At 72.6% G+C, this 56,107-nt stretch carries 51 protein-coding genes (1 of these 51 cut by a window edge); 30 read left to right on the top strand and 21 right to left on the bottom strand.

The window, feature by feature from the left end; all coding sequences use genetic code 11:
• A protein-coding gene (gene ftsH / locus AB0927_RS21165) for an ATP-dependent zinc metalloprotease FtsH (protein WP_366669202.1) crosses the window boundary here: on the top strand, positions 1-932 show its 3' portion. It extends 1,108 nt beyond the left edge of the window; 932 of the gene's 2,040 nt are visible here — the last part of the coding sequence; its start codon lies beyond the left edge, outside the window; the stop codon is at positions 930-932.
• Positions 933-1,055: 123 nt separating this feature from the next.
• Positions 1,056-1,661, top strand: a complete 606-nt coding sequence (gene folE, locus AB0927_RS21160) for a GTP cyclohydrolase I FolE (protein ID WP_366669201.1) — start codon at positions 1,056-1,058, stop codon at positions 1,659-1,661.
• 60 nt (positions 1,662-1,721) lie between these two features.
• Here the strand turns inward: folE and AB0927_RS21155 are convergent, their stop codons facing one another.
• The 6 genes from AB0927_RS21155 to AB0927_RS21130 all read right to left on the bottom strand — a co-directional run bounded on the left by AB0927_RS21155 (position 1,722) and on the right by AB0927_RS21130 (position 6,821).
• Positions 1,722-2,213: a DUF3180 domain-containing protein gene (locus tag AB0927_RS21155; RefSeq protein ID WP_366669200.1), complete on the bottom strand. Its 492-nt coding sequence runs from the start codon at positions 2,211-2,213 to the stop codon at positions 1,722-1,724.
• A gap of 81 nt (positions 2,214-2,294) precedes the next feature.
• Positions 2,295-2,906, bottom strand: coding sequence for a 2-amino-4-hydroxy-6-hydroxymethyldihydropteridine diphosphokinase (gene folK / locus AB0927_RS21150; RefSeq protein WP_366669199.1), 612 nt, complete (start codon positions 2,904-2,906; stop codon positions 2,295-2,297).
• Positions 2,903-3,262: a dihydroneopterin aldolase gene (gene folB / locus AB0927_RS21145; RefSeq protein ID WP_366669198.1), complete on the bottom strand. Its 360-nt coding sequence runs from the start codon at positions 3,260-3,262 to the stop codon at positions 2,903-2,905. Before folB ends, folK begins: the two co-directional genes overlap by 4 nt.
• Before the next feature lie 246 nt (positions 3,263-3,508).
• On the bottom strand, positions 3,509-4,057 hold the full coding sequence (locus AB0927_RS21140) for a nuclear transport factor 2 family protein (protein ID WP_366669197.1): 549 nt from the start codon (positions 4,055-4,057) through the stop codon (positions 3,509-3,511).
• Positions 4,054-4,932, bottom strand: coding sequence for a dihydropteroate synthase (gene folP / locus AB0927_RS21135; protein ID WP_366669196.1), 879 nt, complete (start codon positions 4,930-4,932; stop codon positions 4,054-4,056). The genes AB0927_RS21140 and folP overlap by 4 nt, the downstream gene beginning before the upstream one ends.
• Before the next feature lie 77 nt (positions 4,933-5,009).
• Positions 5,010-6,821, bottom strand: coding sequence for a phosphatidylglycerol lysyltransferase domain-containing protein (locus AB0927_RS21130; RefSeq protein ID WP_366669195.1), 1,812 nt, complete (start codon positions 6,819-6,821; stop codon positions 5,010-5,012).
• Between the two features lie 226 nt (positions 6,822-7,047).
• Between AB0927_RS21130 and AB0927_RS21125 the strand changes: the two genes are divergently transcribed.
• The 3 genes from AB0927_RS21125 (at position 7,048) to AB0927_RS21115 (ending at position 10,807) form a co-directional block, all read left to right on the top strand.
• The gene (locus tag AB0927_RS21125) at positions 7,048-8,172 is read left to right on the top strand and encodes an alpha/beta hydrolase-fold protein (RefSeq protein WP_366669194.1); all 1,125 of its coding nucleotides are present in this window, start codon (positions 7,048-7,050) and stop codon (positions 8,170-8,172) included.
• 95 nt (positions 8,173-8,267) lie between these two features.
• On the top strand, positions 8,268-9,572 hold the full coding sequence (locus tag AB0927_RS21120) for a hypothetical protein (RefSeq protein ID WP_366669192.1): 1,305 nt from the start codon (positions 8,268-8,270) through the stop codon (positions 9,570-9,572).
• 83 nt (positions 9,573-9,655) lie between these two features.
• Positions 9,656-10,807: an NADH-quinone oxidoreductase subunit D gene (locus tag AB0927_RS21115; protein ID WP_366669191.1), complete on the top strand. Its 1,152-nt coding sequence runs from the start codon at positions 9,656-9,658 to the stop codon at positions 10,805-10,807.
• A gap of 19 nt (positions 10,808-10,826) precedes the next feature.
• Here the strand turns inward: AB0927_RS21115 and AB0927_RS21110 are convergent, their stop codons facing one another.
• Positions 10,827-11,858, bottom strand: a complete 1,032-nt coding sequence (locus AB0927_RS21110) for an SAM-dependent methyltransferase (protein WP_366669190.1) — start codon at positions 11,856-11,858, stop codon at positions 10,827-10,829.
• A gap of 118 nt (positions 11,859-11,976) precedes the next feature.
• On the opposite strand from AB0927_RS21110, the gene AB0927_RS21105 reads away from it, so the two are divergent.
• On the top strand, positions 11,977-13,182 hold the full coding sequence (locus tag AB0927_RS21105; protein ID WP_366669189.1) for a sensor histidine kinase: 1,206 nt from the start codon (positions 11,977-11,979) through the stop codon (positions 13,180-13,182).
• Positions 13,183-13,258: 76 nt separating this feature from the next.
• Positions 13,259-13,930, top strand: coding sequence for a response regulator transcription factor (locus AB0927_RS21100; RefSeq protein ID WP_366669188.1), 672 nt, complete (start codon positions 13,259-13,261; stop codon positions 13,928-13,930).
• A gap of 122 nt (positions 13,931-14,052) precedes the next feature.
• Here the strand turns inward: AB0927_RS21100 and AB0927_RS21095 are convergent, their stop codons facing one another.
• Entirely contained in the window at positions 14,053-15,216 is a 1,164-nt protein-coding gene (locus AB0927_RS21095) for a beta-eliminating lyase-related protein (RefSeq protein ID WP_366669187.1), read from the bottom strand.
• 191 nt (positions 15,217-15,407) lie between these two features.
• On the opposite strand from AB0927_RS21095, the gene AB0927_RS21090 reads away from it, so the two are divergent.
• The 10 genes from AB0927_RS21090 (at position 15,408) to AB0927_RS21045 (ending at position 24,306) form a co-directional block, all read left to right on the top strand.
• The gene (locus AB0927_RS21090; RefSeq protein ID WP_366669186.1) at positions 15,408-16,394 is read left to right on the top strand and encodes a DUF2520 domain-containing protein; all 987 of its coding nucleotides are present in this window, start codon (positions 15,408-15,410) and stop codon (positions 16,392-16,394) included.
• Positions 16,391-17,392 (top strand): pantoate--beta-alanine ligase, encoded by a 1,002-nt coding sequence (gene panC / locus AB0927_RS21085; RefSeq protein ID WP_366669185.1) that lies wholly within the window; start codon positions 16,391-16,393, stop codon positions 17,390-17,392. The genes AB0927_RS21090 and panC overlap by 4 nt, the downstream gene beginning before the upstream one ends.
• Entirely contained in the window at positions 17,389-19,086 is a 1,698-nt protein-coding gene (locus tag AB0927_RS21080; RefSeq protein WP_366669184.1) for an L-aspartate oxidase, read from the top strand. Before panC ends, AB0927_RS21080 begins: the two co-directional genes overlap by 4 nt.
• 29 nt (positions 19,087-19,115) lie before the next feature.
• Positions 19,116-20,093, top strand: a complete 978-nt coding sequence (gene nadC, locus AB0927_RS21075; protein ID WP_366669183.1) for a carboxylating nicotinate-nucleotide diphosphorylase — start codon at positions 19,116-19,118, stop codon at positions 20,091-20,093.
• Positions 20,094-20,098: 5 nt separating this feature from the next.
• Entirely contained in the window at positions 20,099-20,896 is a 798-nt protein-coding gene (locus AB0927_RS21070; RefSeq protein WP_366669181.1) for a type III pantothenate kinase, read from the top strand.
• A gap of 144 nt (positions 20,897-21,040) precedes the next feature.
• Positions 21,041-21,643 (top strand): hypothetical protein, encoded by a 603-nt coding sequence (locus AB0927_RS21065; RefSeq protein ID WP_366669260.1) that lies wholly within the window; start codon positions 21,041-21,043, stop codon positions 21,641-21,643.
• Between the two features lie 788 nt (positions 21,644-22,431).
• Positions 22,432-22,614 carry a hypothetical protein gene (locus AB0927_RS21060; protein ID WP_366669180.1) on the top strand — a complete coding sequence of 61 codons (183 nt, stop codon included), beginning with the start codon at positions 22,432-22,434 and terminating at the stop codon, positions 22,612-22,614.
• Between the two features lie 155 nt (positions 22,615-22,769).
• Positions 22,770-23,213 carry a BlaI/MecI/CopY family transcriptional regulator gene (locus AB0927_RS21055; protein WP_366669179.1) on the top strand — a complete coding sequence of 148 codons (444 nt, stop codon included), beginning with the start codon at positions 22,770-22,772 and terminating at the stop codon, positions 23,211-23,213.
• Between the two features lie 9 nt (positions 23,214-23,222).
• Positions 23,223-23,756: an amino-acid N-acetyltransferase gene (locus AB0927_RS21050; protein WP_366669178.1), complete on the top strand. Its 534-nt coding sequence runs from the start codon at positions 23,223-23,225 to the stop codon at positions 23,754-23,756.
• Positions 23,757-23,970: 214 nt separating this feature from the next.
• Positions 23,971-24,306, top strand: a complete 336-nt coding sequence (locus tag AB0927_RS21045; RefSeq protein WP_037660325.1) for an Lsr2 family protein — start codon at positions 23,971-23,973, stop codon at positions 24,304-24,306.
• A 43-nt stretch (positions 24,307-24,349) separates the two neighbouring features.
• Here AB0927_RS21045 and AB0927_RS21040 read toward each other — a convergent pair whose 3' ends face one another.
• On the bottom strand, positions 24,350-24,901 hold the full coding sequence (locus AB0927_RS21040; RefSeq protein WP_366669177.1) for an SCO3374 family protein: 552 nt from the start codon (positions 24,899-24,901) through the stop codon (positions 24,350-24,352).
• A gap of 502 nt (positions 24,902-25,403) precedes the next feature.
• Between AB0927_RS21040 and AB0927_RS21035 the strand changes: the two genes are divergently transcribed.
• Positions 25,404-27,926, top strand: a complete 2,523-nt coding sequence (locus tag AB0927_RS21035; protein ID WP_366669176.1) for an ATP-dependent Clp protease ATP-binding subunit — start codon at positions 25,404-25,406, stop codon at positions 27,924-27,926.
• Between the two features lie 52 nt (positions 27,927-27,978).
• Here AB0927_RS21035 and AB0927_RS21030 read toward each other — a convergent pair whose 3' ends face one another.
• Together AB0927_RS21030 and AB0927_RS21025 are read right to left on the bottom strand one after the other, a co-directional pair.
• Positions 27,979-31,020, bottom strand: a complete 3,042-nt coding sequence (locus tag AB0927_RS21030; RefSeq protein ID WP_366669175.1) for an NACHT domain-containing protein — start codon at positions 31,018-31,020, stop codon at positions 27,979-27,981.
• Positions 31,021-31,076: 56 nt separating this feature from the next.
• Positions 31,077-31,724, bottom strand: a complete 648-nt coding sequence (locus tag AB0927_RS21025; RefSeq protein ID WP_366669174.1) for an HAD family acid phosphatase — start codon at positions 31,722-31,724, stop codon at positions 31,077-31,079.
• A 412-nt stretch (positions 31,725-32,136) separates the two neighbouring features.
• Here AB0927_RS21025 and AB0927_RS21020 point away from each other — a divergent pair, with 412 nt between their 5' ends.
• Entirely contained in the window at positions 32,137-32,685 is a 549-nt protein-coding gene (locus tag AB0927_RS21020) for a M23 family metallopeptidase (RefSeq protein WP_366669173.1), read from the top strand.
• A 110-nt stretch (positions 32,686-32,795) separates the two neighbouring features.
• Here the strand turns inward: AB0927_RS21020 and AB0927_RS21015 are convergent, their stop codons facing one another.
• Positions 32,796-33,389: a helix-turn-helix domain-containing protein gene (locus tag AB0927_RS21015; RefSeq protein ID WP_366669172.1), complete on the bottom strand. Its 594-nt coding sequence runs from the start codon at positions 33,387-33,389 to the stop codon at positions 32,796-32,798.
• A gap of 172 nt (positions 33,390-33,561) precedes the next feature.
• On the opposite strand from AB0927_RS21015, the gene AB0927_RS21010 reads away from it, so the two are divergent.
• The gene (locus AB0927_RS21010) at positions 33,562-35,124 is read left to right on the top strand and encodes an MDR family MFS transporter (protein ID WP_366669171.1); all 1,563 of its coding nucleotides are present in this window, start codon (positions 33,562-33,564) and stop codon (positions 35,122-35,124) included.
• Between the two features lie 106 nt (positions 35,125-35,230).
• Here AB0927_RS21010 and cseC read toward each other — a convergent pair whose 3' ends face one another.
• The 5 genes from cseC to AB0927_RS20985 form a co-directional block, all read right to left on the bottom strand.
• The gene (gene cseC, locus AB0927_RS21005) at positions 35,231-36,577 is read right to left on the bottom strand and encodes a two-component system sensor histidine kinase CseC (protein WP_366669170.1); all 1,347 of its coding nucleotides are present in this window, start codon (positions 36,575-36,577) and stop codon (positions 35,231-35,233) included.
• A gap of 10 nt (positions 36,578-36,587) precedes the next feature.
• Positions 36,588-37,292, bottom strand: a complete 705-nt coding sequence (gene cseB, locus AB0927_RS21000; RefSeq protein WP_366669169.1) for a two-component system response regulator CseB — start codon at positions 37,290-37,292, stop codon at positions 36,588-36,590.
• Between the two features lie 99 nt (positions 37,293-37,391).
• Positions 37,392-37,997, bottom strand: a complete 606-nt coding sequence (locus AB0927_RS20995; RefSeq protein WP_366669168.1) for a hypothetical protein — start codon at positions 37,995-37,997, stop codon at positions 37,392-37,394.
• Positions 37,998-38,038: 41 nt separating this feature from the next.
• Positions 38,039-38,578, bottom strand: coding sequence for a SigE family RNA polymerase sigma factor (locus tag AB0927_RS20990; RefSeq protein WP_366669167.1), 540 nt, complete (start codon positions 38,576-38,578; stop codon positions 38,039-38,041).
• A 282-nt stretch (positions 38,579-38,860) separates the two neighbouring features.
• Positions 38,861-39,736, bottom strand: coding sequence for an A/G-specific adenine glycosylase (locus AB0927_RS20985; protein ID WP_366669166.1), 876 nt, complete (start codon positions 39,734-39,736; stop codon positions 38,861-38,863).
• Between the two features lie 179 nt (positions 39,737-39,915).
• Here AB0927_RS20985 and AB0927_RS20980 point away from each other — a divergent pair, with 179 nt between their 5' ends.
• On the top strand, positions 39,916-40,755 hold the full coding sequence (locus tag AB0927_RS20980; RefSeq protein ID WP_366669165.1) for a hypothetical protein: 840 nt from the start codon (positions 39,916-39,918) through the stop codon (positions 40,753-40,755).
• 19 nt (positions 40,756-40,774) lie between these two features.
• Here AB0927_RS20980 and disA read toward each other — a convergent pair whose 3' ends face one another.
• Together disA and radA are read right to left on the bottom strand one after the other, a co-directional pair.
• Positions 40,775-41,899 (bottom strand): DNA integrity scanning diadenylate cyclase DisA, encoded by a 1,125-nt coding sequence (gene disA / locus AB0927_RS20975; protein WP_366669164.1) that lies wholly within the window; start codon positions 41,897-41,899, stop codon positions 40,775-40,777.
• Positions 41,900-41,979: 80 nt separating this feature from the next.
• Positions 41,980-43,389, bottom strand: coding sequence for a DNA repair protein RadA (gene radA / locus AB0927_RS20970; RefSeq protein WP_366669163.1), 1,410 nt, complete (start codon positions 43,387-43,389; stop codon positions 41,980-41,982).
• A gap of 199 nt (positions 43,390-43,588) precedes the next feature.
• Between radA and AB0927_RS20965 the strand changes: the two genes are divergently transcribed.
• The gene (locus AB0927_RS20965) at positions 43,589-45,367 is read left to right on the top strand and encodes a hypothetical protein (protein ID WP_366669162.1); all 1,779 of its coding nucleotides are present in this window, start codon (positions 43,589-43,591) and stop codon (positions 45,365-45,367) included.
• 13 nt (positions 45,368-45,380) lie between these two features.
• Here AB0927_RS20965 and AB0927_RS20960 read toward each other — a convergent pair whose 3' ends face one another.
• Positions 45,381-46,220: a hypothetical protein gene (locus tag AB0927_RS20960; RefSeq protein ID WP_366669161.1), complete on the bottom strand. Its 840-nt coding sequence runs from the start codon at positions 46,218-46,220 to the stop codon at positions 45,381-45,383.
• Positions 46,221-46,291: 71 nt separating this feature from the next.
• Between AB0927_RS20960 and AB0927_RS20955 the strand changes: the two genes are divergently transcribed.
• From AB0927_RS20955 to ilvD, 4 genes are all read left to right on the top strand, one after another.
• Positions 46,292-47,224, top strand: a complete 933-nt coding sequence (locus AB0927_RS20955; RefSeq protein WP_366669160.1) for a Ppx/GppA phosphatase family protein — start codon at positions 46,292-46,294, stop codon at positions 47,222-47,224.
• A gap of 82 nt (positions 47,225-47,306) precedes the next feature.
• Positions 47,307-48,119, top strand: a complete 813-nt coding sequence (locus AB0927_RS20950) for a sugar phosphate isomerase/epimerase (protein ID WP_366669159.1) — start codon at positions 47,307-47,309, stop codon at positions 48,117-48,119.
• On the top strand, positions 48,116-48,802 hold the full coding sequence (locus AB0927_RS20945; protein WP_366669158.1) for a TetR family transcriptional regulator: 687 nt from the start codon (positions 48,116-48,118) through the stop codon (positions 48,800-48,802). The genes AB0927_RS20950 and AB0927_RS20945 overlap by 4 nt, the downstream gene beginning before the upstream one ends.
• A gap of 113 nt (positions 48,803-48,915) precedes the next feature.
• On the top strand, positions 48,916-50,769 hold the full coding sequence (gene ilvD, locus AB0927_RS20940) for a dihydroxy-acid dehydratase (RefSeq protein ID WP_366669157.1): 1,854 nt from the start codon (positions 48,916-48,918) through the stop codon (positions 50,767-50,769).
• A gap of 81 nt (positions 50,770-50,850) precedes the next feature.
• On the opposite strand, the gene AB0927_RS20935 is transcribed toward ilvD, so the two are convergent.
• On the bottom strand, positions 50,851-52,971 hold the full coding sequence (locus AB0927_RS20935; protein ID WP_366669155.1) for a serine/threonine-protein kinase: 2,121 nt from the start codon (positions 52,969-52,971) through the stop codon (positions 50,851-50,853).
• Positions 52,972-53,116: 145 nt separating this feature from the next.
• On the opposite strand from AB0927_RS20935, the gene AB0927_RS20930 reads away from it, so the two are divergent.
• From AB0927_RS20930 to proC, 4 genes are all read left to right on the top strand, one after another.
• Positions 53,117-53,431 (top strand): SH3 domain-containing protein, encoded by a 315-nt coding sequence (locus tag AB0927_RS20930; protein WP_366669154.1) that lies wholly within the window; start codon positions 53,117-53,119, stop codon positions 53,429-53,431.
• A 57-nt stretch (positions 53,432-53,488) separates the two neighbouring features.
• On the top strand, positions 53,489-53,995 hold the full coding sequence (locus AB0927_RS20925) for an EamA/RhaT family transporter (protein WP_366669153.1): 507 nt from the start codon (positions 53,489-53,491) through the stop codon (positions 53,993-53,995).
• Between the two features lie 74 nt (positions 53,996-54,069).
• Complete coding sequence (locus AB0927_RS20920; RefSeq protein WP_366669152.1) at positions 54,070-54,852, top strand: class I SAM-dependent methyltransferase; 783 nt, start codon at positions 54,070-54,072, stop codon at positions 54,850-54,852.
• A gap of 91 nt (positions 54,853-54,943) precedes the next feature.
• Positions 54,944-55,756 carry a pyrroline-5-carboxylate reductase gene (proC, locus tag AB0927_RS20915; RefSeq protein ID WP_366669151.1) on the top strand — a complete coding sequence of 271 codons (813 nt, stop codon included), beginning with the start codon at positions 54,944-54,946 and terminating at the stop codon, positions 55,754-55,756.
• Positions 55,757-56,107: the final 351 nt, after the last annotated feature.

Genomic DNA, 56,107 nt, shown 5'->3' with positions numbered 1-56,107 from the left:
GCCGCACCCCCGGCATGACCGGCGCCGACCTGGCCAACGTGCTGAACGAGGCGGCGCTGCTCACCGCCCGCAGCGACCAGAAGCTGGTCGACAACAAGGCGCTGGACGAGGCGATCGACCGTGTGGTCGCGGGCCCGCAGAAGCGGACCCGGATCATGTCGGACAAGGAGAAGAAGATCACCGCGTACCACGAGGGCGGTCACGCCCTGGTCGCGGCGGCCTCGCCGAACTCCGACCCGGTCCACAAGATCACCATCCTGTCCCGTGGCCGCGCCCTCGGCTACACCATGGTCCTGCCGGACGAGGACAGGTACTCGACCACGCGCAACGAGATGCTCGACCAGCTCGCCTACATGCTGGGCGGCCGCGCGGCCGAGGAACTGGTCTTCCACGACCCGACCACCGGTGCCGCCAACGACATCGAGAAGGCCACCAATGTGGCCCGCGCGATGGTCACCCAGTACGGCATGACCGAGCGGCTCGGCGCCATCAAGTTCGGCGGCGACAACAGCGAGCCCTTCCTCGGCCGTGAGATGGCGCACCAGCGCGACTACTCGGAAGAGGTCGCCGCGCTGGTCGACGAAGAGGTCAAGAAGCTCATCGAGACCGCGCACAACGAGGCCTGGGAGATCCTGGTCGAGAACCGCGACGTGCTCGACCACCTGGTGCTCCAGCTGCTGGAGAAGGAGACCCTGGGCAAGGAGGAGATCGCCGAGATCTTCGCCCCCATCGTCAAGCGCCCGCCGCGGCCCGCCTGGACCGGCTCGTCGCGCCGTACCCCGTCCACCCGCCCGCCGGTGCTCTCCCCGAAGGAGCTGGCACTGACCAACGGTGCGAACGGCTCGACGGCCGCGATCAGCACGGTCAAGTCCACCGCCGTCGAGTCCGCCCCCGTGACGGACCAGACCCCGGAAGAGCGCCCGGAGAGCTGACCGTTCACCGGCCGCTTTCCGGCCACTCGGGCCCGGAATGAACGCCGCGCCCCTCAGGTTCTAGCCTGGGGGCGCGGCATTTTTCGTATGTACGCACGTGGGACGACAGGAACGAGGCACCAGATGACCGACCCGGTGACGCTGGACAGCGAGCGCCCCGTCGGCGAGTTCGACGAGAAGCGCGCCGAGGACGCCGTACGCGAGCTGCTGATCGCCATCGGTGAGGACCCCGACCGCGAGGGTCTGCGCGAGACGCCGGCCCGGGTGGCGCGGGCGTACCAGGAGATCTTCGCCGGGCTGTGGCAGAAGCCCGAGGACGTGCTCACCACGACGTTCGACCTGGGCCACGACGAGATGGTCCTGGTGAAGGACATCGAGGTGTACTCGACCTGCGAGCACCACCTGGTGCCCTTCCGGGGCGTCGCCCACGTCGGCTACATCCCGTCGGTCTCCGGGAAGATCACCGGTCTGTCCAAGCTGGCCCGCCTGGTGGACGTCTACGCCCGCCGGCCGCAGGTGCAGGAGCGCCTCACCACGCAGATCGCGGACTCCCTGATGGAGATCCTGGAGCCGCGGGGCGTCATCGTGGTGGTCGAGTGCGAGCACATGTGCATGTCGATGCGCGGCATCCGCAAGCCGGGAGCCAAGACCATAACGTCGGCGGTGCGCGGTCAGCTACGGGACGCGGCGACCCGCAACGAGGCCATGAGCCTGATCATGGCGCGCTGAGCACGCCGATCGCGCCGAGTGCGCCGAGCGCGCTGAACCGGGGCCCGGGGGGACCGGCGGTCAGGCCGCCGGTTCCGCGCCCTGGTGACGGTCCTCGTCGTCGTCCTCGGGGAGCTTGCAGACGCGCTCCAGGAAGAGGGCTGCCGCTATGACGGCGAGGCCCGCCACGACGGAGAAACCGGCGTAGAAGGCCTGGTCGCGTCGCGGCGGAAGGTCGAGGAGTTCCAGCAGGAACACGCCCGTGCCGCCGTACATCCCGGCGACGAGGGCGGCGACCAAGGCGCTGGCCTGGGCGAAGACGACCGCGCGGGCCGCCATCAGGGGGTCGACGCCCTTCGCGCCGGGGCGCCGCTCGCGCTGGGCCTTCAGCCGGGCGCGGAGCGAGAGCGCCGTGGCCAGCAGGACCACGGCGATCAGGGCGAGCACCACGGGAGCGGCCAGGGGGACGCTGGGCAGGGTCCCGATCGAGTTCCAGAGGCGGGCGCCCGCCCAGGACAGGATGCCCGCCACGACGAACACGCCGACCAGCACCCTGATGCGCAGCTCTCTCACGGTGTCCCTTCAGTTCCCCCGGACCGGGTCCCGGATGATGCCCGGATCTTCGACTGCCCGAGTAGTCGTTGACCTTAACGACTACTCGGGCAGTCGGAGTTCCAGGTCGGTGCGCGGCGCGATGCCCTCGCGGGTGACGGCGGCGAGCAGTTCGGCCACGGTGCCGCGGCCGGGCAGCTTGGCCTCCGGGTCCACGTCGTGCCAGGGCGCGAGCACGAAGGCGCGCTCGTGGGCGCGCGGGTGGGGCAGGGTGAGCTGCGGGTCGTCGGAGGTGACGTCGGCGTAGGCGACGATGTCCACGTCCAGGGTGCGCGGGCCCCAGCGCTCCTCGCGGACGCGGTGGAAGGCCTCCTCTATGGCCTGCCCCCGCTCCAGCAGGGAGGAGGGCGGCAGGGTGGTCTTCAGGGCCACGACCGCGTTGAAGTACGACGGCTGGCTGCCGGGCTCGACGCCCCAGGGCTCGGTCTCGTAGACCGGTGAGACGGCCTTCACGCGGACGCCGGGCGTGTCCTCCAGCGCGTCCACGGCGCCCTGGAGGGTTTCCAGGCGGTTGCCGAGGTTGGAACCGAGGGAGATCACGGCCCACTTGGGGTTCTGCAGGGTGGTGTCGGCCGCGTCCACCTTCTCGACGACCGAGGCGGGCACCGGCTGGACGGTCGGGTCACTGTGACCCTGGACGAAAGGTCGGGTCATACTCGGCTCCGGGTGATGGTGACGGTCACGTCGTCGAAGGGGACGGTGATCGGGGCGTCCGGCTTGTGGACGCAGACCTCGACCTCCTGGACCTCTTCGTGCTTCAGGCAGGTCTGGGCGATCCGCTCGGCGAGTGTCTCGATGAGGTTCACCGGCTCGCCCTCGACCACGGCCACGACCTCCTCGGCCACGATGCCGTAGTGCACGGTCTTCGTCAGGTCGTCGTCGGCCGCGGCCGGTCGGATGTCCAGGCCCAGGACGAGGTCCACGAGGAAGGTCTGGCCCTCCTCGCGCTCCCTGGGGAACACGCCATGGTGCCCGCGAGCCTTCAGGCCGCGCAGCGCGACACGATCCACGCGAATCACTCCTGCAATCGTCGGGAACGACCGGTCGTACCGCGTGCGTGCGATACACCGGTCGCACACGAATCTACCTGCGGGCACCGACAGTCCCGGGCCCCAGGGGCGCGGGCCCGGCCGGGACCGGCCGGGTCAACGGCTCGTTTTCCCCGGTGAAGGCGCCCGCGCCGGGGGCTGGTGGCCGGGGTGGGTGATTCCGACCACTTCCGGGAACCGGCGGGGCGCCCGCCCTCTCCGGCCTGCTCAGGGGAGGGGGCCGTCGCCCGGATCCAGGCCGTTCGCGCCGTCGTCGTCGGCTTCGGCGGTGTCGTCCGGCTCGTCGGTCTCGGCGAGCACGGGGGAGGCGTGGTGCGACCAGAGCTTCCAGCCCTCCGGTGTGCGCCGGAACACGTTGGTGGCGACGACGAGCTGGCCGACCAGCGGCCCGAGTTCGTCGCCCTCCGCGGGGGCCGGACCGCCGCTGAGGATGTTCTCGGTGCAGGTCACCAGCGCGGTGTCACCGGTGACGGAGACATGGACGTCGGTGAGGAAGAACTGGATGTAGTCGGTGTTCGCCATGATCAGGGCGTACGACCTGAGGACCTCGCCGCGCCCGGTGAGCACCGGCCAGCCGGGATGGACGCAGGAGATCACGCCGGTGTCCGCCGGGTCGTGGTACTCCTCGTCCACGCCCAGGTCGGCGGGGGTGAGCCAGAGGGCCGAGACCTCGTCGAAGTCGCCGCGTTCCAGGGCCTCGTAGAAGGCGGTGTTGGCGGCTTCGACCTGTTCGACGTCGGTGTGCGGGGCGCTCACCGGGCTCCGTCCGTCGTGCGGGCCTCTGCCACCGCGCGCGCGACCCGTACGGCGTCCGCCGTGGCGCGCACCTCGTGGACGCGCACGGCCCACGCGCCGGCCTGCGCCGCGAGCGCGGAGACGGCGGCGGTGGCGGCGTCGCGCTCCCGGGCGGGCGGAGGCGCGCCGTCGGGCCCGGCGAGGACCCGGCCGAGGAACCGCTTGCGGGAGGCGGCCACCAGCAGGGGATGGCCGAGGGAGTGCAGCCGGTCGAGGTGGGCGAGGAGGGCGAGGTCGTGCTCGGCCCCCTTGGAGAAGCCGAGGCCGGGGTCGAGCACGATCCGGTCGGGGGCGATGCCGCCGGCCAGGACCGCGTCCACCCGGGCGCGCAGTTCGTCCACGACTTCGCCGACGACGTCGTCGTAGACGCCCTGGACGGCGGCGCCCTCCAGGAGGCCGCGCCAGTGCATGACGACGAAGGGGGCGCCGGCGTCGGCGACGACCGGGATCATCTCGGGGTCGGCGAGGCCGCCGCTGACGTCGTTGACGAGGGCCGCGCCGGCCGCCAGGGACCGGGCCGCGACCGAGGCGCGCATGGTGTCGACGGAGACCACGACGCCCTCGGCGGCGAGGCCGCGCACGACGGGGATGACGCGGCGCAGCTCCTCGTCCTCGTCGACCCGGGTGGCGCCCGGTCGGGTGGACTCGCCGCCCACGTCGACGAGGTCGGCGCCCTCGGCCACCAGGTCCAGGCCGTGCTTGACGGCCGCGGTGGTGTCGAACCAGCGGCCGCCGTCGGAGAAGGAATCGGGGGTGACGTTCACGACCCCCATGACCGCGCACCGGTCCCATGCCGGAAGGCCCGCCACTCGGCCACGCCCGCTGTGGTTGTTCATACGTTCAGCGTAGGCCCCAGGTGGCGCCGCCACGGCCCGCGCGGTCAGGGCGGTCCGGGCGGCGCCGGGGAGGGGGGTCATGCCGCCCGGGCGTCCCGGCCGGTCACCGTGTGGGCGCAGGCGCGGGCGGCGGCCGAGCGGCGGCGCAGGCGGCCGGGGAGCGCCAGGGCGGGCTCGACGAAGCCCTCGGCCTGCATGGTGGCGAAGCCGATGCGGGGCAGGTCGGTCGTGGCGCGGTAGACGATGAAGCGCGGCTCCCACCGCGGCTGGAACTTGGCGTTGAACTTGTACAGCGACTCGATCTGGAACCAGCGCGAGAGGAACACCAGCAGCCCGCGCCAGGCGCGCAGCACCGGGCCCGCGCCGATCTTCTCGCCGCGGGCGAGGGCGGAGCGGAACATGGCGAAGTTCAGGGAGACGCGGGTGATGCCGAGCCTGGGGGCGGCCTGGAGGGCGGCCACGATCAGCAGTTCGTTCATGCCGGGGTCGGCGGCGCGGTCGCGGCGCATCAGGTCGAGCGAGGCGCCGTCCTCGCCCCAGGGCACGAAGTGCAGGATCGCCTTCAGGTCGCCGTACTCGCCGGGCTCGGCGTCCGCCTTGTGGGCCGTGGCTATGAGGCAGTCGCCGTCGGCCGGGTCGCCGATGCGGCCGAGTGCCATGGAGAAACCGCGCTCGGTGCCGGTACCGCGCCAGTCCTCGGCGGCCCGCCGGACGCGTTCGAGTTCCGCCTCGCCGAGGTCATGGACGCGCCGTACCCGGGTTTCGTATCCGGCCCGTTCGATGCGCTTGACCATCTGCCGGACGTTGCGCATGGCGCGTCCGGCGAGGGAGAAATCCGCCACGTCGACCACCGCCTCGTCGCCCAGTTCCAGGGCGTCCAGGCCGGTCTCGCGGGTCCACACCTCGCCGCCGGTCTCCGAGCAGCCCACGACCGCGGGGGTCCAGGAGTGCGCCTTGGCCTCGTCCATGAAGCGCTCGATGGCGCCCGGCCAGGCCTCGACGTCGCCGATGGGGTCGCCGCTGGCGAGCATCACGCCGGAGATGACGCGGTAGGTGACCGCGGCCTTGCCGCTGGGCGAGAAGACGACCGCCTTGTCGCGGCGCAGCGCGAAGTGGCCGAGGGAGTCGCGGCGGCCGTGCCTGGCCAGCAGCGCCCGCAGCCTGGCCTCGTCGTCCTCGGTGAGGCGGGCGGCCGGGTGCTCGGGGCGGAAGGCCAGGTAGATCGTGGTGGCGGCGGTGAGCCAGCCGAGGGCGCCGAGGGAGAAGGCGACGGTCCAGGAGGTGCTGCCCTGGTAGTCGACCGGGCCCTCGAAGCCGACCAGGCCGTAGACGACGTGGGTGAGCCGGTCGGCCAGGCTCGGATCGCCGAGCGTGCGGTGCGGGTGGACGCTGACGATGACGAGCCCGAGGACCAGCGAACCGGCGCTCATCAGCACGAAGTTGGCGAGCGCCCGCCAGCGGCTGCGCGGGTCCGGCAGGGCCGCGAACTCGCGGCGGTGCCACACCAGCGGCACCAGCAGGGCGGCCGCGAACAGCACGCCGAGCGGCGAGTGCCGGTAGGCCAGTTGGGCCATCGCACCGGCCGGCAGGAGCGCGACCGCGGCGCGCCACGCCCGGCGCTTGCGCCGTCTGAGCCCGTGCGCGAGCAGCAGCAACAGCACACCGGCGCTGAGCGAGAGGGCCGCCGCGAAGGGCCCGAAGGAACCGGGCAGCACCTCGGCGAGGGTGTGCATACGGCTGTGCCGGAAGCGCGGGAAGACCCCGGCGGCGATGTCGAGGAGGCCGACGAGCGCGACCGCCCTGCCGACCAGGCCGGGGACGGCCTCGGGGCGCGGGCCGCGCGGTATGCGCCGCGCCCGGCTTGATCGGCCCGGAACCCCGCCCGACATTTCCCCATCTATCCTGACAGACATCGCATCCCGTAGTTCTGCGAGAGACCTTGAACCCGGGCCCGATCGGGCATCCGGTGACATTGCGCCCTCTAGGACGGTGTCTCGGGGAGAGAGGTTCACTCCCCTCCGGAAAGTCGGGTCAAAGGCCGAGGAAAGCCCCGGGCAAGCCCATGCGACGAAGCGTGGGCGGGCGGCGGGCCGAGAGCGCAGGCAGGAACAGTCCATGGGACTCACGAGCAACAAAGTGCTGGTTCTGGCGATCGTGTTCGCCGTGGTGCTGTTCGCGGGCACGGTGTGGCTGTGGCCACGGCTCGCCCGGCAGAACTGGCGGGCCGTCGGCGGGCGGGTCGCCCTGCTGCTCGCCACCCAGGTCGCGGTGTTCGTCTCGGTGGGGCTCGCCGCCAACCAGGCCTTCGGCTTCTACGCCAGCTGGGCCGATCTGTTCGGGCGGGAGAACGGCGAGGGCGTGGTCGTCGACCACATAGCGGACGGCGCCGGCAGCCCGATCCGGCTGGTCTCCACCTCCCGGGTCGCCGGCGTGAGCGGCGGGTCGCCGCAGGTGGCCGGGCAGATCCAGAAGGTCGTCGTGCTGGGCCGTACGACGCGGATCGCCGCGCCGGCGTACGTGTACCTGCCGCCGGAGTACTTCCAGCCGCGCGAGCGCACCCGCAAGTTCCCGGTCTCCGTCGTCCTTACCGGCTACCCCGGCACCGCGCAGGCGCTGGTGGACAAGCTGCGCTACCCGAGCACGGCCCAGCAGCTCGCCAAGGGCGGCAGGATGCAGCCGATGATCCTGGTGATGCTGCGCCCGGCGGTGGCGCCGCCGCGGGACACCGAGTGCGTGGACGTGCCCGGGGGCCCGAAGACGGAGACGTTCTTCGCCAAGGACCTGCGCGACTCGGTGAGGGCCCGCTACCGGGTGGACTCCACGCCCGCGAGCTGGGGCATCATCGGCGACTCGACCGGCGGGTACTGCGCGCTGAAGATCGCCATGCACCACCCGAGGTCGTACGGCGCCGCCGTGGGCCTGTCGCCGTACTACAAGGCGCCGGTCGACGCGACCACCGGGGACCTGTTCCACGGCGACGAGAACCTGCGCAATCGTGCCAACCTCTTCTGGGTGCTCAAGCACCAGGCGGCTCCCGAAACGTCACTGCTCGTCACCAGCAGCAAAATCGGCGAGCACAACTACAAGGACACGCTTCGGTTTATCAAGAACGTGCAGGACACGAACGTGACCAGGATTTCTTCGATCATCCTCCCGAGCGGCGGGCACAACTTCAACACCTGGCGGCGGGAGATCCCGGGGGCGCTGCAGTGGCTCGGCACGCGGCTGGTCTCGCACTGAACGCCCCGACCTGACACGCTGTGAAGCGCACGGAATGGCCGTGTTTTTGCGGGGTGGGGGTTCATGATTCGCCTACTCGCGGTAAGTTTCTGGCCATGCCACGTGGACGCCACCGCCATTCCCCGCCTCTGCACCGGCTGTTGCCTCCCTCCGCGATCGCCGGCGTGTCCGTCGTGTGCGCGCTGGGCCCCTGGGCGTTCTCCGAGGCCGCGGTGTTGCGCGTGCTGGCCGGGGCCGCCGCGGCGACGGCGCTCGCCGGTGCGTTCGTGATGCGCCGCTGGGACATCCATGCGGGCAAACAGGTCGCCGACCTCACGCGCGCGCGGGCCAGTGACGAGTGGCGCTTCGAGGAGCGGGTCGCCGAGCTGGAGACCGACCTGGAGGAGTCGCGCGAACTGCGCGTCAAGCTGGAGCAGCGGCTGCGCGCCAAGCGCGCCGAACTGGCGGGCCTGCGCAACGAGCACGCCGCCCTGCTGCGCCGCTACGCCACCGCGGAGACCGAGCGCGCCAGCGCCCTGGAGGGGCGCCGCCTGCTGGAGATCGAGTCGGGCGTGCCCGCGCTGCCGCCGGCCCCGCGTACGGCGCCCTCGCTGCCGTCCCGGTCGGCCTCCCCGGCGCTGCCCCCGGCCCGGAGCGCCGAGCCGGACACCGCCGCCGTCACCGCCGGGGAGCCGAAGAAGGCGTACGACGTCTTCTCCGCCGAGGGCGCCAAGCTGTACGGGCGGGCGCTGCGGGCGCTCGCCGCGTTCGACCGGGATTCCGCCGCGACCGCCGCCGCTGAGCCGGGCGGTGAGGACGGGGCCGGTGCCGAGGGCGAGGGCGAGGGCGCCGAGGCGGACATAGCCGGGCGGGACGAGGCGCACGAGCCGGTGGCCCGGGACGCGTCGGAGCCCGAGGAGGAGCCCGAGGAGGAGCCCGAGGAGGAGCCCGAGGAGGCGGCGGACCGGCCGCTGACGGCCGACGGACACGCGACGGCCGCCGAGCCCACCGCGCCGACGGCCGCCGAGTCCGTTGCCGCCTCCGAGGCCCCCGCGGCCGCCACTGCCTCCGGGACCCCCGCGGGCCCGCCCCGGACCGGGCACTTCACCGTGCCGACCGCCGTGGCCGTCGTACCGGCCACGCCCGCGCGGCGAGCGGTGGCCGGGGGAGGTTTCGACTTCTTCGGCACGCAGAAGGCCGCGCCGAAAGCCACGCCGAAGGCCGCGCTGGACTCCGTGCAGAACGAGGACCTGGCCGATGTCGTCGGCCAGGAGGCGCTGGCCGTGCACAAGGCCGAGGCGGAGGCGGAGTTCAAGCCCGCCGACGACAACGCGCGCGGTGTCGGCCAGGTCATCGACCTGACGGCGCACGACGAGACCGAGGTGATCGACCTCCAGGGGCTGCGCAGCGCGGCCTCCTGACGACGGCACGCCACCCGTCGGGCCCGGTTCTCCCCTGGGGGAGCCGGGCCTTTTCGCGCCCCGGCATGGGGGAAACTGGGGGCATGAGTCCTACGACGGAGACCATGGTCGGGATCGGCGGTGCCGCGGAGAGCACCGACATGGTGCTCAACATCGGGCCCCAGCACCCGTCCACGCACGGCGTGCTGCGGCTCAAGCTGGTGCTGGACGGGGAGCGCATCCTGCGCGCCGAGCCGGTGATCGGCTACATGCACCGCGGCGCCGAGAAACTCTTCGAGGCGCGGGACTACCGGCAGATCATCATGCTCGCCAACCGCCACGACTGGCTGTCGGCGTTCTCGAACGAGCTGGGTGTGGTCCTCGCCGTGGAGCGGATGCTCGGCATGGAGGTCCCCGAGCGGGCGGTGTGGACGCGCACGCTGCTCGCCGAGCTGAACCGGGTGCTCAACCACCTCATGTTCCTCGGCTCCTACCCGCTGGAACTGGGCGGGATCACGCCGGTGTTCTACGCGTTCCGCGAGCGCGAGGTGCTCCAGAACGTCATGGAGGAGGTCTCCGGCGGGCGCATGCACTACATGTTCAACCGCGTCGGCGGTCTCAAGGAGGACCTGCCTGCCGGGTGGCCGGGCCGCGCCCGTGCCGCCGTCGCCGCGGTGCGCTCGCGCATGGACGTCTTCGACGACCTGGTCCTCGGCAACGAGATCTTCCGGGGGCGCACGCGCGGGGTCGGCGCCCTCGCGCCCGAGGCGGTGCACGCGTACGGCGTGAGCGGGCCCATCGCGCGCGGCTCGGGCGTCGACTTCGACCTGCGCCGCGACGAGCCGTACCTGGCGTACGGCGAGCTCCAGGACACGCTGGAGGTCGTCACCCGTGGCGAGGGGGATTGCCTGGCCCGCTTCGAGGTGCTCCTGGCGCAGACGCACAACGCGCTGGACCTCGCGGACGCCTGCCTGGACCGGCTCGCCGAGCTGGCGCCAGGCCCGATCAACCAGCGCCTGCCGAAGGTGCTGAAGGCGCCCGAGGGCCACACCTACGCCTGGACCGAGAACCCGCTCGGCATCAACGGGTACTACCTGGTCAGCAAGGGCGAGAAGACCCCGTACCGGCTCAAGCTGCGCTCGGCGTCGTACAACAACATCCAGGCGCTGACCGAGCTGCTGCCCGGGACCCTGGTGGCGGACATGGTGGCGATCCTGGGCTCGATGTTCTTCGTGGTCGGCGACATCGACAAGTAGCGGCAAGGAGCGGCGCGGTTCAGGCCAGGGGGTCCGCGATCCCCACCGGCTGGAGCAGCCACCCGAAGTCGCCGAGGCCGCCCTGGGCGGTGAGTTCGGCTGCCTCCCCGGCGCTCGCGAGGGCGCGCACGTAGGCGGCGGGGTCGGTGGAGGCGAGCGTGAGCGGGGGGCGTGCGCCGGTGACCCCGAGGGCGTGGAGGGCGGCGCGCTGGGTGCGGAGGCGCGCGTCGGCCGGGTGCCGGGACGCCGCCGCGCACGCGTCCAGGGCGACATGGGCCGTGATGTCGCGGGTCCCGTCCGGTACCGGGGCCGTCTCGCGGCCCGCGCGGAAGCCGGTGAGGGTGCCGAACGGGGGGCGTGCTCCGGCGGTGTGGGCGTAGTCCACGGCCACCGCGAGCCCGCGTGCCACCCGGCCCGTGGCCGCCGCCCACGCCTCGTCGCGGGGCAGCCCGATCTCCGCCCGCAACCCCTCCTCGGCCCCCAGCGGCCACCAGCGCGCCAGCCAGTCGGCGTCCGCGCCGGTCACCGGGTCGCCGAGGCGCTCGGTGCCATCGGCGCCGACGAGCACGTACCGGGGCACACCCGCCGCGTCCGCCTCGGCCACGTCCAGGGGCACGTTGTCCAGCCACTCGTTGGCGAACAGCAGCCCGGTGACCGCCGCCGGGGGCTCGCTCCGCCAGACGACGCGTTCGTCCAGGCCCGCGGGGCGGTCGGCGATCTCGACGGCGGCCGGCCGCACGCGCGCCGCCACCTCGGCCGGCAGCGCGGCGAGCACGCCGGTGACCAGTTCGCCCCGTCCGGCGCCCATGTCCACGAAGTCCAGCGTCCCGGGCCGTCCCAGCGCCGCGTCGACCCGGCGGAGCAGCTCGGCCACGGCCCGTGCGAACAGCGGCGAGGCGTGCACGGACGTACGGAAGTGCCCGGCGGGCCCCTCCGGGCGCCGGTAGAAGCCGCCGGGGCCGTACAGGGCCTCCTCGGCCGCCGCCCGCCAGCCGCGCGCACCCGCGCCCCCGGGCGTGTCCCGCTCCTGCCGTGGCCTCTCCCGCGTCACCGCACCAGAGTAGGCGTACAGATGATCAACTCCTCCACCTTGGGGAGTACGCGCGGCGGGCCCGGATCGGCCCTCCGGTTGACCCGTGCGGGCATTCCGTTTCCCTACTCTGGGTTACGTGCAGCGCCTTTACGACTTCCTCCGCCGCCACCCGACCGGGGTCGACTCCTTCTGGGCCGTCGTCCTGTTCGGGCTGTCGGTCGTCAGCGAGGTCAACCTGCGCGGGACGGTCGGTCACAAGGGGCCGCTCGGCGCGGGGGTCGCCGTCTCCGTCGTGCTGTGCGTCGTCGTCGCGCTGCGCCGCCGGTTCCCGGAGCCGATGCTGCTGCTCGCCCTCGCCACCGGCCTCGCCCAGCTCGTGCTGGACGTGCAGACGACCGTCGGCGACTTCGCCCTGCTGGTGATCGCCTACACGGTCGCCACGATGGGCGCGCGCTGGGCCTCCCGGCTCGCCCTGGTCGCCAGCTTCTGCGCCGCCACGCTCGCGCAGCTTCGCTGGCCGGCTCCCGATGCGAGCCTGCTCGGGCGCATCGCCATCGTGGTCTTCCAGACCGTGCCGTTCGCGCTCGCCTGGGTGCTCGGCGACTCCATGCGCACCCGGCGCGCCTACTTCGCCCAACTGGAGGAGCGCGCGGCCCGTCTGGAGAAGGAGCGCGAGGCGCAGTCGAAGGTCGCGGTCGCCGCCGAGCGCGCCCGGATCGCCCGCGAACTGCACGACGTCGTGGCGCACAACGTGTCCGTGATGGTGGTCCAGGCCGACGGCGCCGCCTACGTCCTGGACGCCGCCCCCGACCAGGCCAGGACGGCCCTGGAGACGATCTCCTCGACCGGCAGGCAGGCCCTCGCCGAGATGCGCCGCCTGCTGGGCGTGCTGCGCACCGGGGAGCACCAGGAGGGCGGGGAGTACGTCCCGCAGCCCGACGTCGAGCAGATCGACGAGCTGATCGAGCAGTGCCGCGGCTCCGGGCTGCCCGTCGACTTCAAGGTGGAGGGCACCCCGCGCCCGCTGCCCAGCGGGGTGGAGCTGACCGCCTACCGGATCGTGCAGGAGGCGCTCACCAACACCCGCAAGCACGGCGGCCCGAAGGCGGGGGCGAGCGTCCGGCTGGTCTACTTCGACGACGGTCTTGGCCTGCTCGTGGAGGACGACGGCAAGGGCGCCCCGCAGGAGCTGTTCGAGGAGGGCGGCGCCGACGGCCGGGGGCACGGTCTGATCGGCATGCGCGAACGCGTCGGTATGGTCGGCGGCACCCTGGACGCCGGGCCGCGTCCTGGCGGAGGGTTCCGCATCAGCGCCCTGCTGCCGCTCAAACCGGCGCACTGAGTCGCCGACGGATGGACGGGCGGATGGACGGGCGGGTGGACTGGCGGATGGACCGACGGATGGAAGAGGGACCCCGATGACGATCCGCGTGATGCTCGTCGACGACCAGGTGCTGCTGCGCACCGGGTTCGGGATGGTGCTCGCCGCCCAGCCGGACATGGAGGTCGTGGCCGAGGCGGGCGACGGAGTGGAGGCCCTTGAGGCGCTGCGCTCCACCGCGGTCGACGTCGTCCTGATGGACGTCCGCATGCCCAAGCTCGACGGCGTGGAGGCGACCCGGCGGATCTGCGCGCAGCCGGACCCGCCCAAGGTGCTGATCCTGACCACGTTCGACCTGGACGAGTACGCCTTCTCCGGGCTGAAGGCGGGCGCGTCCGGCTTCATGCTCAAGGACGTGCCGCCGGGTGAGCTGCTGGCCGCCATCCGCGCCGTGCACAGCGGGGACGCGGTGGTGGCGCCCTCGACCACGCGGCGCCTGCTGGACCGGTTCGCGCCGCTGCTGCCCTCGGGCGGCCGGGAGCCCCGGCACAAGGAGCTGGAGCGGCTCACCGACCGGGAGCGCGAGGTGATGGTGCTGGTCGCGCAGGGACTGTCCAACGGGGAGATCGCGGCGCGGCTCGTGCTGTCCGAGGCGACCGTGAAGACGCATGTGGGCCGCATCCTCACCAAGCTCGGGCTGCGGGACCGGGTGCAGGTGGTGGTGCTGGCGTACGAGACCGGGCTGGTGCGGGCGGGCGGCCACGGCTGAGACCTGGCGGTACGGCTCCCGAGGGGAGCCGCCGCGCCGGTGACGGCCTGCTCGCCGCGACCACCGCCGTCGCCCCGAACACCGCCGTCGCCCCGAACGCCGCCGTCGCCGGCGTCCGCGGGTCAGGCCTGCTCGGGCAGCCGTTGCACGAAGTCCCGCACGGCCGCCCGTACGTCCTGTGCCGTCCACTCCAGGCCGGGCTCGCGGACGGTGACCTCCGTGCGGGCCATGCCGGGCCCGGCGTCGCCGGACCAGCGGTTGGGGAAGAGGGCCACCGAGGTGTCCTCGGCCTGCCGCAGCGCCGCCTCGGCCAACACCTCGGGCGGGTACGGCAGCCAGACCTGGAACTCATGGGTGTGCGGCACCTCGGGGTGCACCCGCGCCCACGCGAGCCCCGCCTCGGCGAAGCCCTCGCGCAGCGCCGCGGCGACCACGCGCGCGTGCCGGACGTACTCGGGCAGCCGGGGCAGCGCGCGCTCCAGGCCGATCAGGGCGGACAGCGCGGTCGGGAACTGCTGGAAGACCTGCCCGCCGTACCGGTGCCGCCAGGTCCGCGCCTCGTCGACGAGGGTCCGGGGCCCGGCGAGCGCGGCGCCGCCGAGGCCGTCGAGGGACTTGTAGAACGACACGTAGACGCTGTCGGCCAGGCCCGCGATCTCCTCCAGGGGGCGCCCGAGGTGTTCGGTGCACTCCCACAGGCGCGCGCCGTCGAGGTGCACCACCGCGTCGCGCTCCCGCGCCGCCGTGACCAGCTCGGTCAGCTCCTCCCAGGTGGGCAGCAGGAAACCGGCGTCCCGCAGCGGCAGTTCGAGCATCAGCGCGCCGAAGGGCTCTTCGAGGTCGCGTATCTCCGCCGCCGTCGGCTGGTGGGGCCCGCTGCCCACGTGCACCGGGCGCAGCCCGCTGACCTGGCTGAGAGCGTCGCGTTCGTGCACCTCCGGATGGGACATCGGGTGCAGGGCCACCGCGGGGTTGCCGGTGCGGCCCGCCCAGCAGCGCAGCGCCACCTGCTGGGCCATCGTGCCCGTCGGGAAGAACGCGGCGGCCTCCATGCCGAGCAGCGCGGCGACCTTCTCCTCCAGGGCGGCGACGATCCGGTTGCCGTACATGTCGCCGGGCTCGTCCAGGTCGTGGACCTGCGCGCCCGCCTCCGTCAGGTGCGCGAGGCGGTCGCCGATCGAGTCGGTCCAGCCCGCGTGGTTCAGCCTGCGCGGCCCTCGCCGTCGTACGGCCGCCCATCGTTCCTGGGCCGTGGGTCCGGTGTCCTGCGCGGATGTCTCGGTCATGCCCGTGATCATGCCGCGCCGGGCCCGCCCGGGGCACCCGGAAATCGGTGGCCTCCTCCGGGGGCGTGGTGAAACCCACAGCCTGTGGACAACCGGTCGGCGGCGGACCGGGATAGCGTTAACATGACGAGAAATCGTCCGGTACATCGTCCGGTACCCGAAGCGGACTGGAACGGGAAGGCCGCCGTCGCGTGAGTACAGTCCACCAGCAAGACCTCAAGGACCGCCCCGCGCGGCTCACCGTCGGCGTCGTGGGCGCCGGCCGCGTGGGCCCCGCGCTGGCCGCGTCCCTCCAGCTCGCCGGGCACCGCCCGGTGGCCGTCTCCGGCGTCTCCGACGCCTCCCGCAGGCGCGCGGAGGCCCTGCTCCCGGGCGTGCCCCTGGTGCCGCCCGCCGAGGTCCTCCAGCGCGCCGACCTGGTGCTGCTCACCGTCCCCGACGACGTGCTGCCCGCGCTGGTCACGGGCCTCGCCGAGACCGGTGCCGTCCGTCCCGGCCAGCTGATCGTGCACACCTCTGGCCGGTACGGCACCAAGGTCCTCGACCCCGCCCTGCGCGCGGGCGCCCTGCCACTCGCCCTGCACCCCGCGATGACCTTCACCGGCACCGCCGTGGACGTCCAGCGCCTCGCGGGCTGCTCCTTCGGCGTCACCGCGCCCGAGGAGCTGCGGCTGGCCGCCCAGGCACTGGTGATCGAGATGGGCGGCGAGCCGGAGTGGATCAGCGAGGAGAACCGCCCGCTCTACCACGCGGCCCTCGCGCTCGGCGCCAACCACCTGGTCACCCTGGTCGCCCAGGCCATGGAGCTGCTGCGCACGGCCGGCGTCGAGGCCCCCGACCGGATGCTCGGCCCGCTGCTCGGCGCCGCCCTGGACAACGCCCTGCGCTCCGGGGACGCGGCCCTGACCGGTCCGGTCGCGCGCGGGGACGCCGGCACCGTCGCCGCGCACATCACCGAGCTGCGCCGGCACGCCCCGGGCGCCGTCGCGGGTTACGTCGCGATGGCCCGCGCCACCGCCGACCGCGCCCTCGCGCACGGCCTGCTCAAGCCGGAACTCGCCGAGGACCTGCTCGGCGCGCTGGCCGACGGCACGGCCGCCCCCGGCACCGAGGGCGGCCACCACGAAGGCACCGACGGCACCGACGGCACGACCGGCACCGAGGGGAACGACCGATGACCACCGACCTGCTCAGCACCGCCCAGGAGCTGCACGCGCGCACCCGCCGCGGCCGCCGCGCCGTCGTGATGACCATGGGCGCCCTGCACGAGGGCCACGCCACCCTCATCCGCTCCGCGCGGCGGATCGCGGGCCCGGACGGTGAGGTCGTCGTCACCGTCTTCGTCAACCCGCTCCAGTTCGGCGCGGGCGAGGACCTGGACCGCTACCCGCGGACCCTGGAGGCCGACCTGAAGATCGCCGCCCAGGCCGGTGCCGACGCCGTGTTCGCGCCCGCCGTGGACGAGGTCTACCCCGGCGGCGACCCCCAGGTCCGCGTCACCGCGGGCCCGATGGGCGAACGCCTGGAGGGCTCCTCCCGCCCCGGGCACTTCGACGGCATGCTGACCGTCGTCGCCAAGCTGCTCCACCTCACCCGCCCCGACGTCGCCCTCTACGGCCAGAAGGACGCCCAGCAACTCGCCCTGATCCGGCGCATGGTGCGGGACCTGAACTTCGGCATCGAGATCGTCGGCGTACCGACCGTGCGCGAGGAGGACGGGCTCGCGCTCTCCAGCCGCAACCGCTTCCTCTCCCCCGACGAGCGCCGCACCGCGCTCGCCCTCTCCCGCGCGCTGTTCGCGGGCCGCGACCGGCACGCCGCCCAGGAGGCGCTGCGCGCGCGGGCCCGCGAGGTGCCCGCCACCCAGGCGCGCGCGGAGGCGCTGAGCGCGATAGGGGAGTCCCGCGCGGCCGCCGACGCGCACGCGGTGGCCACGGCCGCCCCGGGCGGCCCGGCCGCCGTCCGCGCCGCCGCCCGCCAGGTCCTGGACGAGGCCGTCCGCTACGACCCGCCGCTAGAACTGGACTACCTCGCCCTGGTCGACCCGTCCGACTTCACCGAGATCGGCGACGACTTCACCGGCGAGGCGGTGCTCGCCGTCGCGGCCCGGGTCGGCGCCACCCGGCTGATCGACAACCTTCCGCTCACCTTCGGAACCCTCGGAGCCGCCTCGTGACCAGCACAGGCATACGACTGCACGCGCCCGCCCCCGGCTGGGCCATCGCCGCGGACGTGGTCGTCGTCGGCTCCGGCGTGGCGGGCCTGACCGCCGCCCTGCGCTGCGAGGCGGCCGGACTGACCACGGTCGTCGTCACCAAGGCCCGCCTGGACGACGGCTCCACCCGCTGGGCCCAGGGCGGCATCGCGGCCGCCCTCGGCGAGGGCGACACCCCCGAACAGCATCTGGAGGACACCCTGGTGGCGGGCGTCGGCCTGTGCGACGAGGCGGCCGTACGCCTCCTCGTCACCGAGGGCCCGGACGCGGTACGACGGCTCATCGAGACCGGCGCCCACTTCGACGAGTCCTCCGAGGGCGGTCTCGCCCTCACCCGCGAGGGCGGCCACCACCGGAGCCGGATCGCCCACGCGGGCGGCGACGCCACCGGCGCGGAGATCTCCCGGGCGCTGGTCGAGGCGGTCCGCGCCCGCGGCCTGCGCACGATCGAGAACGCGCTCGTCCTGGACCTGCTCACCGACGCCGAGGGCCGCACGGCCGGCGTCACCCTGCACGTCATGGGCGAGGGCCAGCACGACGGCGTCGGCGCCGTGCACGCCCCCGCGGTGGTGCTCGCCACCGGCGGCATGGGCCAGGTGTTCGCCGCGACCACCAACCCGTCGGTGTCCACCGGCGACGGCGTGGCCCTCGCGCTGCGCGCGGGCGCCGAGGTCAGCGACCTGGAGTTCGTGCAGTTCCACCCGACCGTGCTGTTCCTCGGTCCGGACGCGGAGGGCCAGCAGCCGCTGGTCTCCGAGGCGGTGCGCGGCGAGGGCGCCCATCTGGTCGACGCCGACGGCGTGCGCTTCATGGCCGGGCAGCACGAACTGGCCGAGCTGGCGCCCCGGGACATCGTGGCCAAGGGCATCACGCGGCGGATGCAGGCGCAGGACGCCCAGCACATGTACCTCGACGCCCGGCACTTCGGCGCCGAGATGTGGGAGCGCCGCTTCCCGACCATCCTGGCCGCCTGCCGGGCCAACGGCATCGACCCGGTCACCGAGCCCATCCCGGTCGCCCCGGCCGCCCACTACGCCTCCGGGGGCGTGCGCACCGACGACCACGGCCGCACCACCGTGCCGGGCCTGTACGCGAGCGGGGAGTGCGCCTGCACCGGCGTGCACGGCGCCAACCGGCTCGCCTCCAACTCCCTCCTGGAGGGCCTGGTCTACGCCGAGCGGATCGTCGCGGACATCGCCGCCGAGCGCGCCGCCGATGGTCTGCGCGCGCGGGTCCCGGTCCCGGTCCCGGACCCCGACCGGCCGGCGTACCCGCTGCTCGCCCCCGAGTCCCGGTTCGCCATCCAGCGGATCATGACCGAGGGCGCGGGCGTGCTGCGCAGCGCCGAGTCCCTCGCCGGCGCCGCCGAGCAGCTTCAGCGGCTGCACGCGGCCGCCCGGGACACCCTGGACGAGCACGGCAAGACCGCCGAGCCCGGCGTGGACACCTGGGAGGCCACCAACCTCCTGTGCGTGGCCCGCGTCCTGGTCGCCGCCGCCCTGCTGCGCGAGGAGACCCGCGGCTGCCACTGGCGCGAGGACCACGCCGAGCGCGACGACGAGAACTGGCGGCGCCACATCGTCGTACGGCTCGATCCGGACCGTTCGCTGGCGGTGCGCCCCACCGACACCGCAGACTTCCCCCCTACCCGGTAACACCCAGTGCACCAGGAGCAGTGACAGACGTGAGCACCGACGACCTTCCCCTCGTGACGACCGGTGGCTGCGGCGACGGCTGTGGCTGCGGCGCGGAGCACGACGAGGACTACCTGGAGTGCGGGCTCGACCCCGTGCTCGCCGAGCTGCTGGCCGCCGCCGGGCTCGACCCGGTCGAGGTCGAGGACATCGCCACCGTGGCCATCCAGGAGGACCTGGCCGGCGGCGTGGACGTGACCACGGTCGCGACCATCTCCGAAGAGGCCGTCTCCACCGGTGACTTCACCGCGCGCGAGGCGGGCGTCGTGGCCGGCCTGCGCGTCGCCGAGGCCGTGCTCTCCGTGGTCTGCACGGACGAGTTCGAGGTCGAGCGGCACGTGGAGGACGGCGACCGGGTCGAGGCCGGGCAGAAGCTGCTGTCCGTCACCACCCGCACCCGCGACCTGCTCACCGCCGAGCGCAGCGCGCTGAACCTGCTGTGCCGGCTGTCCGGCATCGCGACCGCGACGCGCGCGTGGGCGGACGTCCTGGAGGGCACGAAGACCAAGGTCCGCGACACCCGCAAGACGACCCCCGGCCTGCGCGCCCTGGAGAAGTTCGCGGTCCGCGCCGGCGGTGGCGTCAACCACCGCATGTCCCTGTCGGACGCGGCCCTCGTCAAGGACAACCACGTGGTCGCCGCCGGCGGCGTCGCCCATGCCTTCAAGGCCGTACGGGAGACCTTCCCGGACGTGCCGATCGAGGTCGAGGTCGACACCCTGCACCAGCTTCGCGAGGTCGTGGAGGCGGGCGCCGACCTGATCCTGCTGGACAACTTCACGCCCGGCGAGTGCGCGGAGGCCGTCGGCATCGTCGACGGGCGGGCGCTCCTGGAGGCCTCCGGCCGGCTGACGCTCGCCACCGCGCGCGCGTACGCCGACACCGGGGTGGACTTCCTCGCCGTCGGGGCGCTCACCCACTCCTCGCCGATCCTGGACATCGGCCTGGACCTGCGGGAGGCGGAGTAACGGCCATGCTGCTCACGATCGACGTCGGCAACACGCAAACCGTCCTCGGCCTGTTCGACGGCGAGGACATCGTGGAGCACTGGCGCATCTCCACCGACGCCCGCCGCACGGCGGACGAGCTGGCGGTGCTGCTCCAGGGCCTGATGGGCATGCACCCGCTGCTCGGCGACGAACTGGGCGACGGCATCGACGGGATAGCGATCTGTGCCACCGTCCCGTCGGTCCTGCACGAGCTGCGCGAGGTCACCCGCCGCTACTACGGCGACGTCCCCGCGGTCCTGGTCGAGCCGGGCGTCAAGACCGGCGTGCCCATCCTCACCGACAACCCCAAGGAGGTCGGCGCCGACCGCATCATCAACTCCGCCGCGGCGGTGGAGCTGTACGGCGGCCCGGCGATCGTCGTGGACTTCGGCACGGCGACCACCTTCGACGCGATCTCCGCCCGCGGCGAGTACGTCGGCGGCGTCATCGCCCCCGGCATCGAGATCTCCGTCGACGCGCTCGGCGTCAAGGGCGCCCAGCTTCGCAAGATCGAGGTCGCCCGCCCCCGCAGCGTGATCGGCAAGAACACGGTCGAGGCCATGCAGGCGGGCATCGTGTACGGCTTCGCGGGCCAGGTCGACGGGGTGGTGAGCCGGATGGCGCGCGAGCTGGCGGACGACCCGGACGACGTGACGGTGATCGCGACGGGCGGCCTGGCGCCGATGGTGCTGGGCGAGTCGTCGGTGATCGACGAGCATCAGCCGTGGCTGACGTTGATCGGGCTGCGGCTGGTGTACGAGAGGAACATGTCGAGGCTTTAGCGGCCGACCGGCCGACCGGCCGGGACGAGGGGCGCGGGGCGCTTTTAGGGGGAAACTCCCGCGACACATCGTCCCGTTGTGTCACTTTTGTCCGATTAGCGGTAGCGTCGCCGCATGCCCACGCCATACGGATCCCGCGGCGGCATGGCGTTCGGCGCGGAGGAGCTGCGTGTGCTCCGCCGCGCCCTCGCCCTCGCCCTGCACCCCGGCCCCACGTCCGCCGAGGACGTCCAGGACTGCCTCCGGCTCGCCGACTCGCTGGACGAGGCGATCCGCGAGGGGGTGAGACTGCGCGCCTTCCTGCTGGCCGACCTGGGCCGCTACCGGGCCGCCCTCCCGGGCACCGCGGCCGGCTACTTCGCCCTCCTGGAGGAGGCGCTGGGCGCCGGGTACCGGCCGGTGCCGGACGACCTCGCGGCGCTGCGGGCCCTGCGGGGCAACCCGAGGGCGGCGGTCCTGCTGGAGCGCTGCCAGGCCCTGGCGGAACAGGACGTACGGGCCCGCTTCGCCCAGGGCGCGCGCAGGGTCCCGGCACCGGCGGTGCCGCCCGCGAGGACGCGCCTGCTGGCCCTGTCGGGCGGCGCGGCCCCCCAGGCCGAGGACACGGACAAACAGCCCCCCAAGCCCGCCCCGAAGCCGACCCCGGCCGAACGCCCCGACCCCACCACCCCCAAGCGCCCCATCCCCACCCCCGGCGAAGTCTTCCCCCGCCGCAAACCGTCCCCCTCCCGCCAACTGGTCGGCTGACCCCACCCCCCGGCCGAGGCCGCCTCCGCCGGAGCGAGCACCCAGCCCACGCGGACGCGTCCGCTCCGACCCCCGGGCGGGGCTGCCGGGGGAGCGGCGCTCCTGGGCCACTCCGCCCGCCCGGCGAGCCATGGCAGGGCCGGGCGCGTCCGCCCCGTGACGGCGGTGAAACGCCATGGCAGCCCGGCCCCCGGGCGGGTCGTCGGGGTGACGCCTGGAACTCCGCCCGCCCGGTGGCCAGCCCCTCCGGGCGGGTGTCGTCCTCGCGCCGCCCCGTTCCTGTGACCGTCGTCGGCGGGCCCTGGCGGGGCCACTGGGCGCGCCCATTCCGTGGCGGCGGTGAAACGCCGCAGCAGGCCGACCCCGGGCGGCGTCGTCGGGGACCGACGCCTGGGTTACTCCGCCCGCCCGGCGCCGTCCCGGCGCCCGCCCGCTTCCGCGCCCGTCGTCGGTGGCCGTAGTGGGGCCGCTGGGCTTGTGCGTCCTGTGGCGGCGGTGAAACGCCCGGCAGGCGGCCCCCAGGCGGGGTCGGCGTGGGACCGGTGCCTGGGCCGTCGCGCCCTCCGGGCGCCCAGTCCCCCCGGAGTCGGCCGCCCCGGACGGTCGTCGGCAGGGTGCCCGTAGGGGCGTCGCCGGCCGGCGTGGGCGTGGCCGGGCTGCCGGTGCGGCGGGCCGATCGAGGGCTTCAGTCAGCGGCCGTGTCGTGGTGCCGCGGCCGTCCGGCGACCCCTGGCGGTGTTTGCGTACCCCGCCCGATTCGCCCGGTCCGGGGTGGCTACTCTGGTCGCATGGACTATGTCTCCGCGCTTGTGCCCCCGGTCGTGATGGCCGTGTTCTTCATCGGTGTGGTCCGGGTGATCGTGAAGACCCAGGGCGGGACGGCCAAGGCCAAGGAGGACGCGGCCGTCGACGCCGCGATCGCGAGGAGGGAAGCGGCGCGGAGCGGTTCCGCCGCCGCCCAGGACGCCTGAGCGGCGCCGCGGCGCCCTGAGACAGACCCTCGCACGCCAGGGAGAGGCAAGCTTTCCCATGGTGTGCCCTTTTTGTCCGGATTCACAAACTTCCGCCACGTTCGGCACGCCATTGTCCTGATCTCCCACTATTGTTCTGAGTTGTGCCTCGCCCCTTGGGAGAACTCGAAGACGCGGTCATGACGCGGGTGTGGAAGTGGAACCGCCCGGTGACCGTTCGAGAAGTCCTGGAAGACCTCCAGCAGGAACGCACCATCGCGTACACCACCGTGATGACGGTTTTGGACAATCTTCATCAGAAGGGCTGGGTCCGCCGCGAGGCGGAAGGCCGGGCCTATCGATATGAGGCCGTCTCCACCCGCGCCGCCTACGCCGCCGCTCTCATGAACGATGCCTGGTCGCAGAGCGACAACCCCGCCGCCGCACTCGTCGCGTTCTTCGGGATGATGAGCGAGGAACAGCGCCGGGCCCTCGGCGCCGCCATCCGCATCGTCCAGGGACCGGAAACCCCGCGGGCCCCCGAAGCCGCGGAACCGCCGGCCGCACAAGCGGAGCAGCAGGAGAACCCCGGCTCGGCGGCGGACGCCGACGGGCGATAGCGTCCGCTCATGTCCGCAGCACGTCCCGAAGTCTCCGCAAAAGCCATCACGGTCCGCCGGGCCAGGACCGGCGATGTGCCGGCCGTGCGCCACCTCCTCGACGCCTACGTCCGCGACCGCATCCTGCTCGACAAAGCCACGGTCACCCTTTACGAGGACATCCAGGAGTTCTGGGTCGCGGAACGGGACGACAACGCCGAGGTCGTCGGCTGCGGCGCGCTGCACGTCATGTGGGAGGACCTCGCGGAAGTCCGCACTCTCGCGGTGAAGCCCGGCCTCAAGGGCGCAGGCGTTGGCCATCAGTTGCTGGAGAAGTTGCTGCACACGGCGCGCTGGCTCGGTGTTCGCCGGGTTTTCTGCCTGACCTTCGAAGTCGACTTCTTCGGGAAGCACGGCTTCGTCGAGATCGGCGAGACGCCGGTCGACACGGATGTCTACGCGGAGCTCCTGCGTTCCTATGACGAGGGCGTCGCGGAGTTCCTCGGACTCGAACGAGTGAAACCGAACACCTTGGGCAACAGCCGGATGCTTCTGCATCTGTGATCGTCTTTGCCCGGTGACTATGCGCGGTTCCCTATGTCCGAAACGCGTATCTTTCCGGCCCGTGCGCCCTCCGCAGTCCTCTCCCAGGGGTTTGTGTTTTTCCCGCAAAAGCGGTTTGCTTTCCGACGTACTGCAGTACTGCATATAACAGGGGCGGCGAAACGGGCGGACGCGCGCACCCTGGCCCTCAACGTTATCGATGAAAGGAAATCCGGTGGCACAGAAGGTTCAGGTCCTTCTTGTCGACGACCTCGACGGCGGCGAGGCGGACGAGACGGTGACGTTCGCGCTGGACGGCAAGACGTACGAGATCGATCTCACGACCGCCAATGCGGACAAGCTGCGCGGCCTTCTCGACCCTTATGTCAAGGGTGGTCGTCGTACCGGTGGCCGTGCCTCCGGTGGACGTGGAAAGGCCCGCGCCGCCTCCAGCGGCAACCAGGACACCGCGGCCATCCGCGCCTGGGCCAAGGAGAACGGTCTTGAGGTCAACGACCGTGGCCGCGTCCCCGCGTCCATCCGCGAGGCGTACGAGAAGGCCAACGGCTGATCAGCCGATTCAGCCGAATACCAGTACGACCATCAGCACGACCCTACGGCGAGACCGGCGCCCCGCCGCATTCCCGCCGCAGCCGGACACGGTGACACCACAGCGCCACCGTGTCCACCAGCCGTACGAGATCGGGGGCGATCCCCTCGCGCCCCATGCCCGGCATCGCGGGCAGTGAGGCCTCGGCCTCGCGCCCCGTCCCAGGGGGCCGCAGCCACACGGCGGCCCCCTTCAGGCTCCCGGACCGCGGCGGCGGCCACCCGGGCGGCAGCGGCGCCTCCAGGAGGTCCCCCGCCCCCAGGGCCCGCAGATCGAGCGCCACGGCGTCCCATTCCAGCCACTCCAGCAGCCCCGGCAGCTCCGCGGCGCCGCCCGCGGCCACCAGCAGCTCCATCCGGTCGCCCCGCAGGGCCACCGGCGAGAGCGGCGCGAGCCGCCGCAGCGCCCCCGCACCCGCCTGCGCCGGCACGTCCAGGACGTCGAACCGCACCCCGGCAGGCAGCCGCGGCGGGTGTCCGGGCACGGTCGGCCACCCCAGTTCGTTCTCGTACCAGCGCCGGACCTCGTGCCACCGCCGCGCCCCGCGGCTCCGCACGCCGGGCGCTCCCGGTTCGACGGAGCGGCGAGGAAGGGGGACCGTGGAGGTCGTGGAGACCGTGCCAGCCATGCCAGGTGCAACCGGCGGGACAGGCAGCGGGTTACGCTGAGTGCCCTGTCGATCGCACAGCGTGCCGGAAGTGGTGTCACCCGGCGGCAGGGGGAGCCGCAAGGTTGTTCGCCCGTAGCGGAGGGAACCGGTACGCGCGGCATGGAGTGTCAGTCCCCGCGGGTAAGACATGCCTAGTGGGAGGGGGCGACGTGCGGGTGCGGCGGTCTCCCGTTCGCCATCGGCGTAGTGGCGAGTGGGGTAACTGCCTGGCCTGCGGGAACATCGTCTCGCACCATCGGGTTGGAGCAGATGTCGGCGTTCGGGGTCAGGAGGCCAAGGACGGTGTCGGCAGTTGGAATGAGCGGTCCCCGCTTGCGGGACTAAGCTGCGGAAGGACAGGGAGGGGAAGTTCCCCCCACTGCCTGACCGCTCTGAGGAGCGATTAACGATGTTCGAGAGGTTCACCGACCGCGCGCGGCGGGTTGTCGTCCTGGCTCAGGAAGAAGCCCGGATGCTCAACCACAACTACATCGGCACCGAGCACATCCTCCTGGGTCTCATCCACGAGGGCGAAGGTGTCGCCGCTAAGGCCCTGGAGAGCCTCGGCATTTCGCTTGAGGCGGTCCGTCAGCAGGTGGAGGAGATCATCGGCCAGGGCCAGCAGGCCCCGTCCGGCCACATCCCCTTCACCCCCCGTGCCAAGAAGGTCCTGGAGCTGTCGCTCCGCGAGGCCCTTCAGCTGGGCCACAACTACATCGGCACGGAGCACATCCTGCTCGGCCTGATCCGTGAGGGCGAGGGCGTCGCCGCCCAGGTCCTGGTCAAGCTGGGTGCCGACCTCAACCGGGTGCGGCAGCAGGTCATCCAGCTGCTCTCCGGTTACCAGGGCAAGGAGACCGCCACCGCCGGCGGGCCGGCCGAGGGCACCCCCTCGACCTCCCTCGTCCTCGACCAGTTCGGCCGGAACCTCACCCAGGCCGCCCGCGAATCCAAGCTCGACCCGGTCATCGGGCGCGAGAAGGAGATCGAGCGGGTCATGCAGGTGCTGTCCCGCCGTACCAAGAACAACCCGGTGCTGATCGGTGAGCCCGGCGTCGGCAAGACCGCCGTCGTGGAGGGACTCGCCCAGGCCATCGTCAAGGGCGAGGTGCCCGAGACGCTGAAGGACAAGCACCTCTACACGCTGGACCTCGGCGCCCTGGTCGCCGGCTCCCGCTACCGCGGTGACTTCGAGGAGCGCCTGAAGAAGGTCCTCAAGGAGATCCGCACCCGCGGCGACATCATCCTGTTCATCGACGAGCTGCACACGCTGGTCGGTGCGGGTGCCGCCGAGGGCGCCATCGACGCGGCCTCCATCCTCAAGCCGATGCTGGCCCGCGGCGAGCTCCAGACCATCGGTGCCACCACGCTGGACGAGTACCGCAAGCACCTGGAGAAGGACGCGGCCCTGGAGCGCCGCTTCCAGCCCATCCAGGTCGCGGAGCCGTCCCTGCCGCACACCATCGAGATCCTCAAGGGCCTGCGCGACCGGTACGAGGCGCACCACCGCGTCTCCATCACCGACGAGGCGCTGGTCCAGGCCGCCACCCTGGCCGACCGCTACATCTCGGACCGCTTCCTGCCGGACAAGGCCATCGACCTGATCGACGAGGCCGGTTCCCGGATGCGCATCCGCCGGATGACCGCGCCGCCGGACCTGCGCGAGTTCGACGAGAAGATCGCCGCCGTCCGCCGGGACAAGGAGTCCGCGATCGACTCGCAGGACTTCGAGAAGGCCGCCTCGCTCCGCGACAAGGAGAAGCAGCTCCTGGCCGGCAAGGCCAAGCGGGAGAAGGAGTGGAAGGCCGGCGACATGGACGTCGTCGCCGAGGTCGACGGCGAGCTGATCGCCGAGGTCCTCGCCACTGCCACGGGCATCCCGGTCTTCAAGCTGACCGAGGAGGAGTCCTCCCGCCTGCTGCGCATGGAGGACGAGCTCCACAAGCGGGTCATCGGCCAGGTCGACGCCGTCAAGGCGCTGTCGAAGGCGATCCGCCGTACGCGTGCCGGTCTGAAGGACCCGAAGCGCCCCGGTGGCTCGTTCATCTTCGCCGGCCCGTCCGGTGTCGGTAAGACCGAGCTGTCCAAGGCGCTCGCCGAGTTCCTCTTCGGCGACGAGGACGCGCTGATCTCCCTCGACATGTCGGAGTTCAGCGAGAAGCACACGGTCTCGCGTCTCTTCGGTTCGCCCCCCGGCTACGTGGGCTACGAGGAGGGCGGCCAGCTGACCGAGAAGGTGCGCCGCAAGCCGTTCTCCGTCGTCCTGTTCGACGAGGTCGAGAAGGCCCACCCGGACATCTTCAACTCGCTGCTGCAGATCCTGGAGGACGGTCGCCTGACCGACTCCCAGGGCCGGGTCGTGGACTTCAAGAACACGGTCATCATCATGACGACCAACCTCGGCACCCGGGACATCTCCAAGGGCTTCAACCTGGGCTTCGCGGCCTCGGGTGACACGAAGACCAACTACGAGCGCATGAAGAACAAGGTCCAGGACGAGCTGAAGCAGCACTTCCGGCCCGAGTTCCTCAACCGTGTGGACGACGTGGTCGTCTTCCCGCAGCTCACGCAGGAGGACATCCTGCGGATCGTCGACCTGATGATCGGCAAGGTGGACGAGCGCCTGAAGGACCGGGACATGGGCATCGAGCTGTCCCAGTCCGCCAAGGAGCTGCTGTCCAAGAGGGGCTACGACCCCGTGCTGGGCGCCCGGCCGCTGCGCCGCACCATCCAGCGCGAGATCGAGGACAGCCTCTCCGAGAAGATCCTCTTCGGCGAGCTGCGCCCCGGCCACATCGTGGTCGTGGACACGGAGGGCGAGGGCGAGAGCGCCACGTTCACCTTCCGCGGCGAGGAGAAGTCGGCCCTGCCGGACGCCCCGCCGATCGAGCAGGCGGCCGGTGGCGGTCCGAACCTGAGCAAGGACGCGTAAGCCTCCGGCGGTTCAGCCGAAAGGGGCCGGTGCCTTCGGGCACCGGCCCCTTTCAGTGTTCTTCCACCGTGAGTTCGGCGGCGGGAAAGAGTTCCTGGTATCGAGCACCCGGGAAGGGCCGGTTCGACGGATGCGTCAGGCGCACCGAGCGAAGGCCCGGCAGCCGGGATGCCAGTACGGAGAGATCCTCGGTGCCGGTCATCACCGGGACCTGAAGCACTTCGACGCCGGGAAGCTCCGGCAGGGCGTCGAGAGAGCGGGGGAAATCGCGGAGGATGCGTCCGTTCAGGTAGAGGTTGGTCAGAGCGGGAAGTTCCGCTACTTCGCGCCAGTCGGCGGCCGTCGGTTCCGTGGTCAGCGGGCCGAGGCTCAGGGTGCGCAGACCGCTCCACTCCCGCAGCCCGCGCAAACCCGTGTGGTCGGTGCTGGACCTGCCGAGGAAGAGGAATTCCAGTGGTGAGTCGACAGGCAGGGTGTGGGTGAGGTCGCTGCCCGGCAATTGCTGGACCACGGAGAGAGTGGTGAGGGACGGAAGAAACCGCAGGCCCCGTACGTCGCCGATATCGGACAGGCCGAGTAGTACGAGTGGCAGGGCGGAAAGCCGGTCCAGACCGGCAGCGGCCGGGCAGTTGTCCACCCACAGTTCGCGCAGCCTGCGGAAGGGCGCAAGGCCGCCGAGATCGGTGAGTTCGGGGTTGTTCGTCAAGAAGAGCGACGCGATTTCCCCGAGCGAGGGCACCGCCGCCACCATGTCCTCGGCTTTGTGCGCGCCCGCGAAGGACAGCCAGGGCCAGGGCCGCATCCGGGCCAGCGCGGCGTTCTGCTCGCCCGAACTGGACACCAGGCGGATATCCGTCCGGTCCAGGTGGTCCAGGATCTCGGCCGCGTACTCCTCGGTTTCGAACCGCCGCCAGCTCCCCGTCAGTTGGCGCCGCACCTCCAGGTCCGGATGCTCCCGGAACCGCCGCAGCACGCCCAGCGCGCCCTCGGGCTCCAGCTCGCCGAGCAGGGACGCGGCGACCGTGACGGCCCGCGCCTCCTCGTCCGTCAGCCCCTCCGGCCCCGGCAGCAGCTCCAGCACCAGTGGCCCCGCCTCCGCGAGCGCCTGCGCGTCCTGCGTCGTCCGCGGCGGAATCAGCGCCGCCGCCCGCTTCTCCACCTCCTCGCGCACCTTGCCGTCCAACGCCGCCACGTGCTCCAGACAGGCCAGCGCGAGCAGCGTCAGCCGAGGGCTCTGGGCGGCCAGCAACCGCCGCAGCAGCGAAGCCCGTTCGCGGGGGCGCGCGTGGGCGACGGCCATGCGGATGACGTCCTCCCACTGACTGTCGTCCGCGTGGCTGAGCAGCACCTCCAGATGCCCCTCCGCCACCGCGTACCGGGCCCCCAGGTAGTCCTGGAACGTCCGGTGGACGAAGTCCACTGCACCCTCGGCCGGCTGCCGCAGCATCCCGCTGCGCAGCAGCAGCTCCCGCAGTACGGCGGACGCGTCGCCCCCCGCCGACGCCACCGTCGGCAGGGACCGCTCCACGATCCCCTCGGCCGTGTCGAGGTCCATCTCCGTGCGGCCGCTGAGCACCAGCGCGTACGCGAGCCGCTGGAGCAGCTCCAGCTGGACCTCCTCGCCCAGTTCGACGCCCATGCCCCGCTCCCGGTCGCGGCGGGCGAGCAGCATCGTGAGGGCGGCGTCGTACAACTCCTTGCGGCCGGTGGGGAGATAGCCGCGGCGTTCGCGGTGCAGGGCGCAGATCAGGCCGCACATCAGGGGGTTGGTGGCGAGTCGGGCGAGATCGCGTTTGGTGCGCAGGGAGTCCAGCAGCGGGGCCTCGAACCCCGGGGCCCCCGCCGCCTCGTGCCAGCGGTGGACGAAGGTCGCCACCTCCGAGCGCCGCATCGGGGCCAGGGTCAGCTCGCGGAAGTCCTCCTGGGCCAGCCAGTCGGGGCGTACGGCGGTCGGCCGGGAGGTCAGCAGCCAGTGGTTGCCGGGGTAGGCCGCCAGGAGGGAGCGCAGCCAGTCGCGGGCGCGGTGGCGGTCGGCGGCCGGGATCTCGTCCAGGCCGTCCACCAGGACCAGGCCCCGGCCCGCCGTGAGGACGCGTTCGGCCCAGCCCTCCGGCGGGGTCAGCGGGCAGCTCACGGCCTTCAGGAAGCCGTCCGGGGCGGGCAGGGTGCCGGTGCGGATCAGGGTGCGCAGAGGGAGGACGTAGGGGACGCGGTCGCCGTCGCGGGCCGCCGTGACCGCGAGCCACTGCACCAGGGTGGTCTTGCCGGAGCCGGCGTCACCGCGCAGCAGCACCCGGGCATCGGCCAGCAGCGCCTCCTCGGCCCGCAGCCGGCCGGTGTCGGCCGGCGGACGTTCGCCGGGCGCCGGGCCGGGCGACGCGTCCTCGACCGAGGTCGCCTCCAGGCTCAGGTAGGCGACTTCGAGGGGCCAGCGGTCCGGGGAGTCGCGCAGGTCGATGCCGTAGATGGTGATGTGGTCGTGGTGCCGGGCGACGTACGGCAGGTAGCGGCGCTCGAAGGCGGTGTCGCGCGCGTCGGGGCGCGGCACGCGGACGATCAACTCGTCCACCTTGGCGATGAGTTCGGCCTGTGCCCGGGTCTGCTCCACGAGCGTGCGGGCCACGAAGGAGGACCGCCGGGTGAAGAACTCCAGGATCTGGAGGCAGGCCCACTCCGTGGCCGAGTCCAGGAAGTGGCGGGCGTCCGAGGAGAGGCCGTCGAAGCCGGCCGTGGCGTCGCGCAGCCGGGTCGCCAGATCGCGGTGGCCGAGCCGTACGGCCTGGACGTCGTCCATCTCCAGGTCGCCGAGAGCCAGCAGCCTCCGGGCCAGCGCATGGGCCACGGCGGTCTGCTCGGCCGCCGGGAACGGCGCCTCGCCCGGCGACTCCACCGCCCGCGTCACGATCCGCTCGGCGAGCCGGTGGACGTCCTTCTCGCCGAGCGTCCGCTTCTCGCCCCGGAAGGAGACCAGCGCGGACAGCCGTACCGGCCGGTCCACCAGCCCCGCACCCGGGCCGTCCGCCACGATCAGCTTCCGCACCAGCGGGCCGATCGCGGCGGACGCGAGTCTGCCGCCCAGGACCGTCGGCTCCATCCGCCACCCCCGTGGTCGTACGACCGTCAGAAGACTACGGATGGAGCCTAACTCCCTTACGACAACTGGCCGTTGTAATCGGGCAGCTTGAAGGTCCGGTCGGCGTGGCCGCCGGACAGGTCGGTGTCGCTGTTGCCGATGTTGGCGATGATGTCGTAGCCCTGGTTCTCGATGTCGACGCGCTGGGCCGTCTTGTAGTCGGCGACGTTCTTGAAGAGGTCGAACAGGCCGCGCACATAGAGGCCGGAGACCTGGTAGCCGTCGTACTTCAGGTTCCACTCGGTGGGCTCTTCGATGATGCCCGGCCGGGCGGTGACGAAGAAGAGCGCGACGCCGTGGGCCTGGGCGTACTGGGCGACGTCCAGCACCGGCTTGTTGGCGGCCTGGGGGAGCTGGAAGCCCAGGTCGGTGGCCAGCGCGGTGTTGTCGATGTCGAGGACGATGGCCTGCTTCTCGCCGGGCCGGGCGTCGGCGACGCGCTGCTGGAGGTAGGGCAGGGCCTGGTCCATGACCGCCTGGCAGTCGTTCTGCCAGGTGGTGAAGTCGACCTCGGCGGTCGTGTCGCTCGCGGTCGCCGTGGCCGTCGTGTGGGCGGCCGGGGCCGTGGTGGTGTCCGCCGCCTGTGCCGGGGCGGCCACGGCGGCCAGGGCGGCCACGGAGACGGCGGTCACGGTGAGGCGGCGCGCCAGGGGGCCTCTGGTCATCGGTGGGGGTTCCTCTCACGTCACGTACGCGGTGCCGGGATGGCAGGTGCATGATCTGTGGTGCGGATGGCGTGAGGGGAACCGTAGGGTTACCGAGCGGTAGGCGGATAGAGGTCTGCGTCACTTTCCTCGCCCCGCGGACACGCGGAGCCGGTGACATGCCGCACAGGCGATTTATCCCTTACTAGCCCCGATAGTGGGATCCGTCGGGCGGGTAAAGGGCGGGCAAAAAGCGCGTGGATGCGCGGTTCGGGGGCTGTCAAGGCGGTGGTGGTTCACCCCGCATCTACTAGCGGGCGCCGTAGGAGGGCCACTTTCACCCGGCCGGGGGGATCGGTTACCAAGGGATGGCCGCCGCGGCGAACGTCTGTGCGCCAGGCGGCCGATCTGTCCCCGAGTTCACGAGGTCCCGATGATCAAGCGCTTCACGTCCCGCGCCACCCGTACGTCCTCGCTCCGTAACCGCGCCGCCTTCCTGGCCGCCGGTGTCGCTGTCCCGGTCGTGCTGGGCGCCGGAGTCGCGAGCGCCGCTCCGTCGGCCGCCTCCTGGGTCGACCCGGTGAAGAAGTACTCGCTGTCCGCCGGCTTCAACCAGTCCGGCGCCCACTGGGTCGCCAAGCACAGTGGCCAGGACTTCGCCGTGTCGACCGGCACCGAGGTCTTCGCCGTGCACGGCGGCACCGTCGTCAAGGCCGGCCCCAACGGCGCCGGTGACGGTCCCGCGTACGGCAACGCCGTCGTGATCAAGCACGAGAACGGCGTCTACTCCCAGTACGCGCACCTGTCCCGCGTCGACGTCCACGTCGGCCAGACGGTGAAGACCGGCCAGCACATCGCCCTGTCCGGCTCCACCGGCAACTCCACGGGTCCCCACCTGCACTTCGAGATCCGTACGACCCCGAACTACGGCTCCGCGCTGAACCCGGTGTCGTTCCTGCTCGGCAAGGGCCTCAAGGTCTGAGCCGCGACTGACACGGTCGAACCGAACGAATCGACCGGACTGATCGAAAACCGACCGAGCCGGCCGGCCCGTCCTGGGCAGGCCGGCTCGGTCGTCGCTGTCGGTCGTCGCTATCGGCGGGCGTGCTCGTGCGCCTGGGTGACCAGGTCCAGGGCGACCTCCAGAACGGCCCTGCGCCGCGTCTCGACGTCGTCCACCAGGTCCTGCATCACGAACATCCCCGCGTGCAGGGTGAACATCGCGCTGAGCGAGCGCACCTGGTCGACCAGTTCGGCGTCCGGGTCCCGGAGTATCTCCCGCAGGCCGTGCATGCGGTCCTTGAAGGTCTCGCCGATGCGCAGCTCCCGCACCGTCGCCTGGTTCTCCTGCATGAACCGGAAGAGCGGCTCGGCGTGCGAGAGCGCCTCGCTGTAGCGCCGCAGGATCTCCCGCTTCGTCTCCAGCGTGTGCGGCTGGCCGCGGCCCCACTCGATCAGGTCGGCGATCGGCTGCGTCAGGTCCTCGAAGAGGCTGACGATGATCTCTTCCTTGGTCTTGAAGTGGTAGTACAGGGCCGCCTTGGTAACTTCGAGGCGCTCGGCGATCTCGCGCAGCGAGGTCTTCTCGTAGCCCTGCTCGGCGAAGAGTTCGAGCGCGACGTCCTGGATGCGCTGGCGCGTGTTGCCGCGGCGCTGCTGCTTGTGCCCGTCCATGGTGCCGCCCATCCTCGTACTCCTCGCACTCCCGCGAAAACTTGTCTGCCGACCGGCTAAGGGTGGCCGACCGCTCTAAGGCTCCGCAAAACTTACTTGACGACCGGCTAGTTAGTCTCTACCTTGACAAGTGTAGTAACTAGCCGGGCGGCAAGTAAGTAGCCGCGGGGGAAGTGGGGAAGAGATGGCGGACACAGTGGAAAGCCCACAGGAGGGCAGGAAACAACGGAGCGTGCGCGTCGTACTGCTCGCGCTCATGATCGCGATGATGCTCGCGATGCTGGACAACATGATCGTGGGCACCGCGATGCCCACCATCGTCGGCGAGCTGGGCGGCCTGGAACACCTGTCCTGGGTGGTCACCGGCTACACCCTGGCCACCGCCGCCTCCACCCCGATCTGGGGCAAGGTCGGCGACATGTACGGGCGCAAGAGCGCCTTCCTCAGCTCCATCGTGATCTTCCTGATCGGCTCCGCGCTCAGCGGCATGGCCCAGAACATGGGCGAGCTGATCGGCTTCCGTGCCGTGCAGGGCCTCGGCGCCGGCGGTCTGATGGTCGGCGTCATGGCGATCATCGGTGACCTCGTGCCGCCGCGGGAGCGGGGCAAGTACCAGGGCATGATGGCCGGCGTGATGGCGCTGGCGATGATCGGCGGTCCGCTGGTCGGCGGCACCATCACCGACAACTGGGGCTGGCGCTGGTCCTTCTACATCAACCTGCCGCTCGGCGCGGTCGCGCTGGTGCTGGTCAGCGTGGTGCTGCACCTGCCGAAGAAGCGGGCCAAGGCGGGCATCGACTACCTCGGCATCGCGCTGCTGATCGTCGGCATCACCTCGATCGTGCTGGTCACCACCTGGGGCGGCAGCGAGTACGCCTGGACCTCCGCGCGGATCATGGAACTGACCGCCATCGGCGTGGTGGCGCTGGCCGGGTTCGTGTTCTGGCAGACCAAGGCCGCCGAGCCGGTGCTGCCGCTGCACATCTTCCGCAGCCGCAACTTCACCCTGATGTCCGTGATCGGCTTCATCACCGGCTTCGTGATGTTCGGTGCGACGCTGTTCCTGCCGCTGTACCAGCAGTCGGTGCAGGGCGCCTCGGCGACCAACTCCGGTCTGCTGCTGCTGCCGATGCTCGGCGCGATGATGGTCACCTCGATGATCGCGGGACGGGTCACCACCAACACCGGCCGCTACAAGGTGTTCCCGATCGCCGGCGGCGTGCTGATGATCGTGGGCCTGTACCTGCTGTCGCTGATGGACACCGGCACGAGCCGCTTCACCTCCGGCGTCTACATGGCGGTGCTGGGCCTCGGCATGGGCTGCCTGATGCAGATCACCATGCTGGTGGCGCAGAACAGCGTGGAGATGAAGGACATGGGCGTCGCGTCCTCGTCCACGACGCTGTTCCGTACGCTCGGCTCCTCGTTCGGTGTCGCCATCATGGGCGCGCTGTTCAACAACAGGGTCAAGGACGTCATGACCGAGCGGGCCGGCGCGCTGGGCAAGGGAATCACCGAGAAGTCGGCCCAGCTGGACGCCAAGAGCCTGGCGAAGCTGCCGCCGCTGGCCCGGGAGGCCTACCAGCACGCGGTCACCGCGGGCATTCACTCCGCGTTCCTGCTGGGTGCCGGGATCGCCGTCCTGGTCCTCCTCGCGGCCCTCTTCGTCAAGGAGGTCCCGCTGAAGAGCGGACCGCAGACGCCGAAGGCGGAGGAGCCGGTGGCTCCGCTGGTCGAGGCGGTCTGAGCGACGCCGACCGTGCGCGGTCCGGCCGACGCCGGCCGTGTGTGACGAAGGCCCCCGGCGGGTGTCCGCCCCGGGGGCCTTCGTCATGCCGGGGTCCGGGGCCCGCTCAGCCCGTGCTCCCCGACAACGGCAGCATCGGATGGCTCCCGGTGTTCGTCGGGGCGTGTTCCGGCAGCCACAGGACGGCCACCGCGCCCTCCGCCGGGAGACCGGCGGGACGGATGTTGCGGAAGGTGAGGCGGGCGCCGAGGACGCGGGCCTGGCCGGCGGCGATGGTCAGGCCCAGGCCGTGGCCCTGGCCGGCGCGGTCCGTGCTGCCGGTGCGGAAGCGGCTCGGGCCCTGCGCGAGGAGTTCCTCGGGGAAGCCGGGCCCGTGGTCGCGGACCCGGATCACCCGGCCCTCCACGCTCACCTCGACCGGCGGCCGGCCGTGCCGGGCGGCGTTGGCGAGGAGGTTGAACAGCACCCGCTCCAGGCGGCGCGGGTCGGTCGTCACCTCCGACTCGTGGACGACGCGTACGACGATGTCCGGGTCCTTGGCTGCCACCCGCCGCGCGACGAACTCGCCCAGCATGATGTCCTGCAACTCGGCCCGCTCGGAGGCGCCGTCCAGGCGGGCCACCTCCAGTACGTCCTCCACCAGCGTGCGCATCGCCTTGGCCCGGTCCAGGACCAGCTCCGTGGGCCGGCCCGGCGGCAGCAGCTCGGCGGCCGTCAGCAGCCCGGTCACCGGGGTGCGCAACTCGTGCGCGATGTCCGCGGTGACCCGCCGCTCGGCCTCCAGGCGCTGCCGCAGCGCGTCCGCCATCGCGTCCACCGCCCGCGCGAGATCGTCGGTCTCGTCCCGTACGACCCCGCCGATGGCCTCCCGCACCCGTACCTCGGTCTCGCCCCGCGCGACCCGGTTCGCCGCGGCCGCCGCCTTGCGCAGCCGTCCGGACAACTGGCCGCCGATCAGCACCCCGAGCGCGCTGCCGCCGAGGACGACCGCGATGGACCCGATGACCAGGGCCTGGTTCAGGTCCTTCAGCACGTCCATGGAACGGTCCGGGAAGTGGCTGTGCAGTGACAGCACGTGCCCGTCCTTGGCCGGTACCGCCGCCCAGATGTCCGGCGGTCCCGAGCCCCGGTCGGAGACGTCGCTCGCCCGGCGCCCGGCCATCACCTTCTCGCGCACCGCCGACGGCATCGCCGGATCGTCGATCCTTATGTTCGGGAAGTTCGTCCGCCCGAACAACTCGTAGTTCCGCTGGGCCAGTTGGACCCGGTCGTTGGCCAGGTCGCGCGCGTTGTCCAGCATCGAGACCCGGGCCGCGTTGTACACGACCAGGCTCAGCGCGATCGCCACGAGCCCGGCGACCAGCGCGATCGCCGCACTGAGCTTCCACCGGATGCCCGTGTGCAGGCCCACGCGCTCCACGCGCCGGACCGGGTGGCGCCAGAACCCCCGCATGCCGCTCCGTTCAGGCCTTCAGCTTGTAACCGAAACCGCGGACCGTCTCGATCCGGTCCTGGCCGATCTTCTGCCGCAGCCGCTGCACATGGACGTCGACCACCCGGGTGTCCCCGCCCCAGCCGTAGTCCCACACCCGTTCGAGGAGCTTGTCGCGGGAGAGCACGGTGCCGGGCGCGGAGGAGAACTCCAGCAGCAGCCGCATCTCCGTCGGGGTGAGCGCCACCGGCTGCCCGGCCCGGCGCACCTCCATGCCGTCGGTGTCGATCCGCAGGTCGCCGAAGGTCAGCGTGCCGCCCTGCACGGCGGACGCGGGCTCCCCCGGGTGTGCCGAGCCGCCGGCGTGCCCGAAGCGGCGCAGCACGGCCCGGATCCGGGCGACGAGTACGGCACCGTCGAACGGCTTCGTCACGTAGTCGTCCGCGCCCGCCTCCAGGCCGAGGACGACGTCGATGGAGTCGGCGCGCGCCGACAGCATGATCACCGGCACCGTCGACTCGTCCCGGATCCGGCGGCACAGACTGACCCCGTCCAGGCCCGGCACCATCACGTCGAGCAGGGCGATGTCGGGCCGGTCCGCCCGGAACGCGGCCAGGCCCGAGAGCCCGTCGGGCATCGCGGTGACCGCGAAGCCGTCCCGCTCCAGGGCGAGCTGCGTGGCCTCGCGGATGACGTCGTCGTCCTCGACGAACAGGACGTGGGTCTGGTCTGCCATCCCGGTGCTTTCTGTCCTCGTGAAGTGCTGGTGTCCGTGCTGGTGGCGGTGCTGGTGTGAGTGCGGGCGCCGGTGCCGGTGTCCCGGTCGGCGTCCGGTTCAGCTGTCCGGCACGGGCGTCGGGACCTGCCCGGCCGACTTGCTGTACTCGTTGCGCACGCTCTTGCCCGGCGTGAACCGTCCCGCCTTCCAGGTGTACGGCGTCACGATCTCACCGGACGGGCTGGAGATGGGATCGTCCTTCTCGTAATACTGCCTGGTCACCGAGAGACGGCCCTGGTCGATCTCGGCGTAGACCGGGGACTCCTCGGTGTGGAAGACGTTCGTGAAGGCGCCGGACTCGTTCCGGTACACGTACGAGCCGATCCCGACCGCGTCCGCGCACGTCAGCACGTTGATCACCACGTCGTCCACCGAGGACCCGGTCAGATCGCCGTACGAGACGTCCACCGGGTACTCGTCGCCGCTGCACGGCTTCAGCTCCCGCTTCACCGTGGCGGACACGGCCGGGTCGCGCTTGATCAGCTCCACGGCGTCCACCTTCCGGTACTTGTCCGGATCGCTCGGCGAGGGCGACGGCGAGGCCACGGCACCGGCCACCGCCGAGGCGTGCGCCGGGCCCTCGTCCCGGGCGCCCAGGCCGCCCGTGCCGCAGGCCGCGACGAAAAGGGCGAGGGCGGTGACCGAGGCCACCGCCGCGATCACCGCCAGCAAACTCCCTCGGGCCCCTCTCGGCCCGGGCCCGGTCAGGCCGCGCAACGCTCCCGCTCCTCACGCTCCAGCGCCCGTGCGTCCAGGTCGCGGGCCTCCAGCTCCTCGCGGAGCCGGGCGAGCGCCCGGTGCAGCGTGCTCTTGACCGTACCGGCCGACATGCCCAGGGCCGCGGCCGTCTCCTCGGTGGACATCTGCTCCCAGTGTCGCAGCACCACGACGCTGCGCTGCTTGGGTGCGAGCACTTTCAGGACGTCCATCAGCAGGGCCCGGTCGGCGTGCTGCTCGGTGGAGTCCGCCACGGAGGCGTCGGGCAGCTGCTCGGTGGGGACCTCCTCCAGCTTGCGGGCCCGCCACCACTCGGTCCGGGTGTTGATCATGACGCGGCGCAGATAGGCGTCGGCGAGCCGCTTGTCGGCGATGCCCTCCCAGCGGCCGTACGTCCGCACCAGCGCGGTCTGGAGCAGGTCCTGGGCGTCGACGGGGTCCGGCACCAGCCGGCGCGCGCTGCGCAGCAGCGCGTCCTGTCGCGTGCGGACGTACTCCTCGAATGCGAGCACCTCGCCCTGCGCCATGTCCAACCGCCTCCGTTCCCCGTGTGCTCCGGCTCCCCGCCGAAGTACCGCCGTACTGCCGGCCCGTGGTCCGACGGGCACGGAGAAGAACCTAGGCAGTCGTTGTCACGGGGCTGTGCGGACCAGCCTGCGGCCGTCAATCGGCTGTCCGTCGGTTGTGTAACGGCCGTAGGGAGGGGGTAAAGAGTGTGGTATTTATGTCCGGTTAAGCGGCTTTTGTGGCCTATCGGTTGGGCGCAGGGTCGGGTAACAGCGATGAGAACGCCGTGACCTGTCCCCGCGTCAGGTCAGGGGCAGCCGGTACAGGGCGCCCGGCAGCGGCTCCACCAGTCCGTCGGCGACCAGTCCGTCCAGCGCGCGGGCCCGCTGCACCGGCTCGTGCCACACCCGGTCGAGCAGCGCCTGCGGCACCGGCGTGTGCGCCTCCCGCAGCACCGCGAGCAGCTTGCCGCGCACCTGCCGGTCCGTACCGGCGTACGTCTGGCCGCGCCGCGGCGGTCCCTGGTGCTCCGGCTTGCCTGCCTGCCGCCAGGCGCACCGCGCGGCGATCGGGCAGCGCGCGCACCCCTCGTTCTTCGCCGTGCACACCAGCGCGCCCAGCTCCATGGAGGCGGCGGCCCAGCGCGCGGCCGTCCGCTCGTCCTCGGGCAGCAGCTCCCGCGCGAGGCGCCGCTCGGCCGCGGTCGTGGCGTTCGGCGGGTACTGCACCCCCGTCACCGCCCGCGCCAGCACCCGCCGCACGTTCGTGTCCAGCACCGCGTGCCGCTGCCCGTAGGCGAACGAGGCCACCGCCGCGGCCGTGTACTCGCCGATGCCGGGCAGCGCGAGCAACTGCGCGTGTTCCGTCGGTACGTCGCCGCCGTGCCGCTCCGTTATGGCGACGGCGGCGCCGTGCAGCCGCAGCGCGCGGCGGGGGTAGCCGAGCCGGCCCCAGGCGCGCACCGCCTCGCCGGGGGCCTCCTTCGCCAGGTCGGCGGGGCGCGGCCAGCGGGCGAGCCACTGCTCGTAGACGGGCAGCACCCGGTTCACCGGGGTCTGCTGAAGCATGAACTCGCTGACCATCACGCCCCACGCGCCCGCCTCCGGGCGGCGCCAGGGGAGGTCGCGGGCGTGGGTGTCGAACCAGGCGATCACGGGGGCGTGGAGCTTCTCAGTCATGGCCTTCCGATCCTGCCACGCCGTGCCGGATGGTGCGGGTGACGGCGCCGTCACCCAGGGTGCCGGTACGGGAAGAAGCATGCCCACGGGGGCAGTTGCCGGGATGATGATCCGGAAAAGTTGGTGCCTGAGCGGCGGGTGGGGCAAGGCAGCGCGCCGAACTCTCGTAGAGTTCGGGCGTGGGATCTCTGCGCAATCCGGTCGGGCCGCTTCCCTCCTCCATCTACTGGCGTCGGAGGGTCGTCATGGTGTCGGTGGTCGCCGTCTCGGCGCTGCTGATCACGTGGATCGTCGTCGCGGGGGGTGGGGGCGGCAAGAAGGGCACCAGCGCGTCCGGCGGCAAGAATCCCGCGCACACCATCACACCGGGTCCCTCGGGGTCGGGCCCCGCCTACAGCCAACACCCCGGCGGGCGGGACGAGTCGGGGGGATCGGACGCGGGCTCCGGGTCCGCGGGGTCCGCCGGTTCCGGGTCGGGCGGCGGTGACGGGGCGTCCGGTTCGGACGGCTCCTCCGGCGCTGGTTCCGCCGGTTCGGACGGCGGCTCGGGTGGCGGTTCGGCCGCGGGCGGCGGGGCGGTCGCCGCGGGCGACGCGCTGTCAGGCTCCTCCACGCTGCCGAACTGTACGGCCGGATCCGTGTCGTTGGGCCTGCGCAGCCTGCACAACTCCTACTCGCCGGACCAGACGCCGGCCTTCGAACTCACCGCGAAGAACACCTCGTCCGCCGACTGCAAGGTCGATCTCGGGCCCGGGAACGCGGTGCTGACGATCACCCCGGCCGACGGCGACCACCCCCTCTGGTCCTCCGCCGACTGCCCCAAGGGCGCGCGCGACCTGCTGTTCCGGGTGCCGGCCGGGCAGAGCATCACCTACACGGTGAAGTGGGACCGGCGGCCGAGCGCGGCCCACTGCGCGACGCCGTCGGCCGGCTCGGCGAAGACGGGCACGTACCTGCTGGAGGCGAAGACGCCGGGGTACGGGAAGCTTCAGGCGTCGTTCGTGCTGTCGGCCGACTGAGGATGGTGAACGAGAGGCCCTAGACGTACCGCTCCAGGATCGAGGACTCCGCCAGGCGGGACAGGCCCTCGCGGACGCTCCTGGCCCGCGCCTCGCCCACACCGTCCACGGTCTGAAGGTCGTCCACGCTCGCGGCCAGCAGCTTCTGGAGACCGCCGAAGTGTTCCACCAGCCGGTCGATGATCGCCCCCGGCAGCCTCGGCACCTTGGCCAGCAGCCGGAAGCCCCGCGGGGACACCGCGGAGTCGAGCGTCTCGGGAGACCCGGTGTAGCCCAGCGCCCGCGCCACCGCGCCGACCTCGATCAGCTCCGCCTGGGTGAGCGCGTTCAGCTCGGACAGGGCCTCCTCCACCGTGCGGGAACGCTTCGCCGTCGGCTCGGGCACGTAGTCCCGCACCACCAGCTCGCGGTCCGGCTCGACCCCCGCGATCAACTCCTCCAACTGGAGCGAGAGAAGACGGCCGTCGGTGCCCAGCTCCACCACGTACTCGGCGATCTCGGTGGCGATCCGGCGCACCATCTCCAGACGCTGCGCGACGGCGGACACGTCCCGCACCGTCACCAGGTCCTCGATCTCCAGCGCCGACAGCGTGCCCGCCACCTCGTCCAGGCGGAGCTTGTACCGCTCCAGCGTGGCCAGCGCCTGGTTCGCGCGGGAGAGGATCGCCGCCGAGTCCTCCAGGACGCGGCGCTGGCCGTCGACGTACAGCGCGATCAGCCGCATGGACTGGGAGACGGAGACGACCGGGAAGCCGACCTGCTTGCTCACCCGGTCCGCCGTGCGGTGCCGGGTGCCCGTCTCCTCCGTGGGGATGGTGGGGTCCGGCACCAGCTGGACGCCCGCGCGCAGGATCTTCGAGAGGTCCGACGACAGCACGATGCCGCCGTCCAGCTTGCACAGCTCCCGCAGCCGGGTCGCGGCGAACTCCACGTCCAGCACGAACCCGCCCGTGCACATCGCCTCGACGGTCTTGTCGGAGCCGAGCACGATCAGCCCGCCGGTATTGCCGCGCAGCACGCGCTCCAGGCCGTCGCGCATGGCCGTACCGGGTGCCACGGCGCTCAGCGCGGCGCGCATCAGGCCGTCGGAACCAGCGCTCCCACCGGACTTTCCGGGAGCTGCTGCCCGGTCGTTGGCTGCCACTGCACTCCTCCGGTCGCGGGTTCTGACGCGCGCCCGTGCCCGCACTCGGTTCGTACGGACGGGCGAGACCTGGGCAAAGTCTACCGGCGCTGCTCCGCCTCCCGTGGGGCCTCCCGGGGACGGGAACGGGGCAGGACCCGCAGCGCATCCCCCATGTCGGCGACTTCCAGCACCTTCATCCCCGGCGGGATCCTCCCCGGATCGCCCGGCACCAGCGCATGGGTGAAGCCGAGCCGGTGCGCCTCGGCGAGCCTGCGCTGCACGCCCGTGACCCGTCTCACCTCGCCCGCGAGGCCCACCTCGCCGATGGCCACCAGGTTCTTCGGCAGGGGGGTGTCGCTCGCGGCGGAGGCCAGCGCGAGCGCGATGGCCAGGTCGGCGGCCGGTTCGGACAGCTTCACGCCGCCGACCGTCGCCGAGTAGATGTCCCGCTTGCCGAGCGCGCTGATCCGGCCGCGCTGTTCGAGCACGGCCAGCATCATCGACACCCGGGAGGTCTCCAGACCGGACGTCGTACGCCGGGGGGAGGGGATCTGGGAGTCGACGGTCAGCGCCTGCACCTCCGCCACCAGCGGGCGGCGGCCCTCCAGGGTCACGGTCAGACAGGTGCCCGGCACCGGTTCGTCGCGCCGGGTCAGGAAGAGGCCGCTGGGGTCGGCGAGGCCGGTGATGCCCTCGTCGTGCAGCTCGAAGCAGCCGACCTCGTCCGTGGCGCCGTACCGGTTCTTCACGCCGCGCACCAGGCGGAGCCGGGCGTGCCGGTCGCCCTCGAAGTGCAGCACCACGTCCACCAGGTGCTCCAGGAGACGCGGGCCCGCGATCGCGCCGTCCTTGGTGACATGGCCGACCAGCAGCGTGGACATGCCGCGCTCCTTGGACGCCCGGATCAGCGCCCCGGCCACCTCGCGCACCTGGGCCATGCCGCCGGGCGCCCCGTCGATCTCCGGCGAGGCGACCGTCTGCACCGAGTCGAGGACCAGCAGGGACGGCTTGACCTCGTCCAGGTGCCCGAGGACGGCGGAGAGGTCGGTCTCGGCGGCCAGGTACAGGTGGTCGTGCAGCGCGCCGATGCGGTCGGCGCGCAGCCGCACCTGGCTCGCCGACTCCTCACCGGTGACGTAGAGGGTGCGGTGCTCCTCGCTCGCCGCCTTGGCCGCCACGTCCAGCAGCAGGGTGGACTTGCCGACGCCGGGCTCGCCCGCCAGCAGCACCACCGCGCCCGGTACGAGCCCGCCGCCGAGCACCCGGTCCAGCTCGGGCACGCCGGTGGTGCGGGCGGTGGCCTGCCGGCCGTCGACCTGGCCGATGGGCAGCGCGGAGCGGACGACCCGGCCGGGCGCCGTGGTGCGGACCGCGGGCGCGCCGTACTCCTCGACGGTGCCCCAGGCCTGGCACTCGGGGCAGCGGCCGAGCCACTTGGCCGTCTGCCAGCCGCACTCGGTGCAGCGGTAGGACGGGCGGTCCTTGGTGGTCTTGGTACGGGCAGCCATGCGGGAAACCGTAGCCCGCGGCACTGACAACGGGACCGGGGGCCGCCAAACGGGTGGACGGGTATCGGCCTGCGCCCCCCGGAAATCAGCCGCGGAGCGAAGCGTTCGTGTCCCCTTATGAGGGATCGTTTCACCCGTACGGATTAAAAGAGCTCAAGGCTCCGGAAGGGGCGCTCCGCCGACGCCTACGGTCGCACGGGTGATGAGCAGCAGCCCGGAGACCACCACCCGCACCACCGGCGCGCACCGGGCGCACGGTCCGGCGCGTGAAGCACGAGAGGCGCGCGAGGGGCGTGAGCCCCGTGAGGACGCGCGCGAGCCTGGTGCTTCCGAGGCACGTGAGGCACGCGAGGCGCGGGACCGCGCCGCCGCCCGCAACATCGCCCGGCGGGCGTCGACGCGCTACGAGCCGTACCTGGACGGCCTGTTCACCTACTGCCTGTCCGTGCTGTGCGACCACGACGCGGCCACCGCCGCGCTCGGCGAAGCCCTCGCGCTCGCCGAGCGGCGGGCACACCGCGTCCCGGAGACCGGCGGTGAGCGCAGGGCCTGGCTCTACGCGCTGGCCCGCTGGGCGTGCCTGCGCAAGCTCGCCGAGGCGAAGCGGAAACGCCAGGCCGCGCACGCGGCGGGCCGTACGGACAAGGGGACCGGCCGTACGGACAAGGGAACCAAGGGGACCGGCCCGCGGTCGCCCGGCCCCGCGCTCCCCCCGGAGCTCCAGGAGCGCCGGCGCCGCGAACTCTCCCTGCTCGCCTGGCCGGAGGCGGCCGGCACCACGCCCGAGCAGCGTGAGGCCCTGGAACTCGCCGTCCGCCACCACCTGACCGCGCCCGAGGTCGCCGCCGTCCTCGGCCTGGCGCCGGCCGCCGCCCGCGACCTGCTCGCCGCGGCCGCCTGCGAGGTCGAGCGCACCCGTGCCGCGCTCGCCGTGGTGGAGAGCGGCGGCTGCCCGAGCGTCGCCCATCTCACCGGCGACCGCAGGCTGATCCTCAGCACCGCCCTCCGCCGCGAGCTGGTCCGGCACGTCGACGACTGTCCGCGCTGCCGCCGCAGCGCCGAGCGCGCGGCTCCAGGCCGCTGGCCCGGCACCACGGTCACCCCCGCCGAACTGCCCGTACTGGAGGCGCCCCGCGCGGCCCTCGCCTCGCGCTCCCGGGCGCGGGGCACGGCCGCGCCCCGCTTCGACCGGCGGGGCTTCCCGATGGACCCCACGGACCGCGCGGCCCGCCGCGACCGGCTGCGTGCCCGCGCGGTGACGACGACGGTGGTGGCGACCGTGGTGGCCGCGCCCGTGCTGGCCCTGTGGGCGGCCTACCGGGCCGCGCCGACCGCGGAGCCGGACGGCCACCCCGGCACCGCGCGCGAGGCCCGGGGCCCGGACGCGGGCGGCGGCGACGGCACGGGCGGGGGGTACCAGAACGCGGGCAGCGCGAGCGTGCGGCCCGGCGCGGGGAAGGACGGCGAGCCGGACGTCTCGGTGGAGGTGAAGAGCGACGCGCCCGCGACGGCGGACAGCCCGGCCGGCCGGCTGACGGTGAGTGCCGCGAGCGACGGCGACACCACCCTGATCACGCTGACGGCCACCGGTTCCGCCCCGGTCCACTGGTCCGCCGCCACCGGCTCCCCCTGGCTCTACCTGAGCCAGACCTCCGGCACCCTCGCACCCGGCGAAAGCCTGACCCTGAAGGCCTACGTGGACCACCTCCACGAACCGGCGGGCCCCTGGCGCGCCCGGGTGTCCATCGCCCCGGCCGGCGCGGTGGTCACCATCACCGGCTACGGCCCGGCCCCCGCACGTCCGACCCCTCCGCCGCCCCCCGCGACCACGGTCCCGAGCCCCCCGGCCACACCGCCGCCCACGACTCCGGCCACACCCCCCAGCACCCCCACGGACCCTCCGCCCCCCGCGTCCCCCACACCGACTCCGTCTGCGCCGGCCGACGAAACCCCGACCCCGTCGGGAAGCCAGACATAGCCGGGCCGATGGGTCAGGCGGTGGGGTCCGCCGGGTGGGGGGCCAGCATCGGGAGTTCGGCCGACAGGCGCTGCTCGCAGAGCTGGGCCAGCCGGTCGTAGCCCTCCTTGCCCATCAGCTCCGTCAGCTCCGCGCGGTAGGAGACGTACACCGGTTCGCCCGCGCCGTGGGCCGAGGTGGCCGAGGTGCACCACCAGTGCAGGTCGTGGCCGCCGGGACCCCAGCCCCTGCGGTCGTACTCGCCGATGGAGATCTGGAGGACCCGGGTGTCGTCGGGCCGGTCGATCCAGTCGTACGTCCGGCGGACCGGTAGCTGCCAGCAGACGTCCGGCTTGGTCTCCAGCGGCTCCCGGCCCTCCTTGAGCGCGAGGATGTGCAGCGAGCAGCCCGCGCCGCCCGCGAAACCGGGCCGGTTCTGGAAGATGCAGGACCCCTCGAAGGGCCGCGTCTGCCGGGACCCCTCCTCGTCCTCCGAGACCCAGCCGTCCCGCGTGCCCTCCGCGTGGTGCTGCCAGATGTCCGGCGTGAGCCGCGCCACGTGCTCGGCGACCCGCTTCTCGTCGTCCTCGTCGGAGAAGTGCGCCCCCAGCGTGCAGCACCCGTCGTCCGCGCGCCCCGCCTTGATGCCCTGGCAGCCGCTGCCGAAGATGCAGTTCCAGCGCGAGGTCAGCCACGTCAGATCGCAGCGGAAGACCTGCTCGTCGTCGGCCGGGTCCGGGAACTCCACCCACGCGCGTGCGAAGTCGAGCCCCTTCTCGTCGCTCATCTTCGACCCCTTGACAGCTTTTGCGGCCTTGCGAATCTTGTCCGCCTTGTCGGCTTTCGCGGACTTCGCCTTTTTCGTCTTTGGCACGCGTCCAGGGTAAGTGCCCCGCCCCCGGTCCGGGGACCGAGGAGCGGTGTTCTGGCAGTAGCGTTCCGCATATGAGACTCGGTGTCCTGGACGTGGGTTCGAACACGGTGCATCTACTGGTGGTGGACGCCCACCCCGGCGCGCGCCCGCTGCCCGCGCATTCGCACAAGGCCGACCTTCGGCTCGCCCAACTCCTCGACGGCGGCGGCGCCATAGGCGACGAGGGCATCGAGAAGCTCGTCGAGGTCGTCCGGGACGCGCTCCAGGCCGCCGAGGACAAGGGCGTCGAGGACCTGCTCCCCTTCGCCACCTCCGCCGTCCGCGAGGCGAGCAACGCCGACGAGGTCCTCGCCCGCGTCGCCGACGAGACCGGCGTACGGCTCCAGGTCCTCTCCGGCGCCGAGGAGGCCCGGCTCACCTTCCTCGCCGTGCGCCGCTGGTTCGGCTGGTCCGCCGGACGGCTGCTGGTCCTGGACATCGGCGGCGGCTCCCTGGAGATCGCCTTCGGCATCGACGAGGAACCGGACGCCGCCGCCTCCCTCCCCCTCGGCGCCGGCCGCCTCACCGCCGGCTGGCTCCCCGGCGACCCGCCCGCCCCGGACGACGTGCGCGCCCTGCGCCGCCACGTCCGCGCGGAGATCGCCCGCACGGTCGGCGAGGTCGCCCGCTTCGGCGCCCCCGACCACGTGGTCGCCACCTCCAAGACCTTCCGGCAGCTCGCCCGCATCGCCGGTGCCGCCCGCAGCGCCGAGGGCCTCTACGTGCAGCGCGAACTCAAACGCGAATCCCTCGAAGCCTGGGTGCCGCGCCTGGCCGGAATGACCATCGAGCAGCGCGCCGAGCTGCCCGGCGTCTCCGACGGAAGGGCGGGACAGCTCCTGGCCGGCGCGCTGGTGGCGGAGGGCGCGATGGACCTGTTCGGCGTGGAAAGCCTGGAGATATGCCCCTGGGCCCTGCGCGAGGGCGTGATCCTGCGCCGTCTCGACCACATGGGCTCCGCCTGAGCGCACCCGCCCAAATGGCGAACCTCACAACGGCGAACGGGCACCCGGCACCCTCACGGCGAGACCCCTTAAGGTGACGGACGTGGCTGAACCAACGACCGTCCCCGTCGCCCTGTCGACGGCCTCCGTCTACCCGGAGTCCACGGCGACGGCCTTCGAGATCGCCGCGCGCCTCGGCTACGACGGCGTCGAGGTCATGGTCTGGACCGACCCCGTCAGCCAGGACATCGACGCGCTGCGCCGCCTGTCGGACTACCACGGCATCCCGGTCCTCGCGGTGCACGCCCCGTGCCTGCTGATCACACAGCGCGTCTGGTCCACGGACCCGTGGACCAAGCTGCGCCGCGCCCGGGCCGCCGCCGAGAAGCTGGGCGCCTCCACCGTCGTCGTGCACCCGCCGTTCCGGTGGCAGCGGCAGTACGCCCGGGACTTCGTCGCGGGCATCTGGCGGATGGCGGACGAGACGGACGTCCGGTTCGCGGTCGAGAACATGTACCCGTGGCGCTACCGCGACCGCGAGATGCTCGCCTACGCCCCCGCCTGGGACGTCAGCCACGACGACTACCGGCACTTCACGATCGACCTCAGCCACACGTCGACGGCCCGCACCGACGCCCTGGAGATGATCGGCCGCATGGGCGACCGGCTCGGCCACGTCCACCTCGCCGACGGGCGCGGCTCGGCCAAGGACGAGCACCTGGTGCCGGGGCGCGGCGACCAGCCCTGCGCCGAGCTGCTGGAACACCTGACGGTCTCCGGCTTCGACGGCCATGTCGTCATCGAGGTCAACACCCGGCGGGCGATGTCCAGCGCCGAGCGCGAGGCCGATCTCGCCGAGGCCCTCGCCTTCACCCGCAAGCACCTGGCCCCCGCCGTCCGCCTCCCCCGGCGATGACCGGCCCCACCGGCCCCACGGACCCCACCGGCCCCACGGACCCCACCGGCCCCACCAACCCGACTGATCCCGGCGAGCCCCCCGCGCCCCCCGCCCGCCGCCGGGGCCGGCCGCCGGGCACGGAGTCCGCCGGCACCCGCGGCCGCATCCTTACGGCGGCCCGCGAGGAGTTCTCCGCACGCGGGTACGACAGGACCTCCGTACGCCGGATCGCCCAGGCGGCCGGTGTGGACTCCGCGCTGGTCCACCACTACTTCGGCACCAAGGAACAGGTCTTCGCGGCGGCCGTGGAGGTCGCCTTCGCCCCCGCCCTCGCCGCCCCGGACACCCTGGCCGAGGGCCCGCCGGACGGGGTGGGGGAGCGGCTGGCCCGGCACGTCCTCGGCGTCTGGGAGGACCCCGCGACCCGGGCGCCGCTGCTCGCGATCCTGCGCTCGGCCGTCACCGACGACAGAGCCGCCGCCGTCTTCCGCCGCCTGGTCGCCGCCCAGCTCACGCGCCGCGTCGCCGCCCGGCTGGACCTGCCGGACGCCGAACTGCGCGCCGAGCTGGCCGCCGCGCAACTGGTGGGTACGGCCATGCTGCGCCACGTCCTGCGGCTGGAACCGCTGGCCTCGGCGGACGTGGAGGAGGTCATCGCGCGGGTGGCGCCGGTCGTGCAGAGGCACCTCACGCAGCCCTGAACGCGACCGCCGGCGAAACGAACGTCCCGCATTCCGGACAACCGTGTCCATTCCTTGGAGCCCCGGCGTAGTCTCGGAGAAAGCCAGAACTGTCCATCGAGGAGCGAGCGACGATGCCCGAGCTGAGGTCCCGCACAGTCACCCACGGCCGCAACATGGCGGGCGCCCGCGCCCTTATGCGCGCCTCCGGTGTACCCGGCGCGGACATCGGCCGTAAGCCGATCATCGCGGTCGCGAACTCCTTCACCGAGTTCGTGCCGGGCCACACCCACCTCCAGCCGGTCGGCCGGATCGTCAGCGAGGCGATCACGGAGGCGGGCGGCATCCCGCGCGAGTTCAACACCATCGCCGTGGACGACGGCATCGCCATGGGCCACGGCGGCATGCTCTACTCGCTGCCCTCCCGCGACCTGATCGCGGACTCCGTGGAGTACATGGTCGAGGCCCACCGCGCCGACGCCCTGGTCTGCATCTCCAACTGCGACAAGATCACCCCCGGCATGCTGATGGCCGCCCTGCGCCTGAACATCCCGACGGTCTTCGTCTCCGGCGGCCCCATGGAGGCCGGCCGCGCCACCCTGGTCGACGGCACCGTGCGCTCCCTCGACCTGATCGACGCCATCTCCGAGGCCGCCAACGACAAGGTCTCCGACGCCGACATCCTGCGCATCGAGGAGAACGCCTGCCCGACCTGCGGCAGCTGTTCCGGCATGTTCACCGCCAACTCGATGAACTGCCTGACCGAGGCCATCGGCCTCTCCCTGCCCGGCAACGGCTCGGTGCTCGCCACCCACACCGCGCGCCGGCAGCTCTACGTCGACGCCGCCCGCACCGTCATGGACGTGACCCGGCGCTACTACGAGCAGGACGACGAGACCGTCCTGCCCCGCTCCATCGCCACCTTCCAGGCCTTCGAGAACGCCATGGCCCTGGACATCGCGATGGGCGGCTCCACCAACACGATCCTGCACCTGCTGGCCGCCGCCCAGGAGGCGGAGGTCCCCTTCGGCCTGGAGCAGATCGACGCCGTCTCGCGCCGCGTCCCCTGCCTCGCCAAGGTCGCCCCCAACGTCGGCAAGAACCGCACGTACTACATGGAGGACGTGCACCGCGCCGGCGGCATCCCCGCCCTCCTCGGCGAACTGCACCGCGCGGGGCTGCTCAACGAGGACGTGCACGCCGTGCACAGCCCCTCCCTCGCCGACTGGCTCAAGACCTGGGACGTGCGCGGCGGCTCCCCGTCCCCCGAGGCGGTCGAGCTGTGGCACGCGGCCCCCGGCTGCGTCCGCTCCGCCGAGGCCTTCTCCCAGTCCGAGCGCTGGGAGACCCTGGACGACGACGCCGAGGGCGGCTGCATCCGCTCCGCCGAACACGCCTACTCCAAGGACGGCGGCCTCGCGGTCCTCAGGGGCAACCTGGCCGTCGACGGCTGCGTGGTCAAGACGGCGGGCGTCGACGAGTCGATCTGGACCTTCGAGGGCCCGGCCGTGGTCTGCGAGTCCCAGGAGGAGGCCGTCCAGCGGATCCTCACCCACGAGGTCAAGGAGGGTGACGTCGTCGTCATCCGCTACGAGGGCCCCAAGGGCGGCCCCGGCATGCAGGAGATGCTGTACCCGACCTCGTATCTGAAGGGCCGCGGCCTCGGCAAGAGCTGCGCGCTGATCACCGACGGCCGCTTCTCCGGCGGCACCTCGGGCCTCTCCATCGGCCACGCCTCTCCGGAGGCGGCCTCGGGCGGCACCATCGCCCTGGTCGAGGACGGCGACCGCATCCGCATCGACATCCCGAACCGCACCATCGAACTGCTGGTGGACGAGGCCGAACTGGCCCGCCGCGAGCAGGCCCTGAACGGCGTCCACGCCCCCCGCAACCGCGACCGCAAGGTCACCGCCGCGCTGCGCGCCTACGCCGCGATGGCGACCAGCGCGGACAAGGGCGCGGTGCGGGACGTGAGCAAGCTCGGCTGACAGGCCGCGACAGAACGCGACGAGAAAGGGGCCGCTCCGGCGAGGAGCGGCCCCTTTCGTCTCGATCGCCCCTCGCCCGCCTCACCAGGCCGACGGATCCCGCCCGTCGAACGCGGACACGGACCCGTCGGGAGCGGTCGCGAACACCTGCGGGGCGGCGAGCACCGGCGCGGCCCGCAGCGCGGCGATCCGCTCGGTGCCGTTCCCCGGCCGCGCCGGCGTCTGCCCCGCGAGCCGCCCGGCCCGGGTGTCCACGGCGAGCAGCCGCCCGTCACCCGCCGAGAAATACAGGTACCGGTCCCCGGCGACCAGCGCCGAGCCCCGGCTGACCGACGTCTCCAGGTGCCACAGCCGCTTTCCGGCCCCGGTGTCCACGGCGTCCAGGCCACCGTTCACGTCCAGCAGGTAGACCACGCCCTCGCGTACGGCGGCGTGGACGTCCGGCCGGGGCGCGGGCAGCGGCACCCGGCGTACGGCCCGGGTCGAGGCGTCGTAACGGACCACGGCATCGGTGTCGCCGTAGACCGGATCGGCGGACACGAGGAACACGGTGCCGTCCTGCGTCCCGACCGGCCGGAGCAGCCCGGTCAGCAGGGTGTCCCAGCGCACCTCGCCGTTCTTCGGATCGAACGCGACGACCCGCGTCCGCCCGCCGTCGGCGGAGGTGGTCGTCGCATAGGCGGCGGCGCCCGGGAAGGTGTCGACGCGCGGCCGGCCGGCCCCGGGCAGCCGGTGGCTCCAGCCCGTACGGCCCGACGCGCTGTCCACCCCCGTGACGGTGCCGTCCGCGGCGGTGATCAGCAGCGTCCCGTCCGTGTACTGCGCGGCGGCGCCCGCGGGCAGGGCGCGCCGCCAGCGGGTACGGCCCGTGTCCGGGTCGAGGGCCGTCAGGTTCCCGGCCTCGTCGCGCACCTGCACCAGCCCGCCCGACACCACCGGCGCCGCGCTCCAGCGCGCCCCCGCGAAGGGATGCCGCCACAGCACCCGGCCACCGTGCGGATCGAGGGCGTACGCCTGCCCCGCGCCGGTGCACAGCAGCTTCCCCGCCCCGAAGGCACACCGGGGCGCGTCCGTCTGCCCGGCGACCGGCGTCGTACGCCACCCCGCGAAGCCGACCGCCGCCGTCCGCGGGTTCCTCGCCGCGGGGGCGTCGTCGCCGAGCCAGTGCACCGAGGCCAGGACCCCGCCGACGACCAGCGCGAGCACCCCGGCCGCGACGGCGGCGACACGGCGCGGCCGGACGGCGCGCTTCCCCTCCGTGCCCTCCGTGCCCTCCGTGCCCTCCGTGCCCTCCGTGCCCGGAGCCTTCGATGCCGCCACACCCGCCGAACCGGCCGTCCGCTGCGCCGGTATGAACGCCTGGGTGTCGTACGACGCCGCCACCGACCGCAGCCGGCGCATCAGCTCGTCCGGTGTCGGCCGCTCGTCGGGGTCCTTGGCGAGACAGCGCTCGATGAGCGGCGCGAGACTTTCCGGCACCCCCGACAGATCGGGCTCGTCGTGCACGACCTGATAGGCGACGACGTACGGGCTGTCGGAGTCGAACGGCCCCCGCCCGGTCGCCGCGTGCACCAGCACCGAGCCCAGCGCGAAGATGTCCGCGGCCGGGCCCACCTCCCGCGGCCGCCGGAACTGCTCGGGCGCCATGAACGGCGGCGTGCCGATCAACTTGCCCGTCTCCGTGCGCAGTTCGCTGTCCTTGGGCCGGGAGATGCCGAAGTCGATGACCTTCGGACCGTCCTCGGCGAGCAGCACATTGCTCGGCTTGAGATCCCGGTGCACCACGCCCACGCGGTGTATGTCGCGCAGCGCCTCCGCGAGCCCCGCCATCAGCCGCCGCAACTGCCCGGCGTCCAGCGGGCCATGCTCCTTCACCTGTTCCGCCAGGGTCGGCCCGGGGATGAACAGCGTGGCCATCCAGGGCCGTGCGGCCTCCGGATCGGCGTCCACCACGGGCGCGGTGAAGGCACCGCTGACCCGGCGCGCCGCGGCCACCTCCTGCCGGAACCGCCCACGGAACTCCCGGTCCCGCGCGAACTCCGCGTGGACGACCTTCACCGCGAGCCGCAGCCCGGACGTGCTGCGGGCGAGGTGCACCACCCCCATGCCGCCGGAACCCAGCCGGGACTCCAGGTGGTAATGCCCCGCGTATGCGGGCATGTCGGCCTCCGCGCCCGCTCCGGCGCTGCGCTGTGGCGTCATCGACTGGACCGCCCCCCGTGCTCGTCGTCCGCGCGCGACGCACGGAGCCTAGTCGATGGCTCGTACGAGACCGAGGCGGCTTGCTAACCTCCGTTCGCCATTTGACAGTCCCCATCTCCTGATGGGTTCACGGGGGAGGTTCCGCATGTCCGTCGACCACACCGAAGAGGCCGGCACCGACACGGCACAGGCCGTGGAGGCCACCGCGTCCGTCCGCTACTACTCCATCGCCCCGGGCGTCCGCGTCAACGTCCGCAGCGGCCCCGGCACCAGCTACGCCATCACCCGCACCCTGCCCGAGGGCGCCAAGGTCCCGATCTACTGCCAGACCCCGGGCACCACGGTGACCGGCACTTACGGCACCTCGAACATCTGGGACAACATCAGCGACGGCGAATTCGTGGCGGACGCGTACGTCCTCACGGGCAGCGACGGCTACGTGGCGGACCGCTGCGGCTGAGGCGTCCGCCGGCGCCCCGCCCGCGAGCCCGCCGCCGCCCGGCGCCATAATCGTCCCGTGAGCGACGAAACCGGCGCCCCGGGCGCCCCGGAGGGGTCCGCGGGCGGACCCCGGCCCGAGCCCCTGCGCTTCTTCGGCACCTCCTGGGTGAACCACGACGACGGCTACACGGCCCGCCGGGCCGGTGTCGCCGTCGGCTCCCTCGCCGCGGCGGTCGTCTCCTGCCTGGTGCTGCGCTTCGCCTACCAGGGCCTCCAGATCGCCGACACCGGCGCCTTCGTGACCGTCCTGGTCGTCGCCATGTTCGCGATCTGCACCGCGCTCGCCTTCGGCAACACCTGGGCCGGCTTCGCCAAGCGCCACGACCCGCAGCGCCAGGCCTCCCTGCGCGGCCTGCTCGCCATCGGGTTCGTCGGCACCCTCCTCGCCTACTTCGTCCGCTCCCTCACCGAGGCCCCGGGCGAGAGACTGCACCGCGAGGAGTACGAGAAGGCCCGCGCCGAACACGCCCTGCGCACCACCCGCCGCTCGGGCGACCCGTCCAAGAAGAAGCGCCGCCGCTAAGGCTTCGGAGAGATGCCCTGAGACTCAGGGAAAAGCCGCTGTCGTGGGCGGCGCCGACCGGCGACCATGGCCGTATGACCACTCCGCCGCCCGCCGGGCCCGCGCACACCGCCCGCGCCCACTCCTTCAACGCGGCCGCCGCCCAGTACGCGGCCTACCGCCCCTCCTACCCGCCCGCCCTCTTCGACGCCGTCGAGGACGCGGCCGGCCGGTCCCTGACCGGCGCGCGGGTCGTGGACGTCGGCGCCGGCACCGGCATCTCCACGAGCCTGCTGCACGCCCGCGGCGCGGAGGTCCTCGCGGTCGAGCCTGGCGAGGGCATGGCCGCCGAGTTCCGCCGCGGCAACCCGGCGATCCCCCTGGTCCGGGGCAACGGCAACGCCCTCCCGCTCGCCGACGCCACCACCGACTTCCTCACCTACGCCCAGTCCTGGCACTGGACCGACACAGCCCACTCGGTGCCGGAGGCGCTGCGCGTCCTGCGGCCGGGCGGCGCGCTGGCCCTGTGGTGGAACACCGAGGCCCTCGACATCCAGTGGATCGCGGAGGCCGCCGACCGCGGCGCCCGCTACTTCGGCCTCGACCCCGAGGTGGAGCAGGGCAAGTCCGGCGAGCGCATCCGCCGCGCCGACCCCAGCGGCCGCCTCGACTTCGCCTACCGCGAGGTCCGCTGGAGCCGCCAGGTCCCCCTGGAGACCCACCTCGCCAACCTCGCCAGCCACTCCTTCTTCCTCGTCATGGACGAGCCCCGCCGCGACGCGTTCCTCGACGCCGAACGCGACCACCTCCTGAAGGTCTTCCCCGACGGGGTGGTGGAGGAGACGTACGACGTGCTCCTGCTGGTCGCCAAGAGGTGATGACCGGCGTGCCCGCGCGGGCGCAGCGCGCCCCGTTCCGCCAACCGGACAACACCCCGACCGGCCGACCCCCGGTGCCAGACTGAAGCGCATGAGCCAGAAAGTCGCAGTACTCGGCACCGGCAAGATCGGCGAAGCCCTGCTCAGCGGAATGATCCGAGCCGGCTGGGCCCCCGCCGACCTCCTCGTCACCGCCCGCCGCCCCGAGCGCGCCGAAGAACTCCGCGCCCGCCACGGAGTCACCCCGGTCGGCAACGCCGAGGCCGCCAAGACCGCCGACACCCTGATCGTCACGGTCAAGCCGCAGGACATGGGCGCCCTGCTGGACGAGCTGGCCCCGCACATCCCCGCCGACCGGCTGGTCATCAGCGGCGCCGCGGGCATTCCGACCGCCTTCCTGGAGGAACGCCTAGCCAAGGGCACCCCGGTCGTCCGCGTCATGACGAACACCCCCGCCCTGGTCGACGAGGCCATGTCCGTCATCTCCGCCGGCACCCACGCGACCCCGGACCACCTGGCCACCGCGGAGGACATCTTCGGCGCCGTCGGCAAGACGCTCCGCGTCCCCGAGAGCCAGCAGGACGCCTGCACCGCGCTGTCCGGCTCCGGCCCGGCGTACTTCTTCTACCTGGTCGAGGCGATGACCGACGCCGGCATCCTGCTGGGCCTGCCCCGCGACAAGGCCCACGACCTCATCGTCCAGTCCGCCATCGGCGCCGCCGTGATGCTCCGCGACAGCGGCGAGCACCCCGTGAAGCTCCGGGAGAACGTCACCTCCCCGGCCGGTACGACGATCAACGCCATCCGCGAGCTGGAGAACCACGGCGTCCGCGCCGCCCTCATCGCCGCGCTGGAGGCCGCCCGCGACCGCAGCCGGGAGCTGGCCTCGGGCAAGAAGGACTGACAGGACTGACCCGGCCCGGGAGGGACCGACCGCCGGTTGACACACCTCGGAGCGAACCGTAAGGTTCTCCGAGTTGTCCGACGTGAGCGCCGACTCCGGTCGGTCCCCGGACAGCCATTCCGTGAGCACCACTCCTCTCGACGCCTCGGCGTCGAACATTTCGGCGTGCGTATTTGCGAAATGAGGAATCCGCGTTCGAAAGGACGCAGCCCCCGATTAGCTCGGGAGCCGGGAATCCGCTAAAGTCTCACCTGTCGGAACGGCCCAACGGGCCGGGAAGACAAGCCCCGCTGACTGGGGGTCAGGCACCGAAAGGGTCTGATAGAGTCGGAACCGCCGGAAAGGGAAACG

It is taken from the genome of Streptomyces sp. NPDC048106, from assembly GCF_040706415.1.
Taxonomy (GTDB): domain Bacteria; phylum Actinomycetota; class Actinomycetes; order Streptomycetales; family Streptomycetaceae; genus Streptomyces.
This window is presented reverse-complemented; position numbering and strand designations above follow the sequence as displayed.

What these genes read in the sequence shown, in the direction of transcription:
- AB0927_RS21100 (WP_366669188.1), top strand. Translation starts at nt 13,259, where the DNA reads ATGACGATCCGCGTGATGCTCGTCGACGACCAGGTGCTGCTGCGCACC.
- folP (WP_366669196.1), bottom strand. Translation starts at nt 4,932, where the DNA reads ATGAACAACCACAGCGGGCGTGGCCGAGTGGCGGGCCTTCCGGCATGG.
- AB0927_RS21070 (WP_366669181.1), top strand. Translation starts at nt 20,099, where the DNA reads ATGCTGCTCACGATCGACGTCGGCAACACGCAAACCGTCCTCGGCCTG.
- AB0927_RS21035 (WP_366669176.1), top strand. Translation starts at nt 25,404, where the DNA reads ATGTTCGAGAGGTTCACCGACCGCGCGCGGCGGGTTGTCGTCCTGGCT.
- ilvD (WP_366669157.1), top strand. Translation starts at nt 48,916, where the DNA reads ATGCCCGAGCTGAGGTCCCGCACAGTCACCCACGGCCGCAACATGGCG.
- cseC (WP_366669170.1), bottom strand. Translation starts at nt 36,577, where the DNA reads ATGCGGGGGTTCTGGCGCCACCCGGTCCGGCGCGTGGAGCGCGTGGGC.
- panC (WP_366669185.1), top strand. Translation starts at nt 16,391, where the DNA reads ATGACCACCGACCTGCTCAGCACCGCCCAGGAGCTGCACGCGCGCACC.
- AB0927_RS21130 (WP_366669195.1), bottom strand. Translation starts at nt 6,821, where the DNA reads ATGTCGGGCGGGGTTCCGGGCCGATCAAGCCGGGCGCGGCGCATACCG.
- AB0927_RS21010 (WP_366669171.1), top strand. Translation starts at nt 33,562, where the DNA reads ATGGCGGACACAGTGGAAAGCCCACAGGAGGGCAGGAAACAACGGAGC.
- AB0927_RS21025 (WP_366669174.1), bottom strand. Translation starts at nt 31,724, where the DNA reads ATGACCAGAGGCCCCCTGGCGCGCCGCCTCACCGTGACCGCCGTCTCC.
- folK (WP_366669199.1), bottom strand. Translation starts at nt 2,906, where the DNA reads ATGACCCGACCTTTCGTCCAGGGTCACAGTGACCCGACCGTCCAGCCG.
- AB0927_RS21015 (WP_366669172.1), bottom strand. Translation starts at nt 33,389, where the DNA reads ATGGGCGGCACCATGGACGGGCACAAGCAGCAGCGCCGCGGCAACACG.
- AB0927_RS21095 (WP_366669187.1), bottom strand. Translation starts at nt 15,216, where the DNA reads ATGACCGAGACATCCGCGCAGGACACCGGACCCACGGCCCAGGAACGA.
- AB0927_RS20985 (WP_366669166.1), bottom strand. Translation starts at nt 39,736, where the DNA reads ATGACTGAGAAGCTCCACGCCCCCGTGATCGCCTGGTTCGACACCCAC.
- cseB (WP_366669169.1), bottom strand. Translation starts at nt 37,292, where the DNA reads ATGGCAGACCAGACCCACGTCCTGTTCGTCGAGGACGACGACGTCATC.
- AB0927_RS21060 (WP_366669180.1), top strand. Translation starts at nt 22,432, where the DNA reads ATGGACTATGTCTCCGCGCTTGTGCCCCCGGTCGTGATGGCCGTGTTC.
- AB0927_RS20920 (WP_366669152.1), top strand. Translation starts at nt 54,070, where the DNA reads ATGACCACTCCGCCGCCCGCCGGGCCCGCGCACACCGCCCGCGCCCAC.
- AB0927_RS21125 (WP_366669194.1), top strand. Translation starts at nt 7,048, where the DNA reads ATGGGACTCACGAGCAACAAAGTGCTGGTTCTGGCGATCGTGTTCGCC.
- AB0927_RS21065 (WP_366669260.1), top strand. Translation starts at nt 21,041, where the DNA reads ATGGCGTTCGGCGCGGAGGAGCTGCGTGTGCTCCGCCGCGCCCTCGCC.
- AB0927_RS21020 (WP_366669173.1), top strand. Translation starts at nt 32,137, where the DNA reads ATGATCAAGCGCTTCACGTCCCGCGCCACCCGTACGTCCTCGCTCCGT.
- AB0927_RS20990 (WP_366669167.1), bottom strand. Translation starts at nt 38,578, where the DNA reads ATGGCGCAGGGCGAGGTGCTCGCATTCGAGGAGTACGTCCGCACGCGA.
- AB0927_RS20930 (WP_366669154.1), top strand. Translation starts at nt 53,117, where the DNA reads ATGTCCGTCGACCACACCGAAGAGGCCGGCACCGACACGGCACAGGCC.
- AB0927_RS20935 (WP_366669155.1), bottom strand. Translation starts at nt 52,971, where the DNA reads ATGACGCCACAGCGCAGCGCCGGAGCGGGCGCGGAGGCCGACATGCCC.
- folE (WP_366669201.1), top strand. Translation starts at nt 1,056, where the DNA reads ATGACCGACCCGGTGACGCTGGACAGCGAGCGCCCCGTCGGCGAGTTC.
- proC (WP_366669151.1), top strand. Translation starts at nt 54,944, where the DNA reads ATGAGCCAGAAAGTCGCAGTACTCGGCACCGGCAAGATCGGCGAAGCC.
- radA (WP_366669163.1), bottom strand. Translation starts at nt 43,389, where the DNA reads ATGGCTGCCCGTACCAAGACCACCAAGGACCGCCCGTCCTACCGCTGC.
- AB0927_RS21050 (WP_366669178.1), top strand. Translation starts at nt 23,223, where the DNA reads ATGTCCGCAGCACGTCCCGAAGTCTCCGCAAAAGCCATCACGGTCCGC.
- AB0927_RS21030 (WP_366669175.1), bottom strand. Translation starts at nt 31,020, where the DNA reads ATGGAGCCGACGGTCCTGGGCGGCAGACTCGCGTCCGCCGCGATCGGC.
- AB0927_RS21115 (WP_366669191.1), top strand. Translation starts at nt 9,656, where the DNA reads ATGAGTCCTACGACGGAGACCATGGTCGGGATCGGCGGTGCCGCGGAG.
- AB0927_RS20945 (WP_366669158.1), top strand. Translation starts at nt 48,116, where the DNA reads ATGACCGGCCCCACCGGCCCCACGGACCCCACCGGCCCCACGGACCCC.
- AB0927_RS21120 (WP_366669192.1), top strand. Translation starts at nt 8,268, where the DNA reads ATGCCACGTGGACGCCACCGCCATTCCCCGCCTCTGCACCGGCTGTTG.
- AB0927_RS20955 (WP_366669160.1), top strand. Translation starts at nt 46,292, where the DNA reads ATGAGACTCGGTGTCCTGGACGTGGGTTCGAACACGGTGCATCTACTG.